The organism is Actinomyces graevenitzii C83 (genome assembly GCF_000239695.1).
Classification (GTDB): domain Bacteria; phylum Actinomycetota; class Actinomycetes; order Actinomycetales; family Actinomycetaceae; genus Actinomyces; species Actinomyces graevenitzii.
Genome location: NZ_JH470338.1, coordinates 692,452 through 749,520 on the forward strand (window position 1 = coordinate 692,452; position 57,069 = coordinate 749,520).

Annotated in this window: 53 protein-coding genes (2 of these 53 cut by a window edge); 12 read left to right on the forward strand and 41 right to left on the reverse strand. The window is 56.1% G+C overall.

What is annotated here, in order from left to right:
* On the forward strand, nucleotides 1-32 hold the end of the coding sequence (locus HMPREF0045_RS03035) for a protein kinase domain-containing protein (protein WP_005985399.1). 1,411 nt of this gene lie to the left of the window's left edge; 32 of the gene's 1,443 nt are visible here — the last part of the coding sequence; the start codon falls outside the window, past its left edge; the stop codon is at nucleotides 30-32.
* Between the two features lie 102 nt (nucleotides 33-134).
* On the opposite strand, the gene HMPREF0045_RS03040 is transcribed toward HMPREF0045_RS03035, so the two are convergent.
* From HMPREF0045_RS03040 to HMPREF0045_RS03050, 3 genes are all read right to left on the reverse strand, one after another.
* On the reverse strand, nucleotides 135-1,454 hold the full coding sequence (locus HMPREF0045_RS03040; RefSeq protein WP_231196668.1) for a class II 3-deoxy-7-phosphoheptulonate synthase: 1,320 nt from the start codon (nucleotides 1,452-1,454) through the stop codon (nucleotides 135-137).
* A gap of 70 nt (nucleotides 1,455-1,524) precedes the next feature.
* The gene (locus HMPREF0045_RS03045; protein ID WP_005985403.1) at nucleotides 1,525-2,754 is read right to left on the reverse strand and encodes a pyrophosphate--fructose-6-phosphate 1-phosphotransferase; all 1,230 of its coding nucleotides are present in this window, start codon (nucleotides 2,752-2,754) and stop codon (nucleotides 1,525-1,527) included.
* Between the two features lie 104 nt (nucleotides 2,755-2,858).
* Nucleotides 2,859-3,713, reverse strand: coding sequence for a lysophospholipid acyltransferase family protein (locus HMPREF0045_RS03050; RefSeq protein ID WP_005985404.1), 855 nt, complete (start codon nucleotides 3,711-3,713; stop codon nucleotides 2,859-2,861).
* 90 nt (nucleotides 3,714-3,803) lie between these two features.
* Between HMPREF0045_RS03050 and HMPREF0045_RS03055 the strand changes: the two genes are divergently transcribed.
* Nucleotides 3,804-5,483, forward strand: a complete 1,680-nt coding sequence (locus tag HMPREF0045_RS03055) for a DEDD exonuclease domain-containing protein (protein ID WP_269146527.1) — start codon at nucleotides 3,804-3,806, stop codon at nucleotides 5,481-5,483.
* A 1-nt stretch (nucleotide 5,484) separates the two neighbouring features.
* Here HMPREF0045_RS03055 and HMPREF0045_RS03060 read toward each other — a convergent pair whose 3' ends face one another.
* Nucleotides 5,485-5,901: a hypothetical protein gene (locus tag HMPREF0045_RS03060; RefSeq protein ID WP_005985408.1), complete on the reverse strand. Its 417-nt coding sequence runs from the start codon at nucleotides 5,899-5,901 to the stop codon at nucleotides 5,485-5,487.
* A gap of 158 nt (nucleotides 5,902-6,059) precedes the next feature.
* Here HMPREF0045_RS03060 and HMPREF0045_RS03065 point away from each other — a divergent pair, with 158 nt between their 5' ends.
* On the forward strand, nucleotides 6,060-6,683 hold the full coding sequence (locus tag HMPREF0045_RS03065) for a superoxide dismutase (protein WP_005985409.1): 624 nt from the start codon (nucleotides 6,060-6,062) through the stop codon (nucleotides 6,681-6,683).
* Nucleotides 6,684-6,874: 191 nt separating this feature from the next.
* On the opposite strand, the gene HMPREF0045_RS03070 is transcribed toward HMPREF0045_RS03065, so the two are convergent.
* From HMPREF0045_RS03070 to HMPREF0045_RS03085, 4 genes are all read right to left on the reverse strand, one after another.
* Nucleotides 6,875-7,876 carry an FKBP-type peptidyl-prolyl cis-trans isomerase gene (locus HMPREF0045_RS03070; protein WP_005985411.1) on the reverse strand — a complete coding sequence of 334 codons (1,002 nt, stop codon included), beginning with the start codon at nucleotides 7,874-7,876 and terminating at the stop codon, nucleotides 6,875-6,877.
* A gap of 80 nt (nucleotides 7,877-7,956) precedes the next feature.
* On the reverse strand, nucleotides 7,957-8,322 hold the full coding sequence (locus HMPREF0045_RS03075) for a HesB/IscA family protein (protein WP_005985413.1): 366 nt from the start codon (nucleotides 8,320-8,322) through the stop codon (nucleotides 7,957-7,959).
* A 135-nt stretch (nucleotides 8,323-8,457) separates the two neighbouring features.
* A complete protein-coding gene (locus tag HMPREF0045_RS03080) occupies nucleotides 8,458-10,113 on the reverse strand; it encodes an ABC-F family ATP-binding cassette domain-containing protein (protein ID WP_005985416.1) in 1,656 nt (551 codons plus the stop codon).
* Nucleotides 10,114-10,125: 12 nt separating this feature from the next.
* The gene (locus HMPREF0045_RS03085) at nucleotides 10,126-10,689 is read right to left on the reverse strand and encodes a hypothetical protein (protein ID WP_005985418.1); all 564 of its coding nucleotides are present in this window, start codon (nucleotides 10,687-10,689) and stop codon (nucleotides 10,126-10,128) included.
* Between the two features lie 286 nt (nucleotides 10,690-10,975).
* Here HMPREF0045_RS03085 and HMPREF0045_RS03090 point away from each other — a divergent pair, with 286 nt between their 5' ends.
* Entirely contained in the window at nucleotides 10,976-12,997 is a 2,022-nt protein-coding gene (locus HMPREF0045_RS03090) for a glucose PTS transporter subunit IIA (protein WP_005985421.1), read from the forward strand.
* A 62-nt stretch (nucleotides 12,998-13,059) separates the two neighbouring features.
* Here the strand turns inward: HMPREF0045_RS03090 and HMPREF0045_RS03095 are convergent, their stop codons facing one another.
* The 5 genes from HMPREF0045_RS03095 to glgA all read right to left on the reverse strand — a co-directional run bounded on the left by HMPREF0045_RS03095 (nucleotide 13,060) and on the right by glgA (nucleotide 17,631).
* Nucleotides 13,060-13,920, reverse strand: coding sequence for a TrmH family RNA methyltransferase (locus HMPREF0045_RS03095; protein ID WP_005985423.1), 861 nt, complete (start codon nucleotides 13,918-13,920; stop codon nucleotides 13,060-13,062).
* Between the two features lie 9 nt (nucleotides 13,921-13,929).
* On the reverse strand, nucleotides 13,930-15,033 hold the full coding sequence (locus HMPREF0045_RS03100; RefSeq protein ID WP_005985424.1) for an SPFH domain-containing protein: 1,104 nt from the start codon (nucleotides 15,031-15,033) through the stop codon (nucleotides 13,930-13,932).
* A gap of 26 nt (nucleotides 15,034-15,059) precedes the next feature.
* Entirely contained in the window at nucleotides 15,060-15,500 is a 441-nt protein-coding gene (locus tag HMPREF0045_RS03105; protein ID WP_005985426.1) for an NfeD family protein, read from the reverse strand.
* Nucleotides 15,501-15,537: 37 nt separating this feature from the next.
* A complete protein-coding gene (locus HMPREF0045_RS03110; RefSeq protein ID WP_005985428.1) occupies nucleotides 15,538-16,326 on the reverse strand; it encodes an ABC transporter ATP-binding protein in 789 nt (262 codons plus the stop codon).
* 75 nt (nucleotides 16,327-16,401) lie between these two features.
* Nucleotides 16,402-17,631, reverse strand: coding sequence for a glycogen synthase (gene glgA / locus HMPREF0045_RS03115; protein WP_005985430.1), 1,230 nt, complete (start codon nucleotides 17,629-17,631; stop codon nucleotides 16,402-16,404).
* A 251-nt stretch (nucleotides 17,632-17,882) separates the two neighbouring features.
* On the opposite strand from glgA, the gene glgC reads away from it, so the two are divergent.
* A complete protein-coding gene (glgC, locus tag HMPREF0045_RS03120) occupies nucleotides 17,883-19,139 on the forward strand; it encodes a glucose-1-phosphate adenylyltransferase (RefSeq protein ID WP_005985433.1) in 1,257 nt (418 codons plus the stop codon).
* Nucleotides 19,140-19,339: 200 nt separating this feature from the next.
* Here glgC and HMPREF0045_RS03125 read toward each other — a convergent pair whose 3' ends face one another.
* The 10 genes from HMPREF0045_RS03125 to HMPREF0045_RS03165 form a co-directional block, all read right to left on the reverse strand.
* Nucleotides 19,340-20,212, reverse strand: coding sequence for a YwqG family protein (locus HMPREF0045_RS03125; RefSeq protein WP_005985434.1), 873 nt, complete (start codon nucleotides 20,210-20,212; stop codon nucleotides 19,340-19,342).
* A gap of 158 nt (nucleotides 20,213-20,370) precedes the next feature.
* On the reverse strand, nucleotides 20,371-20,880 hold the full coding sequence (locus HMPREF0045_RS03130) for a SixA phosphatase family protein (RefSeq protein WP_005985435.1): 510 nt from the start codon (nucleotides 20,878-20,880) through the stop codon (nucleotides 20,371-20,373).
* Nucleotides 20,881-20,965: 85 nt separating this feature from the next.
* Nucleotides 20,966-21,676, reverse strand: coding sequence for an SDR family NAD(P)-dependent oxidoreductase (locus HMPREF0045_RS03135; RefSeq protein ID WP_005985436.1), 711 nt, complete (start codon nucleotides 21,674-21,676; stop codon nucleotides 20,966-20,968).
* Nucleotides 21,669-22,100, reverse strand: a complete 432-nt coding sequence (locus HMPREF0045_RS03140; protein WP_005985437.1) for an HIT family protein — start codon at nucleotides 22,098-22,100, stop codon at nucleotides 21,669-21,671. Before HMPREF0045_RS03140 ends, HMPREF0045_RS03135 begins: the two co-directional genes overlap by 8 nt.
* An 18-nt stretch (nucleotides 22,101-22,118) precedes the next feature.
* The gene (locus HMPREF0045_RS03145) at nucleotides 22,119-22,787 is read right to left on the reverse strand and encodes a metal-dependent transcriptional regulator (RefSeq protein ID WP_005985438.1); all 669 of its coding nucleotides are present in this window, start codon (nucleotides 22,785-22,787) and stop codon (nucleotides 22,119-22,121) included.
* Nucleotides 22,784-23,455 carry a vitamin K epoxide reductase family protein gene (locus HMPREF0045_RS03150; RefSeq protein ID WP_005985439.1) on the reverse strand — a complete coding sequence of 224 codons (672 nt, stop codon included), beginning with the start codon at nucleotides 23,453-23,455 and terminating at the stop codon, nucleotides 22,784-22,786. The genes HMPREF0045_RS03145 and HMPREF0045_RS03150 overlap by 4 nt, the downstream gene beginning before the upstream one ends.
* 222 nt (nucleotides 23,456-23,677) lie before the next feature.
* A complete protein-coding gene (locus HMPREF0045_RS03155; RefSeq protein WP_040315689.1) occupies nucleotides 23,678-24,454 on the reverse strand; it encodes an HAD-IIB family hydrolase in 777 nt (258 codons plus the stop codon).
* A gap of 114 nt (nucleotides 24,455-24,568) precedes the next feature.
* Nucleotides 24,569-24,715: a methionine/alanine import family NSS transporter small subunit gene (locus tag HMPREF0045_RS09995; protein ID WP_005985441.1), complete on the reverse strand. Its 147-nt coding sequence runs from the start codon at nucleotides 24,713-24,715 to the stop codon at nucleotides 24,569-24,571.
* An 18-nt stretch (nucleotides 24,716-24,733) separates the two neighbouring features.
* On the reverse strand, nucleotides 24,734-26,380 hold the full coding sequence (locus HMPREF0045_RS03160; protein ID WP_005985442.1) for a sodium-dependent transporter: 1,647 nt from the start codon (nucleotides 26,378-26,380) through the stop codon (nucleotides 24,734-24,736).
* 195 nt (nucleotides 26,381-26,575) lie between these two features.
* The gene (locus tag HMPREF0045_RS03165) at nucleotides 26,576-27,418 is read right to left on the reverse strand and encodes an aldo/keto reductase (protein WP_005985443.1); all 843 of its coding nucleotides are present in this window, start codon (nucleotides 27,416-27,418) and stop codon (nucleotides 26,576-26,578) included.
* Between the two features lie 83 nt (nucleotides 27,419-27,501).
* Between HMPREF0045_RS03165 and HMPREF0045_RS03170 the strand changes: the two genes are divergently transcribed.
* On the forward strand, nucleotides 27,502-28,377 hold the full coding sequence (locus tag HMPREF0045_RS03170) for a Cof-type HAD-IIB family hydrolase (protein ID WP_005985444.1): 876 nt from the start codon (nucleotides 27,502-27,504) through the stop codon (nucleotides 28,375-28,377).
* Here HMPREF0045_RS03170 and HMPREF0045_RS03175 read toward each other — a convergent pair.
* The 13 genes from HMPREF0045_RS03175 to ileS form a co-directional block, all read right to left on the reverse strand.
* A complete protein-coding gene (locus tag HMPREF0045_RS03175; RefSeq protein WP_005985445.1) occupies nucleotides 28,374-29,294 on the reverse strand; it encodes a sulfite exporter TauE/SafE family protein in 921 nt (306 codons plus the stop codon). The genes HMPREF0045_RS03170 and HMPREF0045_RS03175 overlap by 4 nt on opposite strands.
* 111 nt (nucleotides 29,295-29,405) lie before the next feature.
* On the reverse strand, nucleotides 29,406-30,521 hold the full coding sequence (locus HMPREF0045_RS03180) for an NAD(P)H-dependent glycerol-3-phosphate dehydrogenase (protein WP_005985446.1): 1,116 nt from the start codon (nucleotides 30,519-30,521) through the stop codon (nucleotides 29,406-29,408).
* Between the two features lie 22 nt (nucleotides 30,522-30,543).
* A complete protein-coding gene (locus tag HMPREF0045_RS03185) occupies nucleotides 30,544-30,816 on the reverse strand; it encodes a hypothetical protein (protein ID WP_005985447.1) in 273 nt (90 codons plus the stop codon).
* Nucleotides 30,817-30,928: 112 nt separating this feature from the next.
* On the reverse strand, nucleotides 30,929-31,960 hold the full coding sequence (locus HMPREF0045_RS03190) for an NAD(P)H-dependent glycerol-3-phosphate dehydrogenase (protein WP_005985448.1): 1,032 nt from the start codon (nucleotides 31,958-31,960) through the stop codon (nucleotides 30,929-30,931).
* Nucleotides 31,961-32,126: 166 nt separating this feature from the next.
* A complete protein-coding gene (gene ftsY / locus HMPREF0045_RS03195) occupies nucleotides 32,127-33,248 on the reverse strand; it encodes a signal recognition particle-docking protein FtsY (protein WP_005985449.1) in 1,122 nt (373 codons plus the stop codon).
* A gap of 40 nt (nucleotides 33,249-33,288) precedes the next feature.
* Nucleotides 33,289-33,417, reverse strand: coding sequence for a hypothetical protein (locus HMPREF0045_RS11145; protein ID WP_005985450.1), 129 nt, complete (start codon nucleotides 33,415-33,417; stop codon nucleotides 33,289-33,291).
* Nucleotides 33,418-33,572: 155 nt separating this feature from the next.
* Complete coding sequence (ndk, locus tag HMPREF0045_RS03200) at nucleotides 33,573-34,007, reverse strand: nucleoside-diphosphate kinase (RefSeq protein WP_005985451.1); 435 nt, start codon at nucleotides 34,005-34,007, stop codon at nucleotides 33,573-33,575.
* A gap of 36 nt (nucleotides 34,008-34,043) precedes the next feature.
* Entirely contained in the window at nucleotides 34,044-34,508 is a 465-nt protein-coding gene (locus tag HMPREF0045_RS03205; RefSeq protein WP_231196669.1) for a hypothetical protein, read from the reverse strand.
* Nucleotides 34,509-34,741: 233 nt separating this feature from the next.
* Nucleotides 34,742-35,257, reverse strand: coding sequence for a hypothetical protein (locus tag HMPREF0045_RS03210; protein WP_040315690.1), 516 nt, complete (start codon nucleotides 35,255-35,257; stop codon nucleotides 34,742-34,744).
* 131 nt (nucleotides 35,258-35,388) lie between these two features.
* A complete protein-coding gene (locus HMPREF0045_RS03215) occupies nucleotides 35,389-36,042 on the reverse strand; it encodes a hypothetical protein (protein WP_005985454.1) in 654 nt (217 codons plus the stop codon).
* Between the two features lie 3 nt (nucleotides 36,043-36,045).
* Nucleotides 36,046-36,639 carry a hypothetical protein gene (locus HMPREF0045_RS03220; RefSeq protein WP_005985456.1) on the reverse strand — a complete coding sequence of 198 codons (594 nt, stop codon included), beginning with the start codon at nucleotides 36,637-36,639 and terminating at the stop codon, nucleotides 36,046-36,048.
* Between the two features lie 330 nt (nucleotides 36,640-36,969).
* Nucleotides 36,970-38,718: a bifunctional folylpolyglutamate synthase/dihydrofolate synthase gene (locus tag HMPREF0045_RS03225; RefSeq protein ID WP_005985458.1), complete on the reverse strand. Its 1,749-nt coding sequence runs from the start codon at nucleotides 38,716-38,718 to the stop codon at nucleotides 36,970-36,972.
* An 84-nt stretch (nucleotides 38,719-38,802) separates the two neighbouring features.
* On the reverse strand, nucleotides 38,803-42,114 hold the full coding sequence (ileS, locus tag HMPREF0045_RS03230) for an isoleucine--tRNA ligase (protein WP_005985459.1): 3,312 nt from the start codon (nucleotides 42,112-42,114) through the stop codon (nucleotides 38,803-38,805).
* A 496-nt stretch (nucleotides 42,115-42,610) separates the two neighbouring features.
* Here ileS and valS point away from each other — a divergent pair, with 496 nt between their 5' ends.
* Both valS and HMPREF0045_RS03240 read left to right on the forward strand, forming a co-directional pair.
* Nucleotides 42,611-45,442, forward strand: coding sequence for a valine--tRNA ligase (gene valS, locus HMPREF0045_RS03235; protein ID WP_005985461.1), 2,832 nt, complete (start codon nucleotides 42,611-42,613; stop codon nucleotides 45,440-45,442).
* A gap of 152 nt (nucleotides 45,443-45,594) precedes the next feature.
* Nucleotides 45,595-47,442, forward strand: coding sequence for an AMP-dependent synthetase/ligase (locus tag HMPREF0045_RS03240; protein ID WP_005985463.1), 1,848 nt, complete (start codon nucleotides 45,595-45,597; stop codon nucleotides 47,440-47,442).
* 284 nt (nucleotides 47,443-47,726) lie between these two features.
* On the opposite strand, the gene rsgA is transcribed toward HMPREF0045_RS03240, so the two are convergent.
* Genes rsgA through HMPREF0045_RS10395 form a run of 5 tightly spaced genes read right to left on the reverse strand, consistent with a single transcriptional unit; the run spans nucleotide 47,727 to nucleotide 52,465 of the window.
* The gene (gene rsgA, locus HMPREF0045_RS03245; protein ID WP_005985465.1) at nucleotides 47,727-48,821 is read right to left on the reverse strand and encodes a ribosome small subunit-dependent GTPase A; all 1,095 of its coding nucleotides are present in this window, start codon (nucleotides 48,819-48,821) and stop codon (nucleotides 47,727-47,729) included.
* Nucleotides 48,822-48,851: 30 nt separating this feature from the next.
* A complete protein-coding gene (locus HMPREF0045_RS03250) occupies nucleotides 48,852-49,625 on the reverse strand; it encodes an ABC transporter permease (RefSeq protein WP_005985466.1) in 774 nt (257 codons plus the stop codon).
* A complete protein-coding gene (locus HMPREF0045_RS03255) occupies nucleotides 49,625-50,356 on the reverse strand; it encodes an ABC transporter permease (protein ID WP_005985467.1) in 732 nt (243 codons plus the stop codon). The genes HMPREF0045_RS03250 and HMPREF0045_RS03255 overlap by 1 nt, the downstream gene beginning before the upstream one ends.
* 14 nt (nucleotides 50,357-50,370) lie before the next feature.
* Nucleotides 50,371-51,330, reverse strand: coding sequence for an ABC transporter ATP-binding protein (locus HMPREF0045_RS03260; protein ID WP_005985468.1), 960 nt, complete (start codon nucleotides 51,328-51,330; stop codon nucleotides 50,371-50,373).
* A gap of 1 nt (nucleotide 51,331) precedes the next feature.
* Nucleotides 51,332-52,465 carry a hypothetical protein gene (locus tag HMPREF0045_RS10395; RefSeq protein WP_005985469.1) on the reverse strand — a complete coding sequence of 378 codons (1,134 nt, stop codon included), beginning with the start codon at nucleotides 52,463-52,465 and terminating at the stop codon, nucleotides 51,332-51,334.
* A gap of 545 nt (nucleotides 52,466-53,010) precedes the next feature.
* Between HMPREF0045_RS10395 and HMPREF0045_RS03265 the strand changes: the two genes are divergently transcribed.
* From HMPREF0045_RS03265 to HMPREF0045_RS03280, 4 genes are all read left to right on the forward strand, one after another.
* Nucleotides 53,011-54,240, forward strand: a complete 1,230-nt coding sequence (locus tag HMPREF0045_RS03265; protein WP_005985471.1) for an ROK family protein — start codon at nucleotides 53,011-53,013, stop codon at nucleotides 54,238-54,240.
* A complete protein-coding gene (locus HMPREF0045_RS03270; RefSeq protein WP_005985472.1) occupies nucleotides 54,240-55,433 on the forward strand; it encodes a Gfo/Idh/MocA family protein in 1,194 nt (397 codons plus the stop codon). Before HMPREF0045_RS03265 ends, HMPREF0045_RS03270 begins: the two co-directional genes overlap by 1 nt.
* A gap of 74 nt (nucleotides 55,434-55,507) precedes the next feature.
* Nucleotides 55,508-56,782 carry an ABC transporter substrate-binding protein gene (locus HMPREF0045_RS03275; RefSeq protein WP_005985474.1) on the forward strand — a complete coding sequence of 425 codons (1,275 nt, stop codon included), beginning with the start codon at nucleotides 55,508-55,510 and terminating at the stop codon, nucleotides 56,780-56,782.
* Between the two features lie 138 nt (nucleotides 56,783-56,920).
* On the forward strand, nucleotides 56,921-57,069 hold the beginning of the coding sequence (locus tag HMPREF0045_RS03280) for a carbohydrate ABC transporter permease (protein WP_005985476.1). 367 nt of this gene lie beyond the right edge of the window; 149 of the gene's 516 nt are visible here — the first part of the coding sequence; it begins with the start codon at nucleotides 56,921-56,923; its stop codon lies off the right edge, out of view.

Here is a 57,069-nt window from a genome sequence, read left to right on the forward strand (position 1 = left end):
CGGTCACCCTAACCATTTCTAGCGGCAGCTAGGGCAGCCAGGCTGTGGGTTTTTGGCGCGCTGGCGCCAAAAACCCACCCTGCACCAAAGCGTTGAGCCCACGGCAAGCCGTGGGCTCAAAACTTTAGGTGGCTTTAGCTACGCAGCATTTCTGCCACTTCAAAGGCAATCTCTAGGGACTGCTGGTGGTTTAGGCGCGGATCAACCAGGGTTTCGTAGCGCTGGGCTAAGTCAGCTTCAGCGATATGCTCACCGCCGCCTAAAACTTCAGTGACATCATCGCCGGTCAGCTCTACGTGTATACCCCCAGGCACGGTCCCAACAGCGCGATGCACCTGGAAGAAACTGCGGGTTTCAGCCAAAATATCGGCAAAACGACGTGTCTTGTAACCATTTTCAGAAGTAATGGTGTTGCCGTGCATCGGATCGCAAATCCAGGTAACCGGACGCCCGTCAGCCTTAACCGCCTGGGCCAGGGCTGGCAGACGCTCCTCAATCAGGTCTGCCCCCATGCGGGTAATAAAGCTGATGCGCCCGCCTTCACCACTGGGGTTAAGCCTATCCATAAGCGCATAGAGCTCATCAGGGCTAGCGTCAGGACCGATCTTGACCCCAATAGGGTTACGCACACCCGAAAGCAGGGCCACATGGGCGCCGTCGATGTCACGGGTGCGTTCACCAATCCAAAGCATATGGGCACTGGTGTCGTAAGGGTCGCCGGTACGTGAATCTTCACGCGTCATAGCGTCTTCATAGTCAAGCAGCAGCGCCTCATGGGCGGAGTAGAAATCAACTTGGGTTAGCGCCCCAAAATCCACCCCAGCGGCTTTCATAAAGCGCATAGAGCGGTCCAACTCCCCCGCCATAGTGGCAAAACGCGCATAGGCCGGGTTTTCAGTAAAACCCCGGTTCCATGAGTGCACTTCGCTAAGTGAGGCATAGCCACCCATGGTGAAAGCACGAATCAGGTTCAGCGTAGTACCAGAGCGTAAATATGCATCCAGCATCCGCTTAGGATCTGGAACGCGGGCCGACTTAGTAAACTCATGGCCGTTAACGCAATCGCCGCGATAAACCGGCAAGGTTACCCCGTTGCGAGTTTCAGTATCAGCAGAGCGCGGCTTAGCGTATTGGCCCGCCATACGCCCAATTTTCACCACCGGCATGGAGGCCCCATAGGTAAGCACAATCGCCATCTGCAAAATGGTTTGTACCTTTAAACGAATAGTGGTGGCGTCGCCCTTCTCAAACGACTCCGCACAGTCGCCACCCATCAACACGAAGGCTTCACCCTGGCCAGCACGCTCCATATCAGCCCGTAAAGAATCAGCTTCACCGGCAAACACTAGCGGCGGACGACGTCGTAGATCGTTAACCACGTCAGCTAACTGCTGGGGATCGGGATAGGACGGTTGCTGAGCCGCCGGACACGAACGCCAATCAAAGTTACGCATAGGCCCAATCATAAGGGCAAAAAAGGTGGCCCCCACATAAACGTGGGGGCCACCTCAGTAGCGTTTAAGCTCAGTGCTCCACAGGAGCGTCAGAGGGCTCAACGTGCTGGCCGATGCCCTCCATCAGGCCCTTGAACCAGTCCTGGTCAATGTTGAAGGGCTTGCCACCGGCAATACGCGGGAAAGCAATGGCGGTTAGCACGTCACCGTTTTCCTCGTCCTGACCGATTACGCCAGGCTCGCCGCGCAGGGCGCACTCAACAGCTAGGTCGCACATGCTCTTGATCAGGTCTAGGTCTTCCTGGTGAGCAGCAGCTGCGCGAGAGTAGTAGCCCGACTTCTGGACCATAACCTTCTCGGCGCCAATGAGCTTGGCGAACTTCTTGGCGAACCACTGGCCGGGGTTGATGGTGTCTAGCTTGACGTGACCGAAGGGGTCACGCTGTACCTCTTCACCAGCAGCCTCTAGCTCGGCGATGATCTCAGGAACGCCAGCGCCCTCAGACAGGAAGATGTTGACGTTACCCTGCTCGTCCATGATGGCCTTTAGACGCTCAGCCTCAGCGGCGATGTCCAGCTTGACCTCGGGCAGGTAGACAGCGTGCACGTCCCAGCGCTCGCGGGTTAGGCCCAGGGAGGGAGCCCACTGCTTGGTGTCTAGCAGCTGACGGTAGCGTAGGGCGGTCTCGGCGGTTAGGTAACCACAGTTACGACCCATGCACTCGTGCACGATCAGCATGCGGGGGTTGGAGCGGTGCTCACCGATTACGTTGAAGGCGAAGTTGGCGCCCTCGTCAGCAGCGGTCCAGGCACCCAGGGACTGACGGATCGGCACTACGTCATTGTCAATGGTCTTGGGCAGGCCCACTACGGTTAGCTCGTAGTTGTGCTCGTGTAGGTAGGCGGCTAGGTCAGCAGCGGTGGTGTTGGTGTCATCGCCACCGATGGTGTGTAGCACGTCCACGCCGTCCTTGCGTAGCTGCTCGGCAGCGAATGCCAGCGGGTCTACACCTTCGGCTACTAGACCACGCTCAACCAGGTTCTTGGCGTTGGTCAGCTTGACGCGAGAGTTACCAATGGGGGAACCACCGAAGTTGCGCAGCAGGCCAGCGTTCTTACGGGCCTCCTCGTCAATGACGATGTAGTTGCCGGTCAGCAGGCCGTGGTAGCCATACTGGTAAGCAATGATCTCAACCTCGGGAGCTACCTCGGTGTAACGCTCAATGAGGTCACCAACAGCGGCGGATAGGCAGGGGGCGAAACCGCCCGCGGTTAGAAGGGCGACGCGACGAACCGACATCGAGAACCTTTCAATTGTGGGTGTACATGGCCTGCGGCCACAGATTTCTTTACCAGTGTACTCGCTCACCTTTGTTGGTGCACGAGTCAAAGGGACTAACGGGACTACTTAGCTGAGTCTTCCTCACCTTGGGCGGATGACTCCTCAACTTCAGCTGGCGGCTGGGGCACACTAGTCAGTGGGGCTTGGCGGCCACCGGGGGCCTGTACCGGCATAGCCAGCGGGTTGGCCTCAGCCTGGGCGGCCAGCATTTTCTCTACCACTTCAGCGGCGCTGAGCTTGTCAGCATCCATCATTTTCTTTACGTCTGCAGCGTATAGGTCAACGTATTCCTGGCCTGAGAGAGCCATTAGGGAATACATGATTTCATCGGTGATAGAACGTAAAACAAAGCGGTCGTTTTCTAGACCCTGGTAACGGCTAAAGTCTAGGGGCTGGCCAATAACCACCCCAATACGGTGCAAACGCGGCACTACCTGGCCGATCGGCTGGGCAATATTGGTGCCGATCATGGCCACCGGCAGCACCGGGGCGCCGGTGGCTAGTGCCACGCGGGCCACACCGGTTTTACCACGGTAGAGGCGTCCGTCAGGGCTGCGGGTACCTTCAGGGTAAATACCGAAAAGCTCACCGGAGTTTAGCCGGTCAATACCGGCTTGCAGAGCCGCCATCGAATATTTGCCGCCGCGACGGTCCACCGGGATGGTGCCCACGGAGGTCATAAACTTTTTCACGCCCCAGCCTTTAAGGCCTTTACCGGTGAAATAGTCTGATTTACCAATGAACGCCACCTCGCGCTCAATCATCAGCGGCAGGAAGAAAGAGTCGATAACCGCCAGGTGGTTGGAAGCTAGGATAGCCGGACCTTCAACAGGAATATGTTCTTCACCACGAATCCAGGGTTGATACATCATGTGGATGGCCGGTCCAGCCGTCGCCTTAATCGCACGGTATCCCATGGAACCTCCCGAAACTCATTAGTGAACTGGCGCCTAGCGCGGCTGGGCGCGTGTGGAGACAAGTACTACATTGATATTACAGTTTCGACTGTGTCCACTGTAGCTAAAGCGCCCAATCCTGACCCTAATTACCCTCACCAGGCTAGCTTGCTGCAAATGGGCACACCCTTAGAGCAAGTAACTTTCGTGGTGGTGGACTTAGAAACCACCGGCGCACAGCCTGGGCCTGACGCTATAACCGAGTTTGGGGCGGTGCGCGTATGCGGGGGCGAGATACTTGATGAGTTTGGTTCTTTAGCTAATCCGGGTACGGCTGTGCCCGCCTACATCACCATGCTCACCGGCATCACCACCTCCATGGTGGCTAGCGCCCCGCCACTAGAAGAAGTGCTGGGCGACTTTATGAGCTGGGCGCGCCTAGACGAGCCTGACACAGTGATTGTGGCCCACAATGCGCGCTTTGATGTTAGCCATCTACGCAGCGCAGCAGGAGCTTTTGGATTTGATTGGCCCTCGGTGCGGGTGCTGGATACTTTAAAACTGACGCGTAAGGCGTGGAGTCGCAATGATGTGGCCAACCATAAGCTGAGTACTTTGGCCCGGTTTGTGGGCGCACAAACTACCCCTACTCACCGCGCTCTCGACGACGCCCGCGCCACTGTGGATGTGCTTTATGCGGCCCTAGAGAAAGTGGCCCTGCAGGGGCTAACCCATATGGAGGACCTAACTAGCGCCTGCGATCCGGTTCCCGCCTCACGACGCGCTAAGGCAGCCATGGCCGCCGATCTGCCGCAAGCCCCCGGCGTGTATCGTTTCTATTCTCCCGGTGACCAGGTGCTTTATGTGGGTAGCGCCACGAATTTACGTCAGCGTGTGCGTTCATATTTCACCGCTTCAGAATCGCGTGGGCATATTGCCACCATGCTAGATGTGGCTGACCGGGTTGAGTATGACCGCTACCCCACCCTGATTGAGGCGCGGGTGCAAGAGCTGCGCCAAATTAGTTTCTATGACCCGCCTGCTAACCGCCGTTCACGTAAACATGCCACTAAAGCCTGGTTGAAGCTAACTGCCGGGCCGCGCCCGCGCCTGTCGATTGTTAGCTACGTTGACTACGAGCAGCTAAGTAAAGGTGGGGTAATTGGTCCCTATTCTTCACGGCGTAGTGCTAATGCAGCCCGGGTGGCGATTGAGGAAGTTTTTGCCCTAGATAGGGTGGGCGATAAGGGCATTAGTGACACTGTCAGCGATGAGGACTACCCCGCCCTAGCTGATTTGGCCTACCAGGCTCTTAGCGATAATGCCACTTTGGTGGTGGATCCGCTGATGCAGCGTATTCAGACGCTAGCTCAAGCCCAGCGCTATGAGGACGCCGGGGTGATCACTAAACGTTTGCAAGCTTATGTGCGTGGCCTGGAGCGAGTGCAACGTCTGCGCCCGCTGTTTACCTGCCCTTATTTGGTTTCGGCACGACGACGCAGCCTAGGTGGCTGGGAATTTGTGGCTATCAGCCACGGGCAGCTACTGGGCTCTGCGGTAAGCCCCAGCGGTGTCTACCCCTTAGATGTTTTAGCCGAGTTTGAAGCATTTTTAAGCCCCATCGCCCCGCCAGAGCGGATCATGGGCACGCTTATGCTCGAAGAAGCCAACCTATTGGCTGACTGGGCGCTAGATGAGGGGGCTAGGCTAGTGAGTTTGGATCCGCAAGCGAATATATCGTGGCCGATTGATTCGCCAGCGCGGCATGCCAAACTACTAGCCCACACCTAAATTACTTAGCTAGCTGCTTGCGCATTGCCTGCGCCACGGCATGAGCTACCGCTACCGGGTCTAGCGGACGCGACACTACGGCGTCGGCATGAGCCCATGCAGAAAGCCAACCATCCTGGGGGCGCGCCGTGAGCATAACTACTGCTGGACGCGAGTCCATTTCGGTAAGGAGTTCGTGAGCTAAACCCATACCGCCGAACTTTTTGACTTCGCTGTCAAACACTAAAGCAGCAAAGCGGTTGGGGTTTTCTTTCAGGGCTAGGCGCACAGCTTCAGCGGTGGCGCACTCAAACCAAGTTACTCGCGGTAGGCCTTTATCTGGGCGGCGTCCTACTGCCTCGATCACCTGCTGGCGAGTATCTGAGTCATCTGAAAACACCAGCAGTTCCACGCTGTCTGATTCAGGCGCTGAAGTCATGTTTTCCTCCTGAGTGGCGGCGCCGCAGGGACGCACACAAATGTTCGCGTTAAGTGTATCTTTCACACCTGCGCTAACCAATTTGTGGCTACACTAGAGCCAAGCGATTTTTAGGACAAAAGCCCTAAACTGCATTCTCTAGTTTTTCAGGAGTCTACATGGCCATCTACACCCTGCCTGAGTTGCCCTATGACTACGCCGCTTTGGAGCCGCACATCTCCGGGCGCATCATGGAGCTACACCACGACAAGCACCACGCCGCCTATGTAGCTGGCGCTAACAGCGCCCTAGAGGCCCTGGCCGCCGCCCGCGAAGAAGGCAACCTCGGCGCCATTAACCTGTGGGAAAAGAACCTGGCTTTCAACCTGGGTGGGCACACTAACCACACCATTTTCTGGAACAACCTCTCCCCCAATGGCGGCGGTGAGCCTGAGGGCGAGCTAGCTGAAGCCATCAAGGACTCTTTCGGTTCCTTCGAAAAGTTCCGTGCTCACTTCACCGCCACTGCACTGGGTATTCAGGGCAGCGGCTGGGCCGTACTGGCTTATGACTCCATCTCTGGCAAGCTAGTCATCTTCCAGCTGTTTGACCAGCAGGCCAATGTGCCCGTGGGCACCGTACCGCTGTTCATGGTGGACATGTGGGAGCACGCCTTCTACCTGGACTACCTCAACGTCAAGGCTGACTACGTCAAGGCCATCTGGAACATCGCCAACTGGGACGATGTAGCCAAGCGTCTAGACAACGCCGTAGCTAACGCCAAGCAGCTGATCCTGGGCTGAAACCACAAAGCTGAACTAGCAAGCTAAAACGAGCACCTAGTAAAACGAGGGGGGCGGCTACCAACCGGTAGCCGCCCCCCTCATCGTTTGTTGCCAATAAGCTGCTTGGGCTGCCTAAATGCTGGTTTTAGGCAGCCCAAGCCCTAGCACAGGCCCATACTTATAGGGCCTTACTTGGCAGAAATTAGACCTTATTTGGCAGCAATGTCGAATACGTAAACTGCCGCAGGCGTGGTCTGTCCACCCTGGCCGTTGGCCTGAGGCGGCAGAATGATTACCACGCGGCTACCAATCGGAATACCAGACAGGTCCACCAACTGCTTAACCTGGGATACTGACATTTGCACCGGCTGCGGCGAGGACTCAGTCCAGGTAGAACGCTTGTTGCCATCCCAGGTGGCCATCGCCATGTAACCCAGGGCTGTGTCGGTGTCGGTGAGCTTTTCGCCGTTACCGCTAGCTAGCGTGATCAGCTTGGCGGAGGTGGGGGCGCTAATGCCAGCCTTAATAGTGATCGAGGGGGCCTGGCCCAGCTTACCGGTGACGGTAATGCCGTTCTTTTCCAGCTCTTCAGTGGCGCCCTCAACCAGGGTGGCATCCTTAGAAGCAGCCGCAATCTGCGCCGTCGACAAAGCATCAGTTAGTTCCACGTAGAACACCAACGTACCAGCCGGGGCCTGCGGATTAGCGGGCTTGTCACCGTAGGCGAGCTTGCCAGGAATGGAAATCTCAAGCACGTCGCCAACCTTGTGTCCCAACAAGCCACAGCGCCAACCGTCAATAACGCCGTTAAGGCTAAAGCGGGTAGCTGAGCCGCGCTCGAAGGAGCTGTCGAAAGTAGTAGCAGAATCCCACTTCCAACCCGAGTATTTAGCGGCCACATTAGAGTCCGCAGCTACCGCAGCCCCACTGCCGGCCTTAATGGTCTTAACCGTTAGGTTAGTGGGAGCCTTAGCGCCCTTAACCCAGGTAATAGCCGGGGCCTTGTTAGAGCCGGGCTGACCAATGGTAGGTAGCGACTTAGAGTCGGTATCAATCTTTAGCTTAGAGCAGTCAACTTTTTGCTGCTGAGTAGCGGCGCTAGTAGGCGTGGCAGCGGCCTTAGCGGACTTTTTGCCATCACCGGAGCAACCAGCTAGTCCCAAGCTGGCAGCCAGCAACAGCGCCACTGCGGCGGTTAGAGATCGACGCACAAGATTTCCTTTACTTTTTTGTTTACTATCGCACTATACCCCCGCCATCAGCTGCGATGACGAGGGTATAGCGGGTGGTTTTAGTGGAAGGACTCGCCGCAGGCGCACGAACCAACCGCGTTGGGGTTGTCAATCGTGAAGCCCTGCTTCTCAATGGTGTCAGCGAAGTCGATAGTGGCGCCGTTGAGGTAAGGAATGCTCATACGGTCCACGATTACCTCAACCTGCTTGCCTTCTTCACCAAAGGCGCGAATGGCGTCGCCGTCTAGCACACGCTCGTCGAAGTAAAGCTGGTAGACCAGACCCGAGCAACCTCCGGGCTGTACACCTACGCGCAGACGCAGGTCGTCACGGCCCTCCTGCTCCAGTAGGCTAGCCACCTTAGCGGCGGCAACATCGGTCAGCATAACCTCATGGGTGGCCACCTCGTTGGTGGTTTGGCTCATTGCTACTCCTTGATTGTTTGTCTCTTGCGCTCGGGTCTTAACCCAGGCGGTTAAACATCAGATATGCCTATGCTATTCCCGCTAGGGCTACCTAAGTGCACTGGCAGGGGCTAGCAGCGAAAATATAGGCGTGATTTAGGCCAAGGTGACTAGTTCTAGGTAGTCCTCACTCCACAGATCTTCGTCACCGTCTGGCAGCAGCAGTACTCGGTCAGGGTTGAGGGCTTCTACGGCCCCCTCATCGTGGGTTACTAGCACTACCGCGCCTTTATATGTGCCCAATGCTCGCAAAATTTCTTCACGGCTAGCCGGGTCTAGGTTGTTGGTGGGCTCATCTAGTAGCAGCACATTGGCTGAGCTGGTAACTAGTAGGGCCAAGGCCAGACGGGTTTTTTCGCCGCCCGAAAGCACTCCGGCACTCTTATCGGCGTCAGCCCCAGAGAAGAGGAATGAGCCCAAAATGTTGCGGATCTCAGTGTCATCTAGATCCGGGGCAGCTGAGCGTAGATTTTCGGCAACTGTGCGGGTGTTGTCGATGGTTTCGTGTTCCTGGGCGTAATAGCCCAGTTTAAGGCCGTGGCCATCAATTACCTTGCCTGAGTCGGGCTGCTCAATCCCAGACAGTAGCCGCAGCAGCGTGGTTTTACCGGCGCCGTTTAGCCCCAGCACCACTACGCGCGAGCCCCTATCGATAGCTAGGTCCACGCCGGAGAAAACTTCCAGCGAGCCGTAGGCTTTACTCAGCCCCTGCGCCCGCAATGGGGTCTTACCTGAGGGAGCCGGGTCTGGGAAGCGCAGGTGGGCGACTTTTTCAACGGTTGCTTCGGTTTCAATGCTGGCTAGTAGCTGTTCTGCGCGACGCAGCATTTGTTGGGCGGCCACAGCTTTGGTGGCCTTGGCCCGCATTTTTTCGCCTTGGGCGCGTAAGGCTTCGGCCTTCTTTTCTGCGTTTAGGCGTTCACGACGGCGCCTGGCTTCGTCGTCGGCACGTTGCTTTAGGTAGGCATCCCAGCCCATGTGGTAGATGTCGAGCACGCCTCGGTTGGCGTCTAGATACATCACTTGGTTCACGGTGTCGCGAATTAGGTCTACATCGTGGCTGATAACAATGTATCCGCCCGGGTAGGTGCGCAGGTGGTCGCGTAGCCACAGCACTGAGTCGTGGTCTAGGTGGTTGGTGGGCTCATCTAGTAGCAGCGTGTCGGGTTTTTGAAATAGCACCCGGGCTAGTTCTACACGACGGCGCTGACCACCTGAGAGGGTACCGATGGGCTGGTCTAGCACTCGCTCAGGTAGGCCCAAGGCGGCAGCGATGCGGGCAGCTTCACTGGCGGCGGCGTATCCGCCGGACATAGTAAATTCGTGATCTAGCCGGGTGTACCTATCTAATGCTTTAGCTTGGGCGTCACCACTGGTGGTGGCGATTTTTTGTTCGGCTTTACGCAGGCGGCGCAGCAGCCCATCAATGTCGCGGGCAGAGAGGATACGGTCACGGGCGATTTGCTCTAAGTCACCTACCTTGGTGTCCTGGGGCAGGTAACCCACTGAGCCGCCAGCATGGATAGTGCCTTCATACTCGACAGCCTCAAGTGAGTGGTGCACATCGGCGTCGATGGCTGCGGAAGCAGATTTAGCTACGGAAGCTGAGGCAATCAGCTTGGTCATAGTGGTTTTACCAGCGCCATTACGCCCCACTAAACCAATATGCATACCTTTATCAACTCGAAAACTAGCCCCACTGACAAGTTGGCGGGCACCAATACGCATAACTAGGTTTTGGACGTTGATCACCCCCTAATGCTACTAGTCCCACCACAGCCACCAGCCTTGGGTGCCTGTGGCGTCCATTTCACGCCAGATAATTTCATCCGGCATGGCGCCATCGAGCCCTAATTCGCCCTGCAAATAAGCCCATAGTCCTTGGCATTGACAGCTGGGAGTGTGGAAAGTGTCTACCTGCCAGGGACCACGCTCGTCTTGGGCAATAAAAATGCCATCAACACTTAAACGCTCATCGCTGCGGGAGGGGCCAATTAAATAGCCTTGCAGCCAAATATCGCCTTCGCTGCCCGCACACGCACGCAGCAATGAGCCTAGCTCAGGGGCGCGGTTTTGCCGGTCTTTTAACGCTAAGGTGGGTAGCAGGCGCAAAGCTAGCCGGGCTTGGATGTAGTCAATACGGGCTAGGGGGACGTAATCGGCATTAGTCCCATCCCAGATGTGCCCACCGTCAGCTGGAGTGCTCAGACAACGCGGGCGAGCTAAGCCAAATAATTCATAGAGCGCACTAAACACTGTCCAACCATTGGGCATGTATTTCAGTTCTTGATCTACAGCTGTCGGTATGAGTGCAGCTAGAGCACACATTTTCACTACTCCTCAAATCGGTTTTGTTAGCACATAGCTCTTTGTGTTTGCTGGGCTATGTCTGAAGCGCTAAGCAACTTCAATGTTGCAAGCGTGCGCTTTGATAGCTAGCCGCTACCACCAGGCTGAGGACAAGGTGCGCTTCGAGAAAAAAGTTATTCACCTGTGGTGAAAAAAACTTTCCTAATTTAGGGTTTGTCAAGCGTTGAATATCTGCACGCTATGCGATTATTCTCAACTGTTGCGCACTGCGCATAATGTGTCCACCCCGGAAGGAGCCAATGCGGTGGCTACCACCACTAGTACGCCTCAGGCGATTCTCGATGCCGTAGGCGGCGCCGAGAACATTACCCACCTAACCCACTGCGCTACGCGTCTGCGTTTCGAACTCAAGGATGCCTCTGTCGTTGACAAGGCTACCGTTGAGAAGATCCCGGGCGTTATGGGTGCGGTCCCCCAGTCTGGTGACCGCTACCAGATCATCATTGGCGGTGCGGTTCAGAGTGTCTACAACGACATTATGAAGCTACCCGCCATGGCTGGCGGCGCTTCTTCTAGCGCTAAGTCTGACGCTGACATCAAGGCTGCTGCTCGCGCCAAGGCTCGCGGCAAGAATGCCTACGTAGACGCGTTCTTCGAGTACCTATCTGACGCTTTCCGTCCACTGCTACCGGTGCTGCTGGGTGCCTCGCTGATCCTGGCCCTGATCGCGGTACTGGAAGCTTTTGGTGTAGTAGACACCCACGCCAAGGTTCTACCCTCATGGCTAGTGTTCACCAACACCATGTGGCGCTCGGTGTTCTACTTCCTGCCCGCCATGGTGGCCTACAACGCCGCTAAGAAGCTGGACATTGACCCCTGGGTAGGTGCGGCTGTTGTTCTAGCTCTGCTCACCCCTGAGTACACCAGCCTCAAGACTCTAAAGGAAACCCACTGCATTAAGAGCTCTGTGGGCTCCGACCTGTGCACCACCGATATCTTCGGTCTACCCATGAAGTGGTCGGACTACGGCGGCCAGGTGTTCCTGCCGCTAATCATGGTGCCGATCCTGGCCCTGGTTTACCGTGGCCTGAAGAAGGTCATCCCGGCCAACGTACAGATGGTGTTCGTACCGTTCTTCTCCTTCCTGGTGATGATCCCGGTTTCAGCCTTCCTGATTGGCCCCTTCTCACTGTGGCTAGGTAACAGCATTGGTTCAGGCCTGTCTTGGCTCAACACCACGGCCCCGATCGTCTTCGCTATCTTCATTCCGCTGCTGTACCCGTTCCTGGTGCCGCTGGGTCTGCACTGGCCGCTTAACGCTCTGCAGCTGGCCAACATCGCTGGCCCTGCCCACGCTGACTTCATTCAGGGCCCCATGGGTACCTGGAACTTCGCCTGCTTCGGCGCCACCCTGGGTGTACTCATCCTGACCCTGCGCAACGGCGACAAGGAACTGCGTCAGACTGCTTCTGGTGCTCTGGCCGCCGGTCTGTTCGGTGGTATTTCCGAGCCCTCCCTCTACGGTATTCACCTACGCTTCAAGCGCATCTACCCGCTGATGCTGACCGGTTGTGCCGCTGGTGGTCTGACCATTGGTGTAATCTCCTGGATCTCCGGTTCGCCTGTGCTGACCGGTACCTTCGTATTCACCTCGCTGCTGACCATCCCGGTCTTCCACCCCACCGTTACCTACGCGATCTCCATCGCTGTGGCCTTCTTCGTCTCTGCCTTCATGGTTGTCACCTTCGGCTACCAGAGCAAGGAAGAAAAGGAAGCCGCCGCCGCTGAGCAGCAGGAAGCCCCCGAGGCTGAAGCCGCTGCCCCGGCCGAGGCTGCCCCCAAGGCTGAGCTGGTTGCCGGCCAGGAAGTGGTTCTGACCGCTCCCCTAAACGGCACCGTGGTAGCTCTGGAAGACGTACCGGACCCGGTATTCTCCTCCGGCGCAGTAGGTAAGGGCGCTGGCATTGAGCCCAGCGACGGCGCCTCCATCAAGGTTGTGGCCCCCGCTGACGGTTCCGTAGTGGTTGCCCCCTCCTCCGGGCACGCCTACGGCCTGGCTCTGGACAACGGCCTGGAGATTCTGATTCACGTCGGTATCGACACCGTGAACCTCGCGGGCCAGGGCTTCGACGTCAAGGTTGCTAAGGGCGACCGCGTCAAGGCTGGCCAGACCCTGGTAGTAGTTGACCGCGCAGTTATCGAGGAAGCCGGCTACAAGCTGGTCACCCCGGTACTGGTCACCAACTACATGAACTTCGCTGAGGTTGAGGTTATCGCCTCCGGCGACATCGAGACCGGCGCTGACCTGGTCAAGGCCACCAAGTAAGGCCTATAAACAACAGCTAACCCCCTGGTCACGCTAGTGGCCAGGGGGTTACTTTTTGCCTGTTAGCGGGCGCGCAGCTCCCAGAAGGCCACCGCGCTAGCAGCCGCCACATTTAGCGAATCAACCCCACCGGCCATAGGAATGCGCACCACATAATCGGCGTTGCGCATAGCCCGGCGGCTTAGCCCGTCACCTTCCGTGCCCAGCACAATGGCTAGCTTAGAAGCGGGGTCACTAACCACATCCAGCGCTGCAAACTCATCTAGGGCATAGGAGTCATCGCTAAGAGCCATGGCGGCAACTTTAAAGCCGGCCGCATGTAGCTCATCAACAGCCGGCCAGCTGGTTATGCGGGTCCAGGGCACCTGGAAAACCGTACCCATAGATACCCGCACGCTACGGCGGTAAAGCGGATCCGCGCATGAGGGGCTAGCCAGTACCGCATCAATTCCCAATGCAGCAGCGCTGCGGAAAGCCGCCCCCACATTGGTGTGGTCCACCAGGTTTTCTAGCACCGCCACACGCCTAGCCCCCGCTCCCCCACGCGCGCCGGCCAGCACCTGGGCCACGCTGGGCAGCTGCGGACGATTCATTGCCGCCAGAGCCCCCCGATGCAGGTGGAAACCAGTAAGCCCCTCCACTACGGCGTCGTCGCCCACAAAAACCGGCTTGTCACCACCTAGCGGGTCACCCCCGGTGCCCTTAGCAGCGGCAATTACCGGGCGCATATCCTCCAGCCACCGTCTAGTCATCAAAAAAGAACGCGGCTCATGGCCGGCAGCCACAGCCCGGGTAATAACCTTGGTGGACTCAGCCATATACAGCCCATTGGCGGTTTCTAGACGCTTACGCAAAGCGACGTCCGTCAGCTGTGTATAGTCAGCTAGACGGACGTCGCTAGGGTCTGTTATCTCAATCAGCACCCTGACAGTTTATGCGTTCAGCGGCGGCTCGTTATCCTCGGCTGCATGTGCGCCACGCGGAGGTGCCGGAGGGGCGTCAACCGGCTTTACAGCCTCAGCCTCAGCTAGCCCCAAGGCAGCTTCGGCCTGCTTAAGAGCCTGGGCAGCGCTAGGCAGCTGGGCTTCAAACGGGTTAGGCAGATCCGCACCCTGGGCGGGCTTAGGGCTAGCGGGATCAATGGAACCGCCCATAGCCTCAGAAATTGAGCTCAGCGCACCAGTAAGCTCGCTGGGCACAATCCACAGCTTAGAAGAATCACCTTCAGCGATCTTAGGCAGCATCTGCAGGTACTGGTAAGCCAGCAGCTTAGGATCAGGATCGCCACGGTGAATAGCGTCAAAGACCTGCAAAATTGCGCGAGCTTCACCTTCAGCGCGCAGCACCATAGACTGGGCTTGACCTTCAGCACGCAAAATTGCCGACTGCTTGTCAGCCTCAGCGCTTAGAATCTGCGAGGCCTTATTACCCTCAGCAGTCAAAATCTGAGACTGCTTAACACCCTCAGCGGTAAGGATGGCGGCGCGGCGGTCACGCTCAGCGCGCATCTGCTGCTCCATAGAGCCCTGAATAGAGCGCGGCGGGTCAATAGACTTTAGTTCCACGTTAGCGACGCGAATACCCCAACGCCCGGTGGCCTGGTCAAGCACCCCGCGCAGCTGGCCGTTAATCTCATCGCGGCTGGTAAGGGTCTGCTCTAGATCCATCGAACCAATCACGTTACGCAAGGTGGTAACCGTCAGCTGTTCAATAGCCTGCAGGTAGTCGGCAATCTCGTAGGTGGCGCGGATGGGGTCAGTGACCTGGTAGTAGATCACCGAGTCGATAGAAACCACCAGGTTGTCTGAGGTAATCACCGGCTGCGGTGGGAAAGACACCACCTGTTCACGCCGGTCCACGGTAGAGCGCACACGGTCAACAAAAGGCATCAGCAGGTGCAGACCGGCGTCATACTTGACCTTAAATTTACCCAGACGTTCAACGATGATCGAATAGGACTGGGGCACAATCCTAATGGACTTCATTACCACTACGGCAGCGAAAACTAGTATCGCAACCGGGATTATTAGCTCCATTTCATTCCCTTCTTAAGATTCAGGCCCTAATGAGCTGAGGCAGCTACTAGTGGGCCCACTACGGCCACGGCGCCGTCGATACGCACAACCCGCACACTAGCACCCTCAGCGAAACTAAGTTTATCCACGCTACGCGCACTCCACTGGCCACCGTTTAGCTGCACTAAACCACCAGTTTCACTAACCCTTTGCAGCACTGTGGCCTCACGACCAGCTAGCGCCTCCACATTGGTTAGCATATTGGGGGTAGAAGCCAGCAGATAAGCCTTCAGCGGGGGGCGCGCCAGAAACATTAAGACGATAGCCACCAGTGCGAAAGCCACAAACTGCCCCCACACTGGCGCCCCTAGCGCGGCCGCGCCAGTACCAGCCAGCGCGCCGCCGGCAAGCATGAGAAAGACCAGGTCCGTGGACACCACCTCAACGGCAGCTAAAGCTAGAGCTGCACCAGCCCACCAAATCCACATGTTTTTCTCCTCTCCGCCTTAAGTGCTCAGCTTGCTTTTAAGCTGATCGTAGCGCCCTGGCTCGGTAGCGGCCGCGATCCACATCTACCTGCAAGGCTAGACCATAAGTTTGGCTCATAACCTGCGAATTAACCACCTGGTCAATTGGACCAGCAGCCACCAACTTACCTTCACGTAAAGCCAGCGCGTGGGTAAAGCCCTCTGGAATTTCCTCCAGGTGGTGGGTTACTAAAATTACCGACGGCGCCCCTGGCTGGGACACGATCTGGCTCAGTGCGCTTAGCAGCATTTCACGCCCGCCCAAGTCCAGGCCCGAAGCCGGCTCATCCAAGATTAGTAGTTCTGGGTCTGGCATAAGCGCACGGGCCACCTCGACACGTTTGCGTTCACCTGAAGAAAGCGTGGACCAGGTGCGCGTGGCCTTATCGGACATGTTTAAAGCTGCCAGCAGCTCATCAGCGCGCTGAAAATCAAAATCTTCATATTCTTCACGCCAGCGTCCAATTACCCCATAGGCGCCAGAAACTACAACGTCACGAACCTTTTCACCGCCTAAGACTTCATGCGACAGAGCTGAAGAAGCCAGGCCAATAGCCGGGCGCAGCTCAGCCAAATCAACTCGCCCTAGCTGCTGATCCATGATTTCAACGCTTCCCTGCGAGGGGAATAGGCGCGCTGCGGCCACTCGTGAAAGCGTGGTTTTACCAGCTCCATTCGCTCCTAGCACCACCCAAGCTTGACCTGGGTCAACCTGCCAGGAAAGGTGAGACAAAATGGTGGTTTTACCGCGCCATAGCGACACGTCTTGCAGCCTGAGAACACTCATGTATCAAGCATACGGCTTGGGGCCAAGTACCTAGGACATTTTGCCCATAGAACTTGGCCCCATTAGCAACTGGCTTTAGCCCTGCTTAAGCACCCAGTTGTAGACCTCCATGGTGCGCTTGGCGATAGCTTCCCAAGCGAAGTGGTCTTCTACGCGCTTACGCGAAGCGGCACCCATGGCCTTGGCCCGGGCCTCGTCGGTGATTAGCGCGGTTAGGCGCTCAGCCAGGTCGGCTTCGAAACGGGCCGGGTCAATCGGGGTGCCGGTGCCGTCCTGGACCTGCTCAATGGGCACTAGCAGGCCGGTGACGCCGTCGTCGATAACCTCAGGAATACCGCCGGTAGCCGAACCCACCACGGGTAGGCCCACAGCCATAGCCTCAAGGTTAACGATGCCTAGCGGCTCGTAAACCGAGGGGCACACGAACACGTCGGAGGCAGCCAGTACGGCGATTAGCTGCTCGCGCGGCAGCATCTCTTCAACCCAAACCACACCGGTACGCTTCTCGCGCAGCTGGGCCACCAGGCCTTCAACCTCACGCATGATCTCGGGGGTGTCGGGGGCGCCAGCGCACAGCACGATCTGTACGTCGCTGGGCAGCTGCTCGCAGGCACGCAGCAGGTGCGGCAGACCCTTCTGGCGGGTAATACGTCCTACGAAGACTACGGTGGGACGGGTGGGGTCAATGCCTAGACGCTTGAGGGTAGCCTCGCTCAGTTCAGCAGCGGCCTCGCCTTCAGGACGGCGCCAGCCAGACAGGTCAATACCGTTGTGTACAACCTTGACACGCTCAGGGTCTACCTGCGGGTAGGAACGCAAAATGTCCTCACGCATACCGCCGGAAACTGCGATCACAGCAGCAGCGCCGGAGTAGGCCTGACCTTCAGCCCAGGAGGACAGGGCGTAACCGCCACCTAGCTGCTCAGCCTTCCACGGACGCATGGGCTCTAGCGAGTGAGCGCTGAGCACGTGGGGAATGTCGTTTAGCAGACCAGCCAGGTGACCAGCGAGGTTGGCGTACCAGGTGTGGGAATGCACTAGGTCAGCGCCGGCGCAGTTGCCAGCAATTTCTAGGTCAACCCCGAAAGTCTGTAGGGCTGCGTTAGCCTCAGCCAGCTCAGGTAGGTTCGCGTAACCAGTCACGCCAGGATCTGCACCTTCGGTGCCCGGCTCACGCGGTCCACCAAAAGCGTGCACGCGCACATCAGCGAGCGGGCGCAGCACCTTGGCCAGCTCATTGACGTGCACCCCCGCACCACCGTAAATGAAGGGCGGGTATTCCTTGGTGATCAGATCAACTCTCATTGGTGAACATCTTTCTAGGTGTGCCGGTAGTGGGCATGTGCCCACGGGCACAAATCTAACGCATATTTGGCGTTTTTGTGTTGTTGCTTACGCAAATCGCTACAGCGGACACCAACTCCCTGGGGATTTTTAGGTTTTGAGTCCTAAATTGCTGCCCGAACTGGGCCATTAGACCCTTATCAGAATTTTCTCAGCTAGCAATTTGGTGACTTACGTCGCGCAAGTGTGCTTTATGACGCTATGCTGTGGTCATGGTTGCTCATCGTGTACTCGCGATTGTCCTTGCTGGTGGTGAGGGCAAACGCTTAATGCCTCTAACATTTGATCGCGCAAAGCCGGCGGTCCCCTTCGGCGGACAGTACCGCCTAATCGACTTTTCACTGTCGAACATGGTCAACTCCGGTTACTTGCACGTCGTGGTGCTTACCCAGTACAAGTCCCACTCTCTAGACCGCCACATTTCCAAGACCTGGCGTCTATCCTCCATGCTGGGTAATTACATTGCTTCAGTGCCTGCTCAGCAGCGTGTAGGTAAGCACTGGTTCCTTGGTAGCGCAGATGCTATCTACCAGTCTTTGAACCTGCTCGATGACGAGCGCCCCGACTACGTAGTCATCACCGGTGCTGACAACATTTACCGCATGGACTTCTCCCAGATGGTTGACCACCACATCGCATCTGGACTGCCGCTAACGGTTGCCGGCATTCGCCAGCCCAAGTCTCTAGCCAACCAGTTCGGGGTTATTGAAACTGACCCTGAAAACCGTGGTAAGATCAAGGCTTTCGTGGAAAAGCCCAGCTCCACCCCCGGTCTGCCCGACTCGCCCGACGAGGTTCTAGCCTCTATGGGTAACTATGTCTTCACCGCTAACGCCCTCAAGGAAGCTGTCACCCTAGACGCCGCCAACGAGGAATCCAAGCACGACATGGGCGGCAACATTGTGCCTTGGTTCGTAGAGCGCGGCCTAGCCGGCGTTTACGACTTCAAGGACAATGTGGTTCCCGGCACTAGCGAGCGTGACCGTGACTACTGGCGCGACGTGGGTACCTTGGACGCCTACTACGAGGCTCACATGGACCTGATCAGCGTCAACCCAGTCTTCAACCTCTACAACGAATCCTGGCCGCTATTCACCGGTTACAACTCGGCTGTGCCCCCGGCCAAGTTCGTTTACGGTGACCGTGAGAGTGAGCGCGTGGGCCACGCGGTGGACTCCATTGTGTCCCCTGGCGTGATCGTTTCTGGTGGCGAGGTGGTTTCCTCCATTCTCTCCCCCGGTGTACGCATTAACTCTTGGTCGCGCGTACGCGAATCGGTGCTGCTAGACAATGTTGACGTAGGCCGTAATGCGGTTGTGGAGCGCTGCATCTTGGACAAGTACGTTCGGGTTGAGCCTGGCGCATTCGTTGGTGTGAACCCAGACCAAGACCGCGAACGTGGCTTCATGGTTACCGAATCTGGTATCACGGTGGTACCTAAGGGCACTGTAGTCTCTGGTGGTAACTGAGTCACTGTGGTCAAAGCCTGAGGGCTACCAAACCACTTAGTTACAACTGACCCGGCCAGATTGGCCGGGTCAGTTCGTTTATGTAGCGCCTGGTTTATACAGCGTCTACTTTTAGCATGTTAGCGCCTTAACTTTAGCGCTCTAGCACCTTAGCGGCGCCAGTTTAACGCGCTAACTGCCATAAAAACGCCGCTAGTAGCTCAGCAACAGTCAAAGTTGTAGAGCAAATCTGAAAAGTCTAGAGCCTCTAGATTCTCACGGGAAATAAAGAGGTTACGTACTCCGGCGTCGCCCCAGCACAGGTCCCATTTAGTATCGAACTGGCTGTCGATTTGGAACAGCAGCTCGGTGTACTTGGTGGCTTCTGAGGAGCGATACTCAAAACGAGGGTCATACTGGGTGAAGTACGGGTAGCCACCCAGCTGGTGTGCACAGTCCGGGCCGTCATGGATATCGACCACATTTTCAAAGATCTCATCGGGCAGATCATAGAAGTTTTCAACGGCCTGCTCAGGGTAACGCTTATTCCAGCGGTCCAGGAACAAGTCCCTAAACCGGCCATCGGAGTAGGTAATGCCTTGCTGACCATGGGTGAAGCTTAGGCGCATCCCCCAAATAGCTCCTTGTTCATCAACGAACCAAAGCGGGCACTCCTCGTTGGTATAAGGCTGATACATGGCCTCTACCCGCTCTAGCGGCTCACCCTGGGTACCAGCCGGGATGTAGAGCACCTTCTGGTTGGTTTCGGGCTGAATTGTGTCAGAACAAAAACCGTACATTTCGTCTTCTAGACACCAGATTTGCAGCCAACCATCGCTTGGATACATGTTGTTTTCAGGCAGCTGAGCGCAGTTGATCTGGGCTAGCAAGGCCAGCTGGCTACCTTCAGCGTTGGTGGGAATCGCGCCTCCTAGGGGCACAAAAGGAAAGCCCCCAAACTTGGATTCTTCCAAGCTTAGATCATCAACTTTTTCAGCCTTGATGTAGATAACTTCCTTGTGATGCTCAGCCTTAAGCTCGTCATATACTGCCTCAGCAGCCTTGACGTAATCCATCTGGGGCTTGGAATCCATAACTTGCTCCTTTGCGTAGGTCCTTTGCAGGAGTTACTGGGGGTGCGCATTTAGGGCAGGCTAGCGGCCCACCCTAAACACCTTCCACCCGTTAGTTTACGGGTATTTTCCCAGCTACGCTGGCAATAAGCAGCTAATAAAGCGCTGAATTTAGACTACTAAATCCACATATCTGAAGCGCCACGACTGACCACGTCAGTCACTATTGCCCCGCCGGAAGCTAGTTCCTTCCAAGAGCCCACTACTTCCAAGATAACAGCGGTGGCGGTAGAGACCCCGAAAGAAATTTGCCGGGCCAACGCACTTTCGCCGTCGAGCCCATAGGCAAGCGCAGAGACCGTGGGCTCGTGACCCACAATCATCACGCTTGTAACCGACTCGTCAATTAAGTGAATCAAATCTAGCCACTGCTGGGGGCCACCGCTGTAAATCGCATCTTCTTGGCAGTAACTGCGGGGAAGCAGGGAGCCAATCAGGGGTTCTGCGGTTTGCTGGGCCCGCTTGGCGGGGCTAATTATCATCAAATCGAGTCGGTCTAAACGCTGCGCTAATTCGAGTCCAAGCTGCAATGCTTGACGCTGTCCAGTTTTGGTTAGGGAACGTTCGGCGTCCTGGATCGCGCCGTATTCGGCTTTCGCGTGCCGCACTAAGATCAACCGTTTAGCCATAGCCTTTAGTTTATTGTTCTATTGTTTGAATAGCTATTGGTTCAGGTCACTTTGTCGAAGTTTGACGTAGATTACGATCATTGCTTCAGTTACCCACTCCCATAGCCCCATCTACATGCAGGATCTGCCCGTTAACGTAGGCGGCGTCGTCGCTAAGCAAAAAAGCTACTGGTCCGGCCACATCCTGGGGCGTGCCCGGCCTGGCGGCGCCGGTGCGTTGCAGGTAGCGTTCTTGCTGGCGCGGGCTTAGCGACTGAGTCATGGGGGTTTGGATATAACCGGGGGCCACCGCATTAACCGTGATAGCACGCCGACCCACCTCCAGCGCCAGCGATTTCACCAGCCCCTCCAGAGCGCCCTTCGCGGCCCCATAGGCGCTTAAACCCGCCATACCGCTTTGAGCCACCACTGAGGAAAGCAGCACAATCCGCCCCCAACGCGCCCTGACCATGCCCGGCAGTAGCAGGCTAATAGCCTCATAGTTAGCCAGGTAGTGCAGGCGCAGTTGGGTATTTACCTGCTCCAAGTCGGCGCGGGCAGCCAGCTGCTCATAGGTGGTTCCAGCCGCCCCCACATAAGCGTCGACGCCGCCAAGCAGGTTTTGGGCTTGGGTGATAGCCTCCCCTACCCCGTCCTCTGCCAGGTCAGCGCTTACACCCAGGGCACCCTCGGGCACCCAACCAGTACGGCTAATGCCCACCACCTGCCAGCCCTCGGCTACCAAACGCTCAGCTATGGCCTGCCCGATGCCGCTGGAGGCGCCGGTGACGAGAGCGCGGCGTAAATGCTTAGTCATTGGCGGGCACGAACTGCGCCCAGCCGTTTTCGCGCAAAGCCGCGCGTAGCTTGTCCATGGCGGCCGCGATCTTTTCTAGCGGTTCACCCTGGCGCACCTTGGTGGAGTCTAGATCCCCGCCCTGGTAGATCGGCAATACGTGCAGGTGCAGGTGGTCCACATCAAAACCCACAATTGCTAAGCCGCTACGTGGAGCATCAAAAGCCTTAACCTGGGCCTGGCCAATGCGCTTAGCTACCACGGTTAGGTGTGCCAGCAGCTCATCACTGGCCTCCAGGTAGGAGGACACTTCCTGACGCGGCACCACTAGCACATGCCCATCGGTGTGAGGGTTGATGTCGGCAAAGGCCACACACTGGTCATCTGCCCATACGAAATTACCGGGGATCTGTCCGTCAATGATTTTGGTGAAAATGCTAGCCATGGCTTTATTTTGCCTTATTTAGCTGGTCAAAGTGTCTAGACGCAGCCACAGACTTTCATTGTCTACCCACAGCTGGCGTCCCTGACATTCAATTTGTGCCAGCTGCCTGCCCGCCGGACCCGGTTTGCGGGCCAACAGTTTAAGGGTGCAGTCCAGACCCATGGCGGCCTGGCTTAACGCACGCAGCAGTTGGGCGTCGTCGGCAATGCGAGCTAAAGCCGCACTTTGCCCAATTTCCAGCTGGGCTAGGCGTACCAAAGCGGGGCGTTCAATAGTGCCATCTGCACGCGGAATCGGGTCACCATGCGGATCTCGGGTGGGGTAACCCAGGCGCTGCTCTAGGCGTTCGAGCAGGCGATTAGAAACCGAATGCTCCAGCACTTCGGCCTCCTGATGTACCTCATCCCAGTCAAAACCCAGCTCTTGTACTAAGAAAGTTTCCAAAATCCGGTGGCGCCTAACCATTACCAAGGCGCGCTGCTGACCCAGCTCAGATAAGGTGACCGGTTTATAGGGTTGATGCACCAGCAAACCCATCTCCACCAGGCGTGAAACATTCTCCGACGCGGTCGAGTTAGCCACCTGCATACGTTTAGCTAAGGCGGTCACTGAAGCCGAGCCGCCCCACTCTTCTAAGGCCCATACCGCTTTTAGGTAGTCCTGGGTGACGGTAGAGTCAGTGCTCATCCCAGCACCGCCTGCCACTGCTGCCACAGACCAAAGACAATAGCCAACACGATCAGCAAATAGGTAAGTCCTACCAGCCACCACCGTGCCTTATATAGGGTGCGGCTAGCAGTTTCTTTTAAGGGTAGGGCACCTTCGACGGCGCAGCGAGCCAGCAGGGTCCAAGCCATGGGGATAGTGGCCGCCCATAGCACCATGCACCAGGGGCATAGTTTGTTAAGCACCCACACTGATTGGCTTACGAACCAGAGCACAAAGCCTAGATTTACGACGGCGCCGGCGGCTAATCCCTGCCAGATCCAACGCGGCAGCTTAACTTGCGCCCCAATCAAGGCCGCCAAAACCACAAAGGCACTGTAAGCCATGGCCCCTACAAAGGCGTTGGGCACGCCCAGCAGGTTACCCTGCCAGATGGTGAGCGAGGCGCCGCAAGACACCAGCGGGTTAATGTCGCACGAAAGCTGGGTGAGCGGGTTTTTTAGCTGAGCCATCTCAGCAGCGATCAGCTCCCAGCTGACAGCCAGTGCCACTAGGCTAGCTAGGCCCATGCCAAGCGCGAATGTTTTAGCTGAGCCGACTGCAAAATCATCGCGTTCCTGCTCAGCAATGTATGCCTCAAGCTCTTGTTGGCTCATAGCATCAATATCAGCTTCGCTGGGGTATGCCACCGCATTTTCCTTCGTAAAAGCCTGCAAATTAACTACTAAAGGCTACCTTATCGCCGCTGGCCCACGCCTGATTGTGCCTATAGCAAAGCGACCCGGCTAGACCGGGTCGCTTAAGCTTGAGCCTAGCTGTTTGAGGGGGTGGCTCACGTGAGGTTTGGATCGCTTGCAGGCTTGGCCAGTTTGAAAGCTCAGCTAGCTTGCAGGCTTGGCCAGTTTGAAAACTCAGGCCTTAGCGGCAGCAATGCGCTGGGCTAGAGCGGTGACGTAGGCAGCGGTGTCTTCCCAACCGGTAACTGCGTGGGTACGCACCCCCATAGCCTTAACCGGGTAGTCGTTGCCGTCGGGGTCTAGACGGTCACCGATGAAGAGCATGTCATCTAGGGAAATGCCGGTTTGCTCAGACAGGGCGCGCATACCGTAAGCCTTGTCTACACCTTTGAGGGTGATGTCCACGCTAGTAGAACCACCAGAGCGCACTTCCAGCTCAGGCAGGTAGGCGGCAACGGCTTCACGCAGGGTGTTCTTCTTTTCGCCGGTGGGGTCCCAAGCCTTCTTGGCTTCTAGCGGGGCCTCCTGACCTAGGGCGGAGAAGGTGATCTGGGAGCCACGGTCTTCAAGGATGTCGCCCCAAGTTTGGCTTTCCCACAGCCCTAGGCGCTTAGCTTCACGCTCTACCGCTTCCAGGGCGGCGTCGCGCTGAGCCTCAGAGAGGTCGTGAGCGTAAACCAGGCCCCAGTCGGAGCCATCCCAGGTGTAGTAGCGAGTACCACAGGTGGGCATCAAGTGCAAAGCTGCCAGTTCGGCGTCGTTAGCGTGCAGGTTAGTCAGCACCTGGTTGCGGAACTGGCCCATCTGGCCACCGGAAATAATGCATACGGGAACCACGTCTAGTAGCTGACGCAGAGCCTGAGCCATGGGAGCAGGCATCGGGGATTTTGAGGGAGCCAGCGTATCGTCTAGATCAAAAGCGACGAGGGCAGGCACAAAAGAATCGGTCATAGAACCTATTCTTACGTGCCCACCCTCAGTTACCAAAGAGGTGTTAACCACCCTTGGCGCAAATCTCAGTCTTAGCCTTGCTCAAAAGAGTTTAAAGCCAAGCGTGTGGCGCAGCTATTCCTGCTCGCTGGACAGCACCTGAGCGACAGTTTCAGCTGCCTCCGCACGGTTTTTGCGCACTAGCGCTACCGTTGCGGCGATCAGACCGCCCCAGATAACCACTACGGAGAAAAGCATCAAAGCGATTGCTGAAGTGTTCATTGCTTCTTTCCTTATCTGTTAGGCCTGGGCGCTAGAAGCAGCTTCGGCGTCGGAAGTAACTTCCTTAGCATCTGACTTTTGAGCCGGGGCGGGCACACCCGCGTGGCTGTACTCAGCGCCTTCTTCATCCTGAGCGGTGAAGCTGTCCACATTGGTACGCCACGGAGCCCAGGTCAGTGCAATGGTGGCCACTACGGATACCGCCAGCATGCCCCAACCGAAGATACCTTCAAAGCCACGCGAGTAGTTCTTGGGGTCATAGCCATTTTCAATGTAGCCCAAGACGGTGTCACCCATCATGTATGCCAGCAGGATCGGCAGAGCCGCGCCCACAATAACAATCCACCACGTGCCCACGAACTTGGTGTCAGAGACCTTGTTCAGGTGCTTACGCAGCATAGGCAGCTTGCGCAGGATTACACCGGTGACTGCCGACATGATAATGGCCGAGCTGAGCACACCAACCTGGTTAATGTAGGCGTCGACGACGTCGAGAGAGTAGACACCCGAGGTGGTACCGAAAACGAATACGGAAACCACAGCAGCAGGAATACCCACAACCAGGGCAGCCTTAAGCGGGGTGGTACCCATCTTTTCAGCAGCAGCCGCACCTACCACCTGCAGCAGAGAGATCAGCGAGGTGATACCGGCCAGGGTCAGTGAAAGGAAGAAGAGGATACCGAACAGGGCTCCACCAGGCATTTCGTTAATAATGGTGGGGAAGGTGATGAAGGACAGGGAGATACCGGTCAGGCCCTGCAGCTTGTCAACACCCACGCCCTGCTGGTGAGCCATAAAGCCCAGGGTACCGAACACACCAAAACCAGCCAGTACCTCGAAGGAGGAGTTAGCGAATGCGGCTACCAGACCGGTACCCACCAGGTTGGTCTTCTTGGGCAGGTAGGAGGCGTAGGTCAGCATGATGCCGAAACCAATAGAGAGCGAGTAGAAGATCTGTGAGTAAGCCGCAACCCACACCTTGGGGTCACCCAGAGAATCGAAGTTGGGGGTCCACAGGGCGTTAAGGCCGTCTACTGCACCGGGCAGGAACAGGGCGCGCACTACCAGCACTACGAACAGCAGCACCAGCAGGGGAAGGAAGACCTTGTTAGCGCGCTCAACACCGCCGGCTACACCCTTACCGATAACGGCAATAACCACGGCCCACACCACTACCAGGGGAATAACCACGTCCCACACCGGGCTGGAGTCATAACCAACCGTGCTGGCCACGTGCAGGAACTTGTTGAAGAAGAAGTCCTTGGCACCATCTTTGTCCTGATCCCAGGCGGTGTTAACCGAGTAGAAGGTGTAACGCAGGGACCAGCCGATAATCACGGCGTAGTAGGTCATGATGACGAAGCAGACCACTACGTGCCACCAGCCCAGCCATTCCCAGCGCTTGGACATGCGACGGAATACTGCCGGGGAGGATCCACGGTAGCGGTGGCCGACAGCGTAGTCGAGCAGTAGGAAGGGAACACCGGCAGTTAGCAGCGCTACCACATAGGGAATCATGAAGGCGCCGCCACCATTGGAGTAGGTCACGCCGGGGAAACGCCAGATGTTACCAAGACCGATTGCAGAGCCGATGGCGGCCATGAGGAAACCAAACTGGCTCCCCCACTGCTCGCGTGCCGGGCTCTTGCCGGAGTTCGAAGACATTAGCTACCTGTCTTTCATGCCGATAGATACACAGAAGGCCGCACCAACAGTTGCGTCGGTGCGACCTAGTAGCTAATAAGCTAAGCGCGTATTCCGCTTACGTCACCCCCTGTTCATATAGTGAGACAACGTACCAGAGTTTTGTTTCATTTTGACAATGAAGCCGCGCTTCACTTGTAGTTTTCTGACTGATTTTTAGAGCCAGTCATAATCAGGGTGCTTACCGCTACGGCCAGCCTCACCCTGATCCAGCGAAGAGATCAGTTCCATCTGCTGGCTGCTTAGCTCAAAGCCATCAATATCCAAGTTGGCAGCAATGCGCGCCGGGGTAACCGACTTGGGGATAACTACGTTACCAAGCTGAATATGCCAGCGTAGCACCGCCTGAGCTGGGGTTACTCCCAATTGCTGCGCTACCGTGGTGACCTGCGGGGTGTCAAAGACGCGTCCCCGCGCCAGCGGCGACCACGCGGTTACCGCAATGCCGTGTTGGCGGCAGTAATCGGCGCTGGGGCGGTTCATGAACTGCGGGTGCAGTTCAATCTGGTTGTTAACCGGCATTACCCCGGTGGCCTGGCTGATGCGCTCAATGTGCTCGGGCAGGAAGTTTGACACTCCAATTGAGCGCAAACGGCCATCTTCAAGCAGCTTAGTCATGGCCTTCCAGGTGGCCACCATGTCCAGGTCTGCACGGTTAGGCATGGGCCAGTGCACTAGGAATAAGTCCACATAGTCGCAGCCCAGCTTGGCTAGAGACTCATCGAAGGAACGGTCAACATCAGCGGGAGCGTGGTTGTTGTTGTTTAGCTTGGTGGTTACGTATAGCTGCTCGCGGCTAACTAGCCCGTCAGCGATAGCCTTGCCAATGCCTTGGCCTACTTCAGCCTCATTAAAGTACAGCTGGGCAGTGTCGATGTGGCGGTAGCCGTAGCTGATGGCTGTATACACCGCGTCGCTGGCCTGTTCAGGGCTGACTTTGTAGGTACCAAAGCCAACTTGGGGCATGAATGTGTGGTTATTTAGTTCTACTTCCAGCATGTATTAAGCCTAGTTAGTAAGCCCTACTGCTGTTAAGTAAAAGACCTAGGTTTGTAGCAAAGAGTCGGGATAGGCTAAGTGCCATGCTGATTTTGTGCGATGTAGATGGAACTGTAGTCGATAACAACCAGTTAGTCCCCGACTCTGCACGCACAGCCCTGGCTCAGGCTAAGGCCAATGGTCACACCCTGATGCTGTGCACTGGGCGTTCTATGCCTGAAGTTTATGATTTCTTGTGGGACCTGGGTTTTTCCGGCATTGTTGCAGCTAACGGTAGCTACGTGAAAATCGGTGAGCAGGTAGTGGTTGATAACCGCATTCCAGCTGAGTTAGTGCTGCAAGTAAGTAAATTTTTGGAGGAGTCTGGGGGCACTTATGTGTGGCAGTCTCCCGATAAAATTAATGCCTCCGACGGCGCCTGGAAGGTATTTGGCTTTACTACCGAGGAGCAGGTGCTAGCAGCTGCACGCGGCGAAGATGGCCATGACTGGGAAAAGCAGCCGGCCTCTCACGGCGGTAACTGGCAGGCCTATATTCGCCAGGTACTTCCCTATGTGCAGCCGGGTCTGCCCACTGACCCCAACAAGGTGACTTTCACTTTGGCAGCCAACAGCCCAGTCACGCTAGATGATATGCGTGAGCGTTGGGGTGACTACTTCGAGGTAGTGGACGGCTCCTACGACCCTGGCAATGGCTCTCGCGGCGGCGAGATTGTGCTTAAGGGCAACACTAAAGCCAGCGGCATGTTGGCGGCAGCTAAATACCTGGGGGTTGGTATCGACCAGGTGGTGGCTATCGGCGACTCTAGCAATGACCTAGAGGTACTAGAGGCAGCCGGCCTAGGTATTTGCATGGGTAACGGCACCGCTGCAGCTAAAGCCGCCGCCGACTGGATTAGCACCGACATTCACGACGACGGCCTGGCTAACGCCCTGCGTTACGCGGGGGCTATTGCTTAACTTTGGCCCACTAAGGTGGCCACAGCGACGGCGAGCAGCAATGCTGCGAAGCTGGCGGTAAGTTTTTGGCTGCTTACTTTACGTGTCAGCGGCGCCCCAGCTACTCCCCCAAGCATTGAGGCCACAGTAAACGCACCAATCACCCCTAAATCTACGTTTAGGGAAGTTTGGGCTCTGGCCACTAACGCCACCACTGCCGTGATGGCCATGATCAGCAGTGAGGTGGAGGCGGCGCGTTTAATGGGTAAATGCAGCACTAAGGTCAGTGCCGGCACTATCGCAAAACCGCCGCCCACCCCAAAAAATCCGGTAAGCGCACCGGTTATGGTGGCCACCAAGGCCACCCGCCACAGCGGCGCTGCCCCTATTGGTGAACCCACCCCAATTGAGGAAACCTCCCCCATTACTGAAACCGCTCCCAGGGCCGGCGTCGAGCCATCGCCCCCAGCACCGCCGGCAACGTAGCCACCTGAGTCAGCTGCGCCGTCGTCGCTAGAGACAGCGCCGCTACCAGCGCTAGCCGCGCCCCTAAACAGGCCAAAGCTAGCGCTAAAAAGACCCGGATATGCGCGGCGCAGCATCACCAGCCCCACACAGATCAGCAACAGGGCGAAGGCATACATCAATAAATCTGCGCTCACCGCCCGGTTAGCCAGTGAACCCAGCCAGGTGCCCACAGTCGCTAAAGCCGCAAACACTAAAGCGATTTGGTAGCAGATAGTGTTTTTACCGATGCGCCCGGCCAATGCCGCCAGGGCAGTAAACAGCACAATCACCAGGGAGGCACTGGTGGCCTCATGGGGCGCCACGCCAAGCAGATAGATCAGCGCCGGCACCGATAGGATCCCTCCCCCAGCTCCCAGCGCCCCCACTACCAGGCCGATAAGCGCGCCAACCGCTAAAGCTGTCAGGATCATGACTCCTAGCCTAACCCCCCAGTTTTAGCGGTGGCTGCCACAACCGGCTAACCGGTCACAGCCGGCCGCGCTGGCTAAACCGGGCTCAACCGGCAAACTGGCCGCGCCGCCCTAAAACTCAGGCTTATCAGCGCCGCTATCCTGGCCGTAAATGCGCACCATATCCGCTATCGGCGCGGCTGGCTGCGGCAAAACCGCCTGGGAGATGATGGCCTCAACATCCAGGGCCGCCTCTGCAGCCAAAATCTGGGCCACTGCGTGCAGCAAGGGCAGCTGCTGGGTTAACAGCGGATCGTTAAACTGCGCCACCAACCTAACCGCGAGCGCTGCTGCGCTGACGCCTTCGACGGTTTGTTCGAGGTCTTGCATTTCTTTGTAGGCTTGGGGGGCGCTTTGGCCTTGGCCTAGGCGGGTGCCGTAGATTTTGTTGCGTCCTGATAGGCCGGTGACTTCGAGGTCGCCGATGCCGGCGAGGCCGTAGGGGGTGTCAGTTTGGCCGCCTAGGTTGGCGCATAGTTGGCTCATTTCTTTTATGGCTTGGGCAAAGGCGGCGGCTTTGAGGTTGTGGTGGGGTATTTTGGTGGCGGTTTCTAGGCCATCGGCGATGCCTAGGGCGATGGCGTAGACGTTTTTCATGGCTGCGCAGAGTTCTACACCGATTTCGTCTTGGCTGTAGGTGGGGGCGTAGTTGCCGCTGTTGGTGTTGGCGGCCCAGTGTTGGGCTTGGTCTTGGTCTGTGCAGGCGAAGATGGTGGCGGTCGGTAGGCCTTGGGCGCATTCGTTGGCTTTTACGGGGCCGGCGATGGCCATGATTGGGGGTAGTTGGAGGCCGGCGGCTTGGGCTTGGGCGCGGATGGCGTCGGGTAGGAGTTGGATTTGGCCGTTGGGGGCTACGTTGAAGCCTTTGGAGGTGAGCCAGAGGGTTTTGGTTTTGGTGATTTGGGGTAGGGCGAGTTCGGTTATGGCGTTGACTGCGTGGCTGGCTACGGCCATGACGGCTACGTCGGCGCCGTCGAGGGCGGCTTGTAGTTGGTTGGAGCGGTAGGTTTGTACGCGGGGGTCGATGGTGGCGTTGATGCGTGGGTGGGGTTGGCCGTTTTCGATGGCGTCGAGTAGGTGGTCGTCTAGCCAGGTGCCCCAGAGGCGTACTTGCCAGCCGGTGTCGATTAGGGGGCGGCTTAGGGCGCTGCCCATGGCGCCGGCGCCGAGGATGGTGATGGTGTACATTTTTTCTCCTTTGAAAAGTTTTTTAGGCGTTTTGGTTGGTGCGTAGTTGGTCTAGGTTTGCGTTGGTTTGGCGTAGTTGTTGGTATAGCTGGCTTTGTACGGCGGCGATGGGTTGGTAGCGGGCGTGCATTTGGGGGTTGGGTTTTATGGTTTGGCCGAATTGAGCCATGGCTTTGGCGCTGGTGGCGACGTCGGGGCCGGTGGGTGTGTGGGGGGCGTGGGCTTCGATGGCGGCCATGGCTAGGACGCCGGCGCCTAGGGCTGAGACTTCGTCGGCTAGGTATGCACAGGGCATGACTTTGAGCCTTTCTGATCTTCGTCGATCGCTGCGCCGCAACACTTCTGTGTGCTGCGACACGGGTAAGTCTAGATGACTTTAAAGCTCAAAGTCAGTGTCAACTGGTTTTTTATGCATCGACTCCTAGGGCTACTGCACAGATTAGCGCCCGGGCGTCGTCTACGTGTCCGTGTAGCATCTGGTAGACGGCTTCAAGCAGGGGGGCGTTAAGGCCTAGCTGTTGCACTAGTTGGTGGGCGATTAGGGCTGCTGGTGAGCCTTCGATGGTTAGCCCTTGGGATTGCATTTGTTCTAGGGCTTGGCGTGGGTTTTGGCCGGCGCCGACGGCGTGACCGTATAGCCGCGAGCGCCCGGCGGTTGAGGTTAGTTGTAGGTCTCCCATGCCGGCGAGGCCGTAGGCGGTTTGTAGGTCGCCGCCTAGGGCGTGGCATAGTGAGGCCATTTCGGTGACTGCTTGTACGAAGATGGCGGCGCGTAGGTTGTCGCGGGGTTGTTCATCTGCTGCGCTCATGCCGTCGGCGATGCCTAGGGCGATGGCGTAGATGTTTTTTAGGGCTGCGCAGACTTCTACCCCGATTTCGTCTTGGCTGGGGGTGACCGAGTAGTTGGGGGTGGTCACGGTTTTTGCGTAGCGTTTGGCTAGTTCGTAGTCGCGGCAGGCGAATACGGTGGCGGTGGGTTTGGCGCTGGCGCATTCGCTGGCTTTTACGGGGCCGGCGATGGCTACTAGTGGGGGTAGGTTGATGCCTTTAGTTTTGGCGATTTGTTTGATTGCTTCTGGTAGTAGTTCTACTTCGGTTTCGGTTTGCCAAAAGCCTTTGGAGGTTAGCCATAGGGATTCGACGTCGCCCAGGTAGGGGCCTACTTGTTCAAGTACGCTGACGACGGCGCCTGAGGCCACTGAGATTACTACTACTTGGGCTTGGTTGACGGCTTGGGCTAGTTGGCCGGCGCGGAAGGTGGTTACGGCGGGGCTGATGGTTTCTTTTAGGGTGGGGTGGGCTTGGCCGGCGTCGATGGCGTCGAGGATGGCGTCGTCGTAAATAGAGCCCCATAGCCGCACCTGCCAGCCTGCTTCAACCAGGGGGCGGGTAAGCGCGCTACCCATAGCTCCTGCGCCTAGGACCGTAATTACCGCCATGACCTCTCCTTTTGTCGCCTAGGTTACAGTTTAGACGGCTTTGGGGTGTTTGAACTAGTAGATCGGGTTTTTGTCGCTATCTGCCCTGGAACTAGGGACATATATGCGCCAACTGCGGCCTCCCTTTAGGGGAAACCGCAGTTGCTGGGTAATTTAAAGGCGCCTTTTAGGCTAGTAGGGCGTCTACGAAGCCTTCCGGGTCGAAGGGGGCTAGGTCGTCTGGCCCCTCCCCCAGGCCAACTAGTTTGACGGGCACGCCCAGTTCGCGTTGGACGGTTACCACGATGCCGCCCTTGGCGGTGCCGTCGAGTTTGGTTAGCACGATGCCGCTGACGCCTACGGCTTCGGAGAATACCTGGGCTTGGCGCATACCGTTTTGGCCGGTGGTGGCGTCTAGTACCAGTAGGATTTCGCCGACGGGGGCGATTTTTTCCATGACGCGCTTGATTTTGCCTAGCTCGTCCATTAGGCCGGCTTTGTTTTGTAGGCGCCCGGCGGTGTCTACTAGCACCACGTCGACGCCGCTGGTTTGGCCTTGCTTGATGGCGTCGAAGGCTACCGAGGCGGGGTCTGCGCCTTCCTTGTCTGAGCGCACTACCTCTACACCTACGCGCTGGCCCCAGGTGGTTAGCTGTTCGGCAGCGGCGGCGCGGAAGGTGTCGGCGGCCCCCATAAGCACCTGCTTGTCTTGGGCTACCAGTACGCGCGCTAGCTTGCCGCAGGTGGTGGTTTTACCGGTGCCGTTAACGCCCACCATCAAGATGACGGCGGGGGCTGGTTCACCGTTAGTGCCCTGGGTAGGTTCAAGGTTGAGCGAGCGGTCCATGTCGGGGCCTACCAGCTCTAGAAGCTGTTGGCGTAGAACCTGCTTGGCGGTGGCCGGATCGCGGCTATCTAGCACCTTTAGCTGCGTGCGCAGCTTATCCATCAGCTCAGTGCTAACCTCCAGGCCAAGGTCGGCGGTCAGTAGGCTGTCTTCAATTTCTTCCCAGTCAGCCTCAGAGAGGTCACCGCGAGAAAGGACCGCCAAAACTGTGCGGCCAAAGCTTCCCGAACCGGCCAGGCGTGAACGTAGACGCTGCATACGCCCGGGGAGTGATTCGGGGGTTTCGTACTGGCTAGCTGGTTCAGGCTCAGATTCTTGCGGCTCTGTGGAGGCGCTGATTTCAGGTCGAGTTGGCGCAGGTGGTAGCTGCTCGCGGCGACGCTGTAGGGTCCGCAAACCAAAGCCTGCCCCCAGCACCACCACCAACGCGGCGATGATATAAAACAAAAGACTGTAGTCCATGAGCTCAGTCTAGACTTAGGCCCCCTAGCAGGGCAGCTAATTAGCCAAGCAAGACGTGAAACATTACCGAGCCCACCACGGCCAGCATCACGGCCCCCACAAACACCGACCCCACCGCTGCGATCAGTGCACGTTTAGTCTCTTTAAGTACGGGCTTGGTTAACTGCATTTTCTCCCCTTTAAAAGAAAATCTTGCCGCGAAGCGGGGAGATGGGGATTTACTCTGCCCCGCTTCGCGCCTTGGACTCTTACACCCTAAACCTGCCCCTATCAGCATGAATAGGGGATTAAGCCCTATGCAAAAGCTTCCGGTGCGCGCAGATGCTAGGCAGATGCTAGTTCGGGGAACCAGATAGCCACTTCACGCTCAGCTGAGGCAGGCGAATCTGAACCGTGCACAATATTCAAAATGGCCGGCGTGTCCCAGGCGCAGGCCAGGTCGCCACGGATCGTGCCCGGGGCGGCCACGGTGGGGTCGGTGGCGCCCATCAAGGAACGCACCCCTTCCACTACACGCTGACCTTCAACCACCACGGCCACAACCGGCGCGGAAGTCATGAACTCAACCAAGCCCGGGTAGAAGGGCTTGGAGACATGCTCGGCGTAGTGGCGCGAGAGAATCTCTTCAGTGGCGTTTACGATCTTGAGAGCTACCAGCTTGTAGCCTTTAGCTTCGATGCGGCGCAGCACCTCACCGGTTAGGCCACGGCTGTAACCATCGGGTTTTACTAGGACCAGGGAACGTTCAACTTGGCTCATGTGCCTTATCTTGTCACAAAACCCCTCCCCTGGCGGCTACTTGACCTGGAAGTCTTCCACAATCTCAGTGTTAGGGTAACGTTTCAAAACGGCGCTAGTACCCTTGTCTTTACAGAACTTAACTAGCGGCACGTAAAGCTCAGGCTCATCATTGGTGTCCTCAAATTCAAAGTGGATGGCCTCACCCTCGGCCGTAACCAGGTCAAACTTAATGGAGTACTTGATAACAGTTTTACGTTTACCGGTAAATGAGCGGCTGATATAGCGATCAACCTCGGTTTGACTGTAGTTATCGCAGCCTTTAATAGCGATTACATCCGGGCCAGAGATAGCGTCAGTAACAGGTTTAGCTGCATATAAGGGCGTGTCCACGAAAGAAGTGACTTCAACCAGCGTTAAAATCAGGATCCATTTGCGCCACCTAGAAGTATCGTTACCTGCAAAGTTAGCGTGGGCTTTCCGCAGGCAGTTAATCCACACTGGCAACAGTAGCAAGCCCACTATTAGCGGCCAACCTTCAACCAAAAGTTTTGTGCCCAGGTTTTCTGGACCAATTTTTGGCACGAAGTTAGCAAAGACTACTCCCGCAACTAAGTAGCAAAAAACCAGCAGGACACCTAAAAACACTGGCAGGCAGGATCCTGGCGTAGGCTCCTGGCTTGCCTGATTTAGGGATGTAGTACTCTGGTTTGGATAGGGACCAGAAGTTGGTGGGTTTACGCTCACGGACTGACTCACTTTTCTTTAACAGTAAACTCTTTAATGATACCGGTGTGCGGGTAGCGACTCATAACGGCACTAGTACCCTTATCTTTACAGAACTTAACTACCGGCGCATAAAACTCTGACTCTTCCCGACTATCAGTAAATTTAATATTTATACTTTTACCTTCACTCGTAACCAGATCAAAGCTAGTGAAGTAGACATAATGAGTATCTTCAGATTCGTCTGTGTGTCGGTTCTCTTTTCTAGATCCCCAACCATGCTCTTCTTTTTCTGTGAAATAGTTTTGACAGCCCTTAACATTGATCACTTCAGGACCAGAGAACAGGTCACGAACCGGAGTGATAGCACCAAATGGCAATAACGCAGCGCAGGCAACTTCAGATAATACTATAACCAATATGTAGTTATGCCATTTAGATAATTTACCGTCATCGCTACGTTTGCTCTGCCGGGCTTTTTTAATACAGAAAAATAATAGCGCAGCTAGCACTAACCCCAACGGTATAGTGAAAGAGTTAGTCATAAGTTCTGACGTCAGCGATTCTGGACCAACCCTTGGCACCACTGCATGCACAATACTTAGGAGGGTCAAATATATAGGCCCTGAGAATATGACTGCTGCAAATATTTTCTCCGAAGGACGCAAATTCTAACTCACTTTTCTTCAACAGTAAACTCTTTAATGATACCGGTGTGCGGGTAGCGACTCATAACGGCACTAGTACCCTTATCTTTACAGAACTTAACTACCGGCGCATAAAACTCTGAGTTTCTCCGACTATCAGTAAATTTAACATTGATAGCTTTGTTCTGATCAGTGATTAGATCAAAGCTAGTAAAGTACACATATCTAGCACGAGAGCTGCCTGTGTGTCGGTTCTCTTTTCTAGATCCCCAACCACTCTCTTCTTTTTCTGTGAAATAGTTTTGACAGCCCTTAACATTGATCACTTCAGAACCAGAAAAAAGGTCACGAACCGGAGCCACCGAGCCAAAGGGCAGCGAAATAATACAGGCAATTTCAACCAGAGCTAGAAATAACGCCCAGCCTCGCCATTTAGATAACTTACCGTCACCAATACGTTTGCTCTGCCGAGCCCCTTTAATACAGAAAAATATTGCCGGCGCCACCACTAAACCTACCGGTATAGTGAAAGAGTTAGCCATAAGTTCTGACGCCAGCGACTCTGGACCCACCCTTGGCACAAACTCACGCACTATCCAAGTTAAAACTAGGTAGCCAAAAAACAGCATAATAAATAGCGAGGAGATAACTCCAGGCGAAGAGTCTTTAGATTTTTTGCTCACAAGCTAGCCCTTCATGATAAAGTCTTGAACGATCTGCGTCCTGGGATAACGCTTCAAAGTAGCATTAGTACCCTTGTCTTTACAGAATTTAACTAATGGCGCATACAACTCAGGATTGTTTTTAGTATCTATATTAAAATCAAAATGAATTGCCTCGTTACGGGTTGTGACCAGATCAAACTTAATGGCGTATCTAAAGTTAGTTTTACGTTTACCGCTCAATGAACGACTAACGTAGCGGTCGATTTCAGTTTGGCTATAGTTATCGCAACTCTTGATAGCGATTACATCCGGACCAGAGATAGCATCAGCTACAGGTTTATCCGCCCCTAGTAGTGGCACCAGTATTAGGCAGAAGATTTCAACGATTATCAAGATAATTGCTAAACCTGCGGCTGCAGAATTACTAAGACTTTTATATAGGCTAGCCAGCAAGACCGGTAACAGCACTATCCCTACCACTACCGGGGCGCCCTGCACTAAAACTTTTGTACCCAGGTTTTCTGGGCCAATTTTGGGCATGAAGTTAGCCCACACCACTGCTGTAATTGGGTAGGCAAAAATTATTGCCGCAATTATTCCACCAATTAAAAACACAATCAGACATGAAGTTAGCCGTGAGAACAGAGAATCCGATGCACTAGATGAGCTTGGTGAAGACGCACTTGACGAGTCTGACGAACCTGACGAGCTCGCTGAACTTCCCGCACTTGATGAGTCTGATGAGCTTGGCAAAGACACACTTGCGGAATCTGAGGAGTCTGGTGAACTCACCGACTTTTCCGTCACTACTTGCTTGCCTTTCTTCTGACGTTATTTGTGGCCGCTTAATTAGGCCCTTTAAAAAGTTTGACGGCGCAGGGCCGCTACCGCTAACCCTACGCCGTCGACGTAGCTATTTCTTTGGGGAGCTTTCCCGATCCTTATTTATTTCTTGAGGCCAAATAGTTCTCGCGCCTGGGCCGCTAGAACCACTGAACCCAAGATCAAAACCCCACTTGAAGGCAGCGGGTCGTCAGAAGATTCAGCTAGCTGCGCCGCCAAATCAACCGCATCAACCAGGTTGGTGGCGCTACGCACCCGATCAGAGCCAAAGACGTCGTCGGCAATTTCCACCAGATCATCTAGCTCCATAGCCCGAGGCGAATCCATAGGCACACAAACCACAGCCTCACAGATCGGCTCAAGCTCAGAAAGCACCCCTTCCACGTCCTTATCAGCCATGGCCGCATACACCAGCACCAGGTGCTTTAAGGGGAAAGACTCTTCTAGAGCAGTGCGCAAAGCACTCACGCCGTGGGGGTTGTGGGCCGCGTCCACCAGCACAGTGGGGCTAGTGCGCACCACCTCAAGGCGGCCAGGGCTAGTGACCTGGGCAAAAGCATTTTCAACAATCTGCGCCGGCAAAGCCCTACCACCAAACAGGCTTTCAGCAGCCGCCAGAGCCAGCAGCGCATTGTGGGCCTGATACTGGCCGTGCAAAGGCAAAAACACGTCCTCATAAACCGCTGCGGCCGTCACCAAAGTGAGCATCTGCCCGCCCACAGCAAACTGTCGGCTAGCTACCGCCAGTCCCCCATTTTCACGGGCCAAGCTTTCAGCTTCCAGATCCATGCGGGCATCAAAGCTGACGTAACCACTTACATCCTGTCGCAGCAGGGCGCGCTTATCTGCTACCGCCTGCAAAATCTGGGCTTGGGCCTCCTCAGGCTGGGCCGCAGCAATAACTGTGGCACCAGGTTTGATAATCCCCGACTTTTCGTAAGCAATTTCCTCAATGGTTGAACCCAGCCAGCGCTCATGGTCGCGGCCAATAGGGGTAATCACGGCGGTGGCCTGATCTAGCACATTGGTGGCGTCCCAGCGCCCACCCATACCCACCTCAACAATGGCCACATCCACCGGGTAGTCAGCAAACACGGCGTAAGCCATCACGGTGAGCACTTCAAAGAAACTCATGCGCGGCCCACCGTTTTTAGCGCTGTGGGCGTCAACCAACTCAATTACCGGGGCTACATCCTCCCAGGCAGCAATAAATCCTTCAGCGCTGATGGGCTCCCCATCTAGAGCGATGCGCTCACGGATAGTGTGCAGGTGGGGACTGGTGAAACGGCCCGTGCGCATACCGGTGGCGGCAGCTAGCCGCTCGACCATGCGCGAGGTGGAGGTTTTACCGTTAGTGCCGGTGATGTGTACAGCTTTAAAGGTTTTTTGGGGGTTACCCAAATAGTCTAGGGCCAGCTCCACCCGCTCCAAGGAGGGCTGTACCTTGTGCTCGGGGGCGCGAGACAAAATTTCCGCCTCCACCTGGGCTAGACGCTCACGCACCCCCTGCTCATAGGCGGCGCGGGCTAGGGCTTGGCGGTGGCTGTCCGCTTCGCTTGGCTGGCCCTGATGGCTGTGACTGGGCTCGTCCGCCTGCCCCTCCCAGTCGGCGTCGACGTCGCCCTCAAGGCCTAAAAGCACCTCATCTAAGTCGCCAGTGCCCGCTAGCAGGGAACCCTCCACCAGGGCGCGGATGGCTTGGCGGTCCTCCTCCTCAGCTGCAGCCTGGGCGGCCTGGGCTGATTGCTCACGGCGGGCAGCTTCAGCCACAGAAATCTCGTCAAGCTCCTGGGCGGCTTCCAAATACTCATATAGTTCCGGGTCAATGCCGCGCGGATCTGCTTCACTCATGATGCTAACTTTCTGTGGGTTTTTAGCTATGAAAGCGGGCGAACTGCCGTAGCAGCCCGCCCGCAATAATATCTACAGGCTGGTTCAGATGCTGGACTTGGCTAGCTCAACGCTAACCTCATCACCATCTACCCCAACCACGCTTACGCTGGCAGCGTTGGTCTCAGCGCCAATCAGATCAGCGAAACACTCAGTCCAAGCCGCCTTAGCGGCGGGCACCAGCACCGTCAGGTCAATGGTGTCAGCCACCAGCAGGTCGGCGGCCTTACGCTCATCTTGCACCACACGGATCAGGTCACGGGCCCAGCCTTCAGCTTCCAGCTCCTCATCTAGGGCAGTGTCCAAGATGACGAAAGCACCCGAAGCTAGCGTGGCCGCCACCAGGGAGGGGTCTTCAACCTCGATCTTGGTGGACACGTTTACCGCATCACCGCTTAGCTCCACCGCCTGGTCTGCAACCACGACGCCGGGGAAGCGTACGCCCGTCTCGGTCAGCTCCCACTGGCCAGACTTAACCGCAGCAAACAGCTTGCTGGTGGCCTTACGCACCTGGGGGCTAAAGGACTTGGGGTTAAGCGACACCTCCTGCTTTTGGGTGTAACCAGACTCGTCAGCGTGCAGCAGCTCAACCTGCTTGACGTTAACCTCCTCAGCGATCAGGTCACTAAAGGCAGCCAACGCCTGGGGCTCAGTGCTGGCCACAGTCAACTTACGCAGCGGCTGACGCACACGCAGCTGGTGGGCCTTGCGCAGACCCAGAGCAGCAGACACAGCGGCGCGGGCCTCATCAACGGCACTTACCAGGGCGACGTCGTCAACATAGTCAGGCAAAACCGGCCAGTCAGTTAGGTGCACCGAGCGGCCCCCAGTTAGACCACGCCAAATCTCCTCAGTGGTCAGCGGCGCCAAGGGAGCCATAACCTCAGTCAGCGTACGCAGCACCGTAACCAAAGTGTCGAAAGCCAGCTTCTCGCCGGAGACAAAACGTGAACGTGAAGTGCGCAGATACCAGTTGGTGAGCACATCAATGAATTCACGGATCGAAGCGCAAGCACCGGCTAGGTCATAGCTGCTTAGCTGCTGATCAACCTGGGCGGCTAGCTCCTTAGTCAACGACAGAATGTAGCGGTCCATAACCGCCAGGCGCCCCTGAGGGCCAAACAGGCTCTTGTCGCTCAGGTCCAAGCCGGGCGACACATAACCGCCGTCGCAGGTGGCCGCATACATGTTCAGGAAGTACCAGGTAGACCACAGCGGCAGGTGGATCTGACGCAGCGCATCACGCACCGCCTTTTCCTTAACAATCAGCGTGCCACCACGCATAACCGGGCTGGAAAGCAAAGTCCAACGCATAGCGTCAGCGCCGTCGCGGTTAAAGACAATGTTGACATCGGGGTAGTTACGCAAAGACTTACTCATCTTGGCGCCGTCGTTACCCAGCAAAATTCCGTGTGAAACACACGAGCGGAAAGCCGGACGGTCAAACAGAGCGGTAGCCAGCACGTGCAGGGTGTAGAACCAACCACGAGTCTGGCCGATGTACTCCACAATGAAGTCACCCGGGTAGTGGTTTTCAAACCACTCACGGTTTTCAAAGGGGTAGTGCACCTGGGCGAAAGGCATAGAGCCCGACTCAAACCAGCAGTCAAACACGTCAGAAATACGACGCATAGTGGACTTGCCGGTGGGGTCGTCCGGGTTGGGACGGGTGAGCTGATCAATGAAGGGACGGTGGAAGTTAGTTACCTCCACCCCAAAGTCAGCCTCCAGCTCAGCCTTGGAGCCGTACACATCCACACGCGGATATTCAGGGTTGTCGCTAACCCACACCGGGATAGGGGCACCCCAGAAGCGGTTACGGGAAATAGACCAGTCGCGGGCGCCAGCCAGCCACTTGCCGAAAATACCGTCCTTGATGTGCTCAGGCACCCAGGTGATCTGCTGGTTTAGCTCCACCATGCGCTCGCGGATCTCAGTGACCTTAACGAACCAGGAGCTTACGGCCTTGTACATAAGGGGCTTGCGGCAGCGCCAGCAGTGCGGGTAGGAGTGCACGTAAGACTTCTCACGTACCAGCACGGCGCGGATCTCGGGTGCGCGGCGGGCGATCGGGCCGGCCTGTTCACGCAGGTCAGCCACCACGTAGCGGTTCGCGTCGAAGATCTGCATGCCTTCGTAGTCGCTGACCTCACGGGTGAACATACCGCCCTCATCAACGGGCAGCACCACGCCGATGCCGTACTCCATGCAGGTCCACATGTCGTCTTCACCGAAGGCGGGAGCCTGGTGAACCAGGCCGGTACCGTCAGTGGTGGTCACGTAGTCGGCGGCGATGATCGACCAGCCGTTGGGGCCGGGGGCGGCGCCCTGGGCGCGACGCTCAGGGGTGTCGAAGTAGTCGTAGATGGGGTGGTAGTGCGTGCCTACCAGCTGCGATCCCTTATAGGTGGCGACGACGCTCGGGTCCTCGCCCAGCTCCTTGGCGTAGGCGCCAATTAGGTCTGAAGCGATGATTACGCGCTCACCAGCCAGCTTACTGTTGTGGGCGGCATCGACCTCTACCAGCGAGTACTCAATTTCCGGACCCACCGCAACGGCGGAGTTAGAGGGCAGGGTCCACGGCGTGGTGGTCCAGATCAGTGCCAGCTCAGGGCGCGCAGAGTCTTCACGTAGCTTCTTTTCTAGGCGCAAACCAACCGTGACGGTGTTGTCGGTGCGGTCCTGGTAGACGTCGTCATCCATCTTGAGCTCATGGTTGCTCAGCGGAGTGCGGTCGTTCCAGCAGTAAGGCAGCACGCGGTGACCCTGGTAGGCCAGGCCCTTGTCGTAAAGCTGCTTAAAGGCCCACAGCACCGACTCAGTGTAGTCGGGGTCTAGGGTCTTGTAGTCGTGTTCGAAGTCCACCCAGCGGGCCTGGCGGGTGACGTAGTCTTCCCATTCCTTGGTGTAGCGCAGCACCGAGGAGCGGCAGGCCTCATTGAACTTTTCGATGCCGATGCCGCCGGGGCGGGTGATCTCAGTGACGTCCTCAATGCCTAACTGACGCTGGGCTTCAAGCTCTGCGGGCAGACCGTGGGTATCCCAACCAAAGCGGCGCTCAACGCGGTGACCTTTTTGGGTCTGGAAGCGGCCCACGGCGTCCTTAGCGTAACCAGTGATCAGGTGACCATAGTGGGGCAGACCGTTAGCGAAAGGCGGGCCGTCATAGAAAACGAACTCGTTGTCTCCATTGCGGCCGGTCGCACGGTTTTCAACGCTGGCGCGGAAAGTGTCATCCTGCTTCCAGTAAGCCAGGATTTCTTCCTCAATGCGGGGCAGGTTCGGGGAAGCGGGAACTGCTTGGCCCGGGCGGTGAAGCGGATAGAATGCGTCGCCGTTATGCGCAAAGTTGGACATTTTGCCTCTTGAAGTCCTCGTACGATCCTTGTCACGAGGACGACCCAAGCTAACCCTAAGGCCAGCTTTTAGCCGCGGTACCACCTCGCTTGCCCAGCTAGCCAGCCACGCAAAGCCCGGTGGGGCCTTGCAGCTAGCAGCCAAAGCCGCTTAATTGGCGCTATAACGTTGCGACCGTCCGGTTCTACTAGGGGGCCAGCGCGTTTTGCAGCAGAGCCAACTAGAGCTAACTGCCAGTTAACGCTAACCCCGGTTCTTCCGGAAGCTCACCGGTGATATCCGCGAGTGCGGCCGGGTCAATGCTTATGCCCTAGCATTTTATGGCTAGGTTCTTATGCCTGCCACATTGTAGGGCGTGAGATTACCCGCAAAGTGCCGGCAGTTTAAGTGTGGCTGTGGGGGTTGGTTAAACCGCTGGGGTATTTAAGGCAAGCGTTGCACGTTTAACGTGTGCCTGGTGCGCATCTGGGGCCGTGATCGTGAGAGAATCAGGTTTATGTCTGCAAATTCTTCCACTGGCAACGCACGGTTTTTTGCGTCCCAGACGCACACGCCTAACGCTCCTGCCAAGGTCAGCGCTGATGGCCTAGAGCAGCGTTGGAACGAAACCTGGTCTCAACAGGGCACCTACGACTTTGACCGCAACGCTGAGCGGCATGAAGTGTTTTCTATTGACACTCCCCCGCCCACTGTTTCTGGTTCGCTGCACGTGGGGCACGTTTTTTCTTACTCCCACACTGACACGGTGGCTCGTTACCAGCGTATGCGCGGTAAGGCTGTGTTCTATCCCATGGGTTGGGATGACAATGGTCTGCCTACTGAGCGTCGTGTACAGAACTTCTTTGGGGTTCGCTGCGATCCTTCGCTGCCTTATGTGGAGAATTTTGAGCCCCCGCATGTGGGTGGTGAGGGTAAGTCCATTAAGGCTCGCGATCAGGTGCCCGTTTCGCGCCGTAACTTCGTGGAGCTATGTGAGCGCCTGACTCTTGCAGATGAGAAGCAGTTTGAGGATCTGTGGCGCACTCTTGGTTTGAGTGTGGATTGGTCTTCTACCTACCAGACTATTGGTGAGAGTGCCCGTAAGGTGGCGCAGGCTGCGTTCTTGCGTAACTTGGCGCGTGGTGAGGCTTACCAGGCGCAGGCTCCGGGTCTGTGGGATGTAACTTTCCAGACTGCTGTGGCCCAGGCTGAGTTGGAGAGCCGCGAGTACCCGGGTTTCTACCACCGTTTGGCTTTCCACATTACCGACGCCGAGGTGGCTGCTAAGGCTGCGGCGGCGGGCGCCCCAATTGAAAATGGGGTTGATGTTTATATTGAGACCACTCGCCCTGAGCTGCTGCCGGCTTGTGTGGCTTTGGTGGCTCACCCCGACGACGAGCGCTACCAGCCCCTGTTTGGCACCACGGTTTCTAGCCCGGTGTTTGGGGTTGAGGTGCCGGTGCTGCCTCACCCTGAGGCTGAAAAGGACAAGGGCGCTGGTATTGCTATGTGCTGTACCTTTGGTGACACCACCGATATTGACTGGTGGCGTGACCTGAAGCTGCCTTTGCGTGCGGTACTGCGTAAGGATGGGCGCCTGGAGCTGGAGACCCCTGAGTGGATCACTAGTGAGTCGGGCCGCCAGGTTTATGAGCAGATGGCTGGTAAGACTACTTTCTCTGCCCGCGAGGTGCTGGTTAAGCAGCTGCGTGAAAGCGGTGAGATGAGTGGTGAGCCCACTAAGACGGTGCGTCAGACTAACTTCTTCGAAAAGGGCGACAAGCCTCTGGAGATTGTTACTTCGCGTCAGTGGTACATCCGCAATGGTGGTAAGCCTTGGACTAACCCTGCTAGTGGCAAGGATCTAAACGCTGAGCTGCTAGAGCGCGGCCAGGAGCTTAAGTTCCACCCTGACTTTATGCGCGTGCGCTACGAGAACTGGGTTAAGGGTCTAAACAATGACTGGCTGATTTCGCGTCAGCGTTTCTTTGGGGTGCCTTTCCCGCTGTGGTACCAGGTGGATGCTAACGGCGATGTGGACTACAACGCCATCATCACCCCTGATGAGAGCGCCCTGCCGGTCGACCCCTCTAGTGACGTGCCCGCAGGTTACAGCGCTGAGCAGCGTGGTGTTCCTGGTGGTTTCGTTGGCGAGCTAGACATTATGGACACCTGGGCTACCTCTTCCCTGTCTGCCCAGCTGGTTTCTGGCTGGCTAAACGATGAGGACCTATTCAAGCGGGTTTACCCGATGGATATTCGCCCTCAGGGCCAGGACATTATCCGTACCTGGCTGTTCTCTTCCGTGGTGCGCGCCGACCTTGAGTTTGGCGCTCTGCCCTGGAAGCACGCCGGTATTTCTGGCTGGATCTTGGACTCTGACCACAAGAAGATGAGTAAGTCGAAGGGTAATGTGGTCACCCCCAAGGGCCTGCTGGAAAAGTATGGCTCTGACGCGGTGCGTTACTGGGCTACTTCGGCGCGTCTGGGTCTAGATGCGGCCTTTGAAGAGGCCCAGATTAAGATCGGTCGCCGCCTGGCCATTAAGATCCTTAACGCCTCTAAGTTTGCCCTGTCTATGGGTCTGCCTTGGGACGCCGATGAGGCCACTAAGGCTGCTGCCCCGGCCCCCAGCCTGGATGCTAGCGAGGTCAGCGAGCCGGTTGACCAGGCTGTGCTGCTGGGCTTGGCTGATGTGGTCGACGCCGCCACGGCCGCTTTTGACAACTTCGAGCACGCCCGCGCCCTGGAAGTGGCTGAGTCCTTCTTCTGGACTTTCTGCGACGACTACATTGAGCTGATTAAGGACCGCGCCAACGACTTTGAGGGCAACCACCGCCCCGAGGCCGTACGTAGCGCCCGCACTACCCTAGCTATCGCAGTAGACACCTTCGTGCGTCTGTTCGCCCCGTTCATGCCGTTTGCCACTGAAGAGGTGTGGTCTTGGTACCGCACCGGCAGTGTGCACCGCGCCCCCTGGCCCACCAGCGACTGGCTGCGTGAGGCTGCTAGTGGAGCCGACGTCGAACTAGTGGGCGCCGTCGGACAGGTGCTAGCCAGCCTACGTAAGCTCAAGTCTGAAGCTAAGACCAGCCAGAAGACCCCGATCCTAGAGGTCACCTTGGAGCTGCCCGAGCAGCTAGCTAAGCAGGTGGAGCTGGTGCGCACGGACCTAATTGAAGCCGCCAAGGTAACCGGCGAGTTTACGGTCAACGCCAGCGACAGCTGCGAAAGTGCCACTGTGGTTTCCTCAACTTTGGGGCAGGCCCCAGCTAAGCAGACTCCGGCTAAGCAGACTCCGACCTGGGCCGAGATTTTATTCCCGGATGCCGATAGGAACCGCCAGTAGCCGCGCCATCTGGTAAATCACCCCGTTAAAAGCGGTTGGTGCTCGATTTTGTTCATCGAGTACCAACCGCTTTTATCTATCAAACATAATTTGTAGAATTCCTACAAGGCTAGTAGAACCCTACGTTTTATTTTTTCTGCAATAATGGGGCCGTGACTCAAAGCCCTGCTCAGATTGCTGCCCAAACCTCGTCACCGCTCATTCATGAGCTAGAAGAAACCTGGAGCGTGCCATGGTTGCTGGCCGACCGGGTTAAGCGGCTACCTGACAAGCCGCTGGTGGCCAAGCGTAACGCCGCTGGTGACGGTTGGGATGAGGTAAGCGCCCGCCAATTCCAAAGTGAAGTAGATACCCTAGCGCGCGGCCTAGTTGGTCTAGGTCTAGAAGCTGGTCAGCGCGTGGGCATCATGGCCCACACCTCCTATGAGTGGATGCTTATCGACATGGCGATCTCCCGCGCCGGGCTGGTTAGCGTGCCGATCTATGAAACTTCCTCTTCTGAGCAGATCCAGTGGATTCTAACTAACGCACAGGTGCGTCTAGTTTTCACTGAGAACGCCAAGCTAGCCAAGCTGGTTTACCAGGCCTCCCAGGAAGCTAAGCAGCAGGTTTCGGTGTTCTCCCTGGCTGATGAGGCTATTGCCAAGGTCAACAGCGCCGGCGAGAACATCGACATGGATGTGGTGGAGCAGCGTACCAAGGCTCTGCGTATCGACGACATTTACTCCATCGTTTACACCTCGGGCACCACCGGCCGCCCCAAGGGTGCAGTACTAACCCACCGTAACGCTGCTGGCCTACCCCATAACGGTGTGGACTGGATTCCCCAGGTGCTGCGCGGCGAGGATGTGCGCCTGCTGCTGTTCTTGCCGCTAGCCCACGTCTATGCGCGTTTCTTGCAGCTGCTAGCTATTGGTGGCGACGGCGTGGTGGGCCACTGCGCAAACGTTAAGACCCTGCTACCTGACCTACAGTCTTTCCACCCCACCTACCTGCTATGTGTACCGCGCGTTTTGGAAAAGGTTTACAACGCTGCCGACGCTAAGGCCGGCTCAGGCACCAAGCTGAAGATTTTCCGTTGGGCTGCCAAGGTGGCTATTACCTATTCGCGTGCCCTGGATGAAGGGGGCCCCTCTACTTCTTTGAAGCTCGCCCACCGCGCGGCTGACCGCCTGGTTTACTCCACTTTGCGTTCCATGCTGGGTGGAAACGTACGCTACGTGATTTCTGGTGGCGGCCCGCTAGGTGAGCGTCTGGGTCACTTCTACCGTGGCGTGGGCATGAGCGTGCTTGAAGGCTATGGCCTGACTGAAACCATTGGCCCTGCCACCGTTAACACTGCGGTGCAGTCCAAGATTGGTACTGTTGGCCCGCCGGTTACCGGCAACAGCGTGCGCGTAACCGTAGATGGCGACATTGAAATTAAGGGTATCGGCGTTTTTGCCGGCTACCTGAACAATGATGAAGCCAACGCGGAAGCTTTCACCGCTGACGGCTGGCTGCGCACCGGTGACATTGGTTCGCTCGACGAGGACGGCTACCTGCGTATCACCGGACGCCGCAAGGAACTGATCATTACTGCCGGCGGTAAGAACGTAGCTCCGGCCATTTTGGAAGACCGCCTGCGTGGTCACCCGCTGGTAAGCCAGGTGGTAGTGGTTGGTGACAACCAGCCTTTCATCTCTGCCCTAATCACGCTAGATGCGGACATGCTGCCCCAGTGGCTTAAGAACCACGGCCTAGAAGAGATGAGCGTGGAACAGGCCGCGAAGAACCCTGAGGTACTAGCGGCTCTAGACCGCGCCGTCGAACGCACCAACGAGGCAGTCTCCCGGGCGGAATCTATCCGCTCTTTCCGCGTGCTCACCGATGACTTCACTGAAGCCAATGGTTTGCTTACCCCCTCGCTGAAGGTTAAGCGCGCAGCGGCACTGGCTAAGTATGCGGACGTAGTTGACTCTATCTACGCCTCCAAGGCCAGCTCCATGCCCACCGACTGACGCACAGCACCTGTAAACACCACAGGTAAGTACAGTCAAACACAGGTAACCACAGTCAAATACAGGTAATTTCATCCCTTCCCTATAAAAATAACGCGTATTTTTATAGGGAAGGGATGATTTTAGGTGTAACTGTAAGGGATAGTTCTAGATGTAAATTTTGAGTTCTAGATGTAAACCTTTTGGGTATAACTAGTGGCCGGGCAGATTTTAACTGCAACGACGACGTCGCCCCACTGCCCCAGCCGGCAAGCAGCTACAGGCCGGCAAGCAGTTACATGTAGTTAGTTACCCCGGCCTTTAAGCCGCATAGTCTCACGCCTACCCCGAGTGTTATCCCGGCTAGCAGTGCGTTGAGATTGGCGCGCCAGACGAGCATCACGGTTAAGCTCATTACGCTCAGACTCCCGGCGCATCCGCTGGTAGCGCTCCAACACCTCTGGGCTTAAGTCGCCTTGAGTTAAAGCCTGGCCCACAGCGCAGCCCGGCTCACCACTATGACTACAGTCGCGATAGCGGCATTGCTCAGCCAGGGCAGCGATCTGCGTGAAAGTTTGGTCTACCGCCTCAGCGTCCGGGGTGGCCCCCAAAGCCCTAATTCCAGGGGTGTCAATAATATTTACCTCCCCCTGCAACAGTTGGCGTGAAGTGGTGGTGTGGCGGCCTTTACCATCCGCCGCCCGCACTTTACCGGTAGCGAGGCTGGTCCCTAAAAGCGCATTGGTAAGCGTGGATTTACCCGCACCTGAGCGTCCCACCAGCACTAAAGTATCCCCGGGGATAAAGCTTTCTTTTAGCCTAGCTACCGCCTGGGTGTCGGTGGTGTTTAGCGCCGTCACCGACTCCACCAAGGGCTCGCATTGCTCAATTGCGCCCTGGATTTCTTGGCCCGCCACCAGGTCTGCTTTGGTTAGCACTACCCGCGCCCTGATGGCACTGGCGTGGGCTATTGCCACAAACCGCTCGACCCGCCCAATTGAGAAGGCCGGCTGTAATGGCTCTACGATCACTAGCTCATCTACATTGGCGGCGATGGCCTGGCTGAGCCCAAACCCGCTGGCGGCAGGGCGTTCAATGTAGCTGGTGCGCGGCATGATTTCTACGGCGTGGGCGGCAGCTTCCCCATGGTTTTGTACCGCATCAGCTAGCGCCACCCAGTCACCTACCACCGGGGGCCATAGCGGGTGGTCCGTGCAGTTACCGGGGGTTGCCAGCGTGATAGCGACGACGCCGTCGCCCTTAACGTCTGAGCCTTGCGTTATCTGGGCGCTAAAGGCACCTCGATGCACAGCCACTACCTGCGCTAAGGAAATATCTTCACCGTAGTTCATTTGGGCGACAGCGAAATATGCCTGTACCCGCGCTGTTTTAGTGCTCATCATGTTCTCCCGCTCGCTAAAGCACCCCGGCTAGAGGGCCTCACGCCGTAAACCTTGACGCAACCGTTTCATAGCATGCCAAACCAAACCAACCCCAACCAACGCCCAGGCCGCAGCCACCACTAAATCCATTAACGCAGCGGCAGGGTTTAACACCAAGGCCGGCTGATTAAAGCAGCGCGCTAACGGAGTCACATAACTAAACCAAGACAGCCAAACCGGATAATACTTAACCGGCACAATCACGCCAGTAAAAATCGGCAACAAAGCAGTCACCGTGTTAGCCCCAGCATACGGGTCAGACAAATCTACCCCGATACCACCAGCACCAACCCCTAACAACACCCCGCAAACCAGGGACAAGCCAAACAAGCCCAGCAAACTAGCCAAGTTAGGATGCCCAACCTGCCCCCAAGCCACTAGCCGCACCCCTAACAGGGCGATCACCGCCGTCGTCGTAGCAAAAATAACCGGCACTACCGCCGCAGCTAACCAATAAGCAGCATCAAAACGCCTCCAAGAATGAACCTCTTGGAACACCCCCAAGTGACGGTCCGTTGCCACGCGGCTAACCATCCCCGAACAAATCGCGCTCGTGAAAGACACGCAAGTAGCCACATAAGCAGTACGCAGCAACTGGGTTGAATGCAGATCCGCCCCGAAAAGCAGGCTATAAACAATCTCTAAAACCGGGATCACCAGCAGCGACACCAGGGCCGTACCAAGAGTAGCGAAAATAGTGGAACTCGCCCGGGAAATAGCCACCCCGTCAACCAAGCGCGCCCAAAAATTAGCCGGCCCCATCAAACCACCTCCAAGGTTCCCGCTTTGCAAGCTAACCGCAAGCAACGGCGCCCCAGCACCCAGCCTAAAACCAGCCAAGCAACACTAGTAAGCAGCCAAGCACATGCCTGCGACCAAGAAAAACCATGCACCAGCATCCGGTAAGCACTACTAAGCGGCAGCCCTTTACCCAGCCAAGCCAGCCAGGGCGGCATAGTGGTATCAGTGAAAACAATGCCAGAGACAATCAACACCGGGATCAGTAACAACCCCTCATAGGTGATGGCGTTAGGAGTGAGCACAAAAATCCCGGCCACAACATAACTAACCACCAAACAGGCCACAAAGAAAGCTAACTGGGCCCCCACCAGCGCCAACAACCTACGCCAAGGCGTGAACGTGACATCCCAGTTAAGCACCGCCCAAGTCAGCCAAGCGGTAGGAAAAGCCAGCAAACCAAACAAAGCCGCCGCGCTGACCACGCTCGCTACCGCTTTAAGCGCCCCGATCGGGGCGATCACTAACTGCACCAGGGTGCCTTTAAAACGCTCAAAACCCACAATCCCGGCCGCTGCGGTAACCGTGGTCCACATGCCGATCGACCCACCACGCAGCCAAGCAGCGGTAGGGTCAACCCCGCCCCAAGCACGCTGCGCTAAATACTGGATCAACGTGGTAGTTAAGGTAGCCACCAGCATTAACTGCACGAAATAAGGCACTGAAATAAATTGGCGAAACTGGAAAGCCAACATGCGCAGCATTCTCATTAGCGTGCAAGCCTGTCTGCCATAGCTAAATAAGCCTGTTCCAAGCTGGCCGGACGACACAAGTAATCCGCCGGTAACCGGCCAAACAGGCGTTTAAGCTCTGCTTCTAAGGCCGCAGAGCTTTGGGCTTGAGGCCAGTAGATAGTGTGCAGCCACTGGGCCGATAGCGGCCTGCGTTCGTGTACGACGGCGCCCGGCAGTAACTCGCTTAGCTTCAGGAGGCCATCTTGGGCTGGGGTCAGGGTGAAAGTAGAGCAGCGGTCAAACCCCGCACAGGCGGCAATGTCTTGCACCTGGCCGCTAATAACTAGTTTACCGGCGCCGATCAGGCTGATCTGGTCGGCGAGTTCTTCTACTTCAGCCATGGAATGAGAAGTAAGTAGCACAGCTACCCCTTGACGGGCCAGGCGAGAGACAAGATCACGGATTTCCAGTGATATATCCGGGTCTAAGCCAGTAGTGGGTTCGTCTAGAAACAAGATACGCGGCTCGTGCAGCAGGGCCCGGGCGATGTGTAAACGCTGTTTCATACCACGCGAGAAACCGCTTACTTTAGTGTCAGCGTACTGGGTTAACTGCACGTCTTGCAGTACCTGGGCTACACGCTGGTGACGTTTAGCGCTAGGCACGCCCTGAATATCAGCAAAGAAACACAGGTTTTGTTGCGCGCTAGCACGCGGGTAGAAACCTAGATCCCCACCCAACACCAGCCCTAATTTACGTCGGGCACTGGTTGGGTTTTTAACCGCATCCACGCCAGCGATTTTGACGCTACCACTATCTGGCTGTAGGAGCGTGGTCAACATTTTAACGGTAGTAGTTTTACCTGCACCGTTAGGGCCTAACAGGGCATGAATCTGGCCGTAGTTAATATCCAGGCTTAATCCGTTAACAGCCACAAACTTGCCCTTGTTGAAGCTGCGTTTAAGATCGCGAGCTTCCACCGCAATATCTGCCATATTAAAACTCACCTATATGTTTAATACCCAACACATCAGAGCGTCTTAACTCTAATACCAAGTTCGCTTCTTTGTCGCGTCCCATCTTATGAAGAGCTGCAACCATTACTTCACGTAAACGAGCAACTGAACCAATAGCACCAATTGATGCCATGTAACCAACTGCTATTGGAGCCAATTTGCAAACTTCTTTATAATCGCCAGATATATAACGCATTAATACATATTCGGCCAATGCTTCCGGATAGTAATCATAAGCCACATTATGAGTTTGCTCAAGATTATCGCGAAGAACTGCGCTAGCATCTTCGAACTGACCTAATCGAGTGAGAAGTTGAGCTTTATTAATGAGTATTTGACTACGATACCTACCGGCACGAGAAGCAACATCAACACAAACTTCAGATAAATCAAATCTAGACAAAGAATCTAATGCTTTATGCAAAACAATAGATTCATTTCCTGAATGCATTTTAACTTCAATCAAAGCTTGAAGATTGTAGAAAAGTGCTAAATCTAGTATTGAACCCGCATCAGAATTCAGATAAAGATCATAGCCGCGTTGCAGCTCTCTCTGCGCAAGATCTGGATTACCCAGACGTTTTAGATAGAATGCAGCTTTTCGATGCACCGCACCATATGCTTGCGAAGATCCAGAAGCAGCATTTTCTGCTCTCTCAAAAGTAACAGTCGCACTTTCGTCTGCGACTGCAGAATAGACACTCCCGAGGATAATTAACGTTTCATAATTATGGATTAAACTGGCGTTCTCAGAACGACCCTTGAGACCTTTCACAACCGCGTGATAGTTCCCAAAAAACATAACTAGAGAGTCAACAACAGAAGCCAATGCATCATCACTGGAAGCTGATACTGCTTTCACCAGAGCATCCTCTGCCACAGTTTTCGAGCCAGCAATTTCAACGTGAGCTTTATAAAATTTTAAAGGATCAGGAAAATACCTAACACCTAAATCTGTAACATATACCGGAGCGGCCACAGTCCTAACACGAGGAGCTGGCAACCCGCTCAGGGCAGAATGCACTATATTTACTCGTTCCGCAAGTGCCGGAGATACCGGTTTTCCACTAATACCTCTGTACAGCGATTCTACACTAGCTAAAACTTCAGACATTAGTGTGTCACCTCAATCTCCGACACCCACGAAACTATCTATTCACAGCCCAGGGGTCCCGTGATTCCAGCCCTGCATCATCTCACCAAAGATTTTTGCAGTAGCTACATCAATCATCTCAGTAACCTGTTCGATATCTTTATCTTTCATAATCGAAAGCTCCTCATATACATCATGAGATCAGATTTAATCTCAAGTTGAGCATAACCTAACATAGCGACACATGGCAAGCATCATTTTAGGAAGGTGACACATTGACAGCAGAACACCAACTACCCTCATATTTGTCATAGCACAGTGTCAAATTTGAATAGAACGTTCCAAAAAACGTTCTAACCAGGGCGGGCGCCGTCGCCAAACCCTAAGCAGCCCGGCACCCAGCGCCGTCGCCACAGCCTCAGCACCCCGCCGAGCAGCCGTCGCTACCGCCGAGCCCCTACCCCACCAGCACGTACGGGGGGTCAGCCAAAAAACTTCCGCGCAGGAAATTTTCCAAAACAGGTTGCAGATCACAAAAAGAGTGTTACTATTTCGGCACTGGAGTTATGAAAGCTCCTTTCAAAACCTTCGGCGATGACGCCCAGCCACCGCCTTCCATCAGTGAAGATTGGACGGACATGAGCACCGCTCACCCGGGTCTAGCTAGCGCTATAGACTCCAACGCTAACTTGCCAGTAGTTTGCCCCATCTCCCTCACGGCGCGCCAAGCCCGCATCGCGGCCACCGCCGTCGACCAAATGCGCTTTAACGGCACCACCACCATCCAAAAAATCGCCACCTTAACCGGAACCAGCCACACTACCGCCGGCATCCTACTTAAACAGCTAGCCAACTTTGGGCTAGTACACACTGACTCGGTAGCCAAATCCCAAGGCGGACGCCCTGCCCGCAACCTGGCCATCAGCCCCAAAGCTGGCCTAGTAATAGGCATTGACCTGCGCAGCAATGACCTAATCATTGCCGCTATGACACTGGCCGGCAACGTAATCACCTGCCAACGCGCCCCCATCACCCGCAGCAACGCCAACCAGCGCTTAGAGCAGCTGTGCTCAATAATTGAAGATTTCACCCGGCCACTAATTAAAAGCTACGGCCCGCTTTGCGCCATCGGCATGTCCACCACCGGCATTATCACCCCCACCGGCCGCGTAGACCGCTCAGATCAGGTGCCGGTTTTTGACAACTTCCCCCTCGGCCACCACCTGCGTATGCGTTTTGGGGTTAATGTGCGCATCGAAAACGATATTAACTGCGCAGCCTGGGGAGAATTTGCCACCCGCACCCAAAACGGCACCCTAGAGTCAAATGATGACCTGCTGTTCGTTGACCTAGTTGAAGGCTTAAACACCGGGCTGATCATGAACGGTCAGCTCCACCGTGGGCGCACCTACAACGCCGGCGAAATCATGGACGCGCTGCCCTGGCATGAACAAAGCGATAAGCCCACGCGCAAGCAAATGCTAACCGACATAGTAGGCCCCCTGGCCCTAGTGGTAGACCCCAGCACCGTGGTGGTTTCACTGCCAATTAACAGCAGCTTTTCAGCCCAGCAGCTACGTCAAGAACTTTCACGCACCCTGCCCCAAGGGGCCCCGGCCCTAAATGTAGAAGCCAGCCTACACGGGCCCTGCGCCCCCACCGTGGGGGCACTGGCACTGGCACTTGAACAAGCAGATAAACGAATTTTGGCAGCACACACCACCACCTACGCCCCTACTTCCTGCGCGCAGCTAGTGCCCGCCTGCCAAATCCCTAACCCCAAAGAGAGGTCATAATGAACACTTCAACCCTGCGGGTAGGCGTAGTTGGTGTGGGGGCACGCTCCCACTTAGCTCTAAACGCCGAAAAAGGCCCAGTCAGCGCTAAGATCGTGGCCGCCTGTGAACCCAGCCCTCTGGCGCGGACGCGGGTAAGTCAGCGTCTAGAACGCGACCCAGACTCCCTAGTGCTAACCGAAAACCTGGGTGATTTCATTGCCGCTGACCTAGACATTGCCTTTGTCACCAGCCCCGATGACACCCACGCTGATATCACCTGCCAGCTACTCGAAGCCGGCGTGGCCGTGTACCTGGAAAAGCCGCTAGCTATCACTATGGAAGGCGCCACCCAGGTGCTGCGCACCGCCTATGAGACGGGCACAAAACTCTATGTGGGCCACAATATGCGCCATATGAATGTGGTTCGCGAAATGCGTGACATTATTCGCTCTGGCCGCATTGGTGAAGTAAAAACTATTTGGTGCCGCCACTTTGTGGGCACGGGCGGAGATTTCTATTTTAAAGACTGGCACGCCACACGCGAGCACGGCACCGGTTTACTACTACAAAAAGCTGCCCATGACATTGATGTAATGCATTGGCTAGCTAATTCCCACACCAATGATGTGGTGGCTATGGGTGATTTAATGGTTTATAACCAGGTCACTGATCGAGCCGATAATTCTCACCTGCTTATGGGTGACTGGTTTGATAACAGCAATTGGCCGCCGCTATCACAAAAGGGTCTAAACCCAGTTATTGATGTGGAAGATGTTTCCATGATGCTTATGCGCATGGAGTCCGGGGTGCTGGCCTCTTACGAGCAGTGCCACTTCGCTCCCGATTATTGGCGTAATTACACGGTAATTGGCACCGAGGGGCGCATTGAAAACTTCGGTGACGGCGAGGGCGGTCACATTAAAATTTGGGATAAGCGCGTGCCTACATATTTTGATCTCGACGGCGCCGAGCAGGTCCCGATTTTAGGTGACGCCGGCGGTCACAGCGACGCCGATCAGCTTACCGTAAATGAATTCATTAACTTTGTGGTTAATGACAGCCCCACCGACACTTCCCCACTAGGAGCTTGGTATGCGGTGGCCGCCGGAATTTTAGCCACCGAGTCTTTACGCAACGGTTCAACTCCGCGCCGCGTGCCCCAGCTTGAGAGCGCATTAATTAAATACTTTAACAACAACCAAGTCGGTTAAAGACTTCATTTACGCTGCCGCGTGCAGCAATTGACCACCACAATAACCACCACAATCAGGTAAAGGAGCCCACAATGTTTACTCGCCGATCATTTCTAAGTGCCGCTGGCGCTTTAGCGGTTGCGGCCACTTTAGCGGCCTGCGGTAGCGACGACGCCGGTGACGGCGGCGCCCTAACCAAAGACACCAAGGCCGAGCTGACCTTAGCTTACTGGGACAAGAACCAGACCCCCACGGTCCAAGCCGGGGTTAAGGCCTTTAACGAAAAGTACCCCAACATCAAGGTGACCCTATCCTTGACTGCTTTCAAGGACTACTTCACCAAGCTGCGCACCCAGGCTGAAGGCGACAAGCTACCTGACGTGTTCTGGATGAACGGCCCCAACGCCAAGCTCTACGCCACCAACAACAAGCTGGCTGCCCTTGACGATCTTAAGGACGTGGACTGGTCTAAGTACCCCCGTGCCTTGGCCGATATCTACTCGGTTAAGTCCAAGCACTACGGCATCCCCAAGGATTACGACACCATTGCCGTGTGGGTTAACAAGAAGCTGTTTGCCGCAGCCGGAGTGGAACTACCTAAGGCGGATTGGACCTGGGAGGACTTCCACAAGGCCGCTAAGGCCATTTCTGACTCAGGTAAGGCCTACGGCGTCGTCGGCGACGTAATTGGCGGCGGGCAGGAAACCTACTACAACACCATTGCCCAGGCCGGCGGCTACGTAATCAAGGACGGCAAGTCTGGTTACGGCCAGCCTGAGGCCATTAAGGGCCTAGAGATTTGGGCTGAGCTGATCAAGGACGGCTCTATGCCCAAGATTCAGGTTATGACTGACACTAAGCCTGACGACCTATTCAAGAATGACAAGGCCGCCATGTACTGGGCTGGTTCCTGGCAGGCCAACGTGTTCAAGACCGAGTACAAGGACACCGCTAACTTGCAGGTGGTGCCGCTACCTAAAGACAAGCAGCAGGGCAGCGTAATTCACGGCCTAGCCTATGTGGCCTCTGCTGGCTCCAAGCACCTGGCCGCCGCTAAGGCCCTGGTGGCAGTGATGGCTTCGAAGGAAGTTCAGGAAATTGAGGCCACTAACGGCACCGCTATCCCCGCTTACGAGGGCGCCGCTGAGAAGTGGACCAAGCTGGTTGAGGGCTGGGACCTGAAGGTTTACACCGACGCCGCCGAAAAGTACGCGGTAGCCTACCCGGTCTCGATTAACACCGCCGCTTGGAACAAGAAGGAAGTGGAGATTTTGGTGCCCGCCTTTGAGGGCAAGACTCCCGTTGCGCAGGCCGCTAAGCAGCTGGCCAGCGAAATGGATGCGTTGCTAGCCAAGGAAAAGCAGTAAACCTGCTAGCTAGCAAATAATGGTGGGTGGCATTTAGTAGCGCCCTTAGTGAAAGCTAGATTCACTAGGGCCGCCCTCCCCTACTTAAATGCCACCCACCGCCTATTACTTATATGCATTAGTTACCGGTGAGTGAATATGAAAACTGCTAAAGCACCTAACGCTAAGGTGGCTAGGCCGGTTAAAGGTAAAGGTGGCATCTGGCCCTGGCTGTTTGTAGCCCCACTACTTAGCGGTGTAGCTATCTTCTACTACTACCCTATTATCAAAAACTTCTACCTGTCTTT

Excerpts from the sequence above, each read along its gene's own strand:
- HMPREF0045_RS03040 (WP_231196668.1), bottom strand. The coding sequence starts at position 1,454 with ATGCGTAACTTTGATTGGCGTTCGTGTCCGGCGGCTCAGCAACCGTCC.
- HMPREF0045_RS03045 (WP_005985403.1), bottom strand. The coding sequence starts at position 2,754 with ATGTCGGTTCGTCGCGTCGCCCTTCTAACCGCGGGCGGTTTCGCCCCC.
- HMPREF0045_RS03050 (WP_005985404.1), bottom strand. The coding sequence starts at position 3,713 with ATGGGATACCGTGCGATTAAGGCGACGGCTGGACCGGCCATCCACATG.
- HMPREF0045_RS03060 (WP_005985408.1), bottom strand. The coding sequence starts at position 5,901 with ATGACTTCAGCGCCTGAATCAGACAGCGTGGAACTGCTGGTGTTTTCA.
- HMPREF0045_RS03065 (WP_005985409.1), top strand. The coding sequence starts at position 6,060 with ATGGCCATCTACACCCTGCCTGAGTTGCCCTATGACTACGCCGCTTTG.
- HMPREF0045_RS03075 (WP_005985413.1), bottom strand. The coding sequence starts at position 8,322 with ATGAGCCAAACCACCAACGAGGTGGCCACCCATGAGGTTATGCTGACC.
- HMPREF0045_RS03085 (WP_005985418.1), bottom strand. The coding sequence starts at position 10,689 with ATGTGTGCTCTAGCTGCACTCATACCGACAGCTGTAGATCAAGAACTG.
- HMPREF0045_RS03100 (WP_005985424.1), bottom strand. The coding sequence starts at position 15,033 with ATGGAGCTAATAATCCCGGTTGCGATACTAGTTTTCGCTGCCGTAGTG.
- HMPREF0045_RS03105 (WP_005985426.1), bottom strand. The coding sequence starts at position 15,500 with ATGTGGATTTGGTGGGCTGGTGCAGCTCTAGCTTTAGCTGCCGTTGAG.
- HMPREF0045_RS03110 (WP_005985428.1), bottom strand. The coding sequence starts at position 16,326 with ATGAGTGTTCTCAGGCTGCAAGACGTGTCGCTATGGCGCGGTAAAACC.
- glgA (WP_005985430.1), bottom strand. The coding sequence starts at position 17,631 with ATGAGAGTTGATCTGATCACCAAGGAATACCCGCCCTTCATTTACGGT.
- glgC (WP_005985433.1), top strand. The coding sequence starts at position 17,883 with ATGGTTGCTCATCGTGTACTCGCGATTGTCCTTGCTGGTGGTGAGGGC.
- HMPREF0045_RS03125 (WP_005985434.1), bottom strand. The coding sequence starts at position 20,212 with ATGGATTCCAAGCCCCAGATGGATTACGTCAAGGCTGCTGAGGCAGTA.
- HMPREF0045_RS03130 (WP_005985435.1), bottom strand. The coding sequence starts at position 20,880 with ATGGCTAAACGGTTGATCTTAGTGCGGCACGCGAAAGCCGAATACGGC.
- HMPREF0045_RS03135 (WP_005985436.1), bottom strand. The coding sequence starts at position 21,676 with ATGACTAAGCATTTACGCCGCGCTCTCGTCACCGGCGCCTCCAGCGGC.
- HMPREF0045_RS03140 (WP_005985437.1), bottom strand. The coding sequence starts at position 22,100 with ATGGCTAGCATTTTCACCAAAATCATTGACGGACAGATCCCCGGTAAT.
- HMPREF0045_RS03145 (WP_005985438.1), bottom strand. The coding sequence starts at position 22,787 with ATGAGCACTGACTCTACCGTCACCCAGGACTACCTAAAAGCGGTATGG.
- HMPREF0045_RS03155 (WP_040315689.1), bottom strand. The coding sequence starts at position 24,454 with ATGACCGATTCTTTTGTGCCTGCCCTCGTCGCTTTTGATCTAGACGAT.
- HMPREF0045_RS09995 (WP_005985441.1), bottom strand. The coding sequence starts at position 24,715 with ATGAACACTTCAGCAATCGCTTTGATGCTTTTCTCCGTAGTGGTTATC.
- HMPREF0045_RS03160 (WP_005985442.1), bottom strand. The coding sequence starts at position 26,380 with ATGTCTTCGAACTCCGGCAAGAGCCCGGCACGCGAGCAGTGGGGGAGC.
- HMPREF0045_RS03165 (WP_005985443.1), bottom strand. The coding sequence starts at position 27,418 with ATGCTGGAAGTAGAACTAAATAACCACACATTCATGCCCCAAGTTGGC.
- HMPREF0045_RS03170 (WP_005985444.1), top strand. The coding sequence starts at position 27,502 with ATGCTGATTTTGTGCGATGTAGATGGAACTGTAGTCGATAACAACCAG.
- HMPREF0045_RS03175 (WP_005985445.1), bottom strand. The coding sequence starts at position 29,294 with ATGATCCTGACAGCTTTAGCGGTTGGCGCGCTTATCGGCCTGGTAGTG.
- HMPREF0045_RS03180 (WP_005985446.1), bottom strand. The coding sequence starts at position 30,521 with ATGTACACCATCACCATCCTCGGCGCCGGCGCCATGGGCAGCGCCCTA.
- HMPREF0045_RS03185 (WP_005985447.1), bottom strand. The coding sequence starts at position 30,816 with ATGCCCTGTGCATACCTAGCCGACGAAGTCTCAGCCCTAGGCGCCGGC.
- HMPREF0045_RS03190 (WP_005985448.1), bottom strand. The coding sequence starts at position 31,960 with ATGGCGGTAATTACGGTCCTAGGCGCAGGAGCTATGGGTAGCGCGCTT.
- ftsY (WP_005985449.1), bottom strand. The coding sequence starts at position 33,248 with ATGGACTACAGTCTTTTGTTTTATATCATCGCCGCGTTGGTGGTGGTG.
- HMPREF0045_RS11145 (WP_005985450.1), bottom strand. The coding sequence starts at position 33,417 with ATGCAGTTAACCAAGCCCGTACTTAAAGAGACTAAACGTGCACTGATC.
- ndk (WP_005985451.1), bottom strand. The coding sequence starts at position 34,007 with ATGAGCCAAGTTGAACGTTCCCTGGTCCTAGTAAAACCCGATGGTTAC.
- HMPREF0045_RS03210 (WP_040315690.1), bottom strand. The coding sequence starts at position 35,257 with ATGACTAACTCTTTCACTATACCGTTGGGGTTAGTGCTAGCTGCGCTA.
- HMPREF0045_RS03225 (WP_005985458.1), bottom strand. The coding sequence starts at position 38,718 with ATGAGTGAAGCAGATCCGCGCGGCATTGACCCGGAACTATATGAGTAT.
- ileS (WP_005985459.1), bottom strand. The coding sequence starts at position 42,114 with ATGTCCAACTTTGCGCATAACGGCGACGCATTCTATCCGCTTCACCGC.
- valS (WP_005985461.1), top strand. The coding sequence starts at position 42,611 with ATGTCTGCAAATTCTTCCACTGGCAACGCACGGTTTTTTGCGTCCCAG.
- rsgA (WP_005985465.1), bottom strand. The coding sequence starts at position 48,821 with ATGAGCACTAAAACAGCGCGGGTACAGGCATATTTCGCTGTCGCCCAA.
- HMPREF0045_RS03250 (WP_005985466.1), bottom strand. The coding sequence starts at position 49,625 with ATGGGGCCGGCTAATTTTTGGGCGCGCTTGGTTGACGGGGTGGCTATT.
- HMPREF0045_RS03255 (WP_005985467.1), bottom strand. The coding sequence starts at position 50,356 with ATGTTGGCTTTCCAGTTTCGCCAATTTATTTCAGTGCCTTATTTCGTG.
- HMPREF0045_RS03260 (WP_005985468.1), bottom strand. The coding sequence starts at position 51,330 with ATGGCAGATATTGCGGTGGAAGCTCGCGATCTTAAACGCAGCTTCAAC.
- HMPREF0045_RS10395 (WP_005985469.1), bottom strand. The coding sequence starts at position 52,465 with ATGTCTGAAGTTTTAGCTAGTGTAGAATCGCTGTACAGAGGTATTAGT.
- HMPREF0045_RS03265 (WP_005985471.1), top strand. The coding sequence starts at position 53,011 with ATGAAAGCTCCTTTCAAAACCTTCGGCGATGACGCCCAGCCACCGCCT.
- HMPREF0045_RS03270 (WP_005985472.1), top strand. The coding sequence starts at position 54,240 with ATGAACACTTCAACCCTGCGGGTAGGCGTAGTTGGTGTGGGGGCACGC.
- HMPREF0045_RS03275 (WP_005985474.1), top strand. The coding sequence starts at position 55,508 with ATGTTTACTCGCCGATCATTTCTAAGTGCCGCTGGCGCTTTAGCGGTT.